Annotated in this window: 52 protein-coding genes (2 of these 52 only partly in view); 39 read left to right on the top strand and 13 right to left on the bottom strand. The window is 63.5% G+C overall.

Annotated features, from left to right (window positions below):
* The 10 genes from ACT6VE_RS07530 to ACT6VE_RS07575 all read left to right on the top strand — a co-directional run.
* Positions 1–101 carry the final stretch of a transporter substrate-binding domain-containing protein gene (locus tag ACT6VE_RS07530; protein ID WP_444797989.1) on the top strand. Its footprint begins 733 nt before the window's first position, so only the last 101 of its 834 coding nucleotides appear in the window; its start codon lies beyond the left edge, outside the window; its stop codon occupies positions 99–101.
* 57 nt (positions 102–158) lie between these two features.
* Positions 159–1133, top strand: a complete 975-nt coding sequence (locus ACT6VE_RS07535) for an amino acid ABC transporter permease (RefSeq protein ID WP_444797990.1) — start codon at positions 159–161, stop codon at positions 1131–1133.
* Positions 1130–1870: an amino acid ABC transporter ATP-binding protein gene (locus ACT6VE_RS07540; protein ID WP_444797991.1), complete on the top strand. Its 741-nt coding sequence runs from the start codon at positions 1130–1132 to the stop codon at positions 1868–1870. The genes ACT6VE_RS07535 and ACT6VE_RS07540 overlap by 4 nt, the downstream gene beginning before the upstream one ends.
* Before the next feature lie 120 nt (positions 1871–1990).
* Positions 1991–3040, top strand: coding sequence for a peptidase M29 (locus tag ACT6VE_RS07545; protein WP_444797992.1), 1050 nt, complete (start codon positions 1991–1993; stop codon positions 3038–3040).
* 22 nt (positions 3041–3062) lie between these two features.
* A complete protein-coding gene (locus ACT6VE_RS07550) occupies positions 3063–4373 on the top strand; it encodes an acyl-CoA dehydrogenase family protein (protein ID WP_444797993.1) in 1311 nt (436 codons plus the stop codon).
* Positions 4374–4376: 3 nt separating this feature from the next.
* Positions 4377–5669 carry an alpha/beta fold hydrolase gene (locus ACT6VE_RS07555; protein ID WP_444797994.1) on the top strand — a complete coding sequence of 431 codons (1293 nt, stop codon included), beginning with the start codon at positions 4377–4379 and terminating at the stop codon, positions 5667–5669.
* Complete coding sequence (locus ACT6VE_RS07560) at positions 5666–6343, top strand: TetR/AcrR family transcriptional regulator (protein ID WP_444797995.1); 678 nt, start codon at positions 5666–5668, stop codon at positions 6341–6343. The genes ACT6VE_RS07555 and ACT6VE_RS07560 overlap by 4 nt, the downstream gene beginning before the upstream one ends.
* A 2-nt stretch (positions 6344–6345) precedes the next feature.
* Complete coding sequence (locus ACT6VE_RS07565; RefSeq protein ID WP_444797996.1) at positions 6346–7689, top strand: glutamine synthetase family protein; 1344 nt, start codon at positions 6346–6348, stop codon at positions 7687–7689.
* A gap of 4 nt (positions 7690–7693) precedes the next feature.
* Positions 7694–8200, top strand: coding sequence for a flavin reductase family protein (locus ACT6VE_RS07570; RefSeq protein WP_444797997.1), 507 nt, complete (start codon positions 7694–7696; stop codon positions 8198–8200).
* A gap of 78 nt (positions 8201–8278) precedes the next feature.
* Positions 8279–9724, top strand: coding sequence for an APC family permease (locus tag ACT6VE_RS07575; protein ID WP_444797998.1), 1446 nt, complete (start codon positions 8279–8281; stop codon positions 9722–9724).
* 49 nt (positions 9725–9773) lie between these two features.
* Here the strand turns inward: ACT6VE_RS07575 and ACT6VE_RS07580 are convergent, their stop codons facing one another.
* Positions 9774–10703 carry a sugar phosphate isomerase/epimerase family protein gene (locus ACT6VE_RS07580; protein ID WP_444797999.1) on the bottom strand — a complete coding sequence of 310 codons (930 nt, stop codon included), beginning with the start codon at positions 10701–10703 and terminating at the stop codon, positions 9774–9776.
* 240 nt (positions 10704–10943) lie between these two features.
* On the opposite strand from ACT6VE_RS07580, the gene ACT6VE_RS07585 reads away from it, so the two are divergent.
* The 4 genes from ACT6VE_RS07585 to ACT6VE_RS07600 all read left to right on the top strand — a co-directional run bounded on the left by ACT6VE_RS07585 (position 10944) and on the right by ACT6VE_RS07600 (position 14936).
* A complete protein-coding gene (locus ACT6VE_RS07585; RefSeq protein WP_444798000.1) occupies positions 10944–12071 on the top strand; it encodes an extracellular solute-binding protein in 1128 nt (375 codons plus the stop codon).
* Positions 12072–12137: 66 nt separating this feature from the next.
* Entirely contained in the window at positions 12138–13208 is a 1071-nt protein-coding gene (locus tag ACT6VE_RS07590) for an ABC transporter ATP-binding protein (protein ID WP_444798001.1), read from the top strand.
* Complete coding sequence (locus tag ACT6VE_RS07595) at positions 13201–14082, top strand: ABC transporter permease (protein WP_444798002.1); 882 nt, start codon at positions 13201–13203, stop codon at positions 14080–14082. Before ACT6VE_RS07590 ends, ACT6VE_RS07595 begins: the two co-directional genes overlap by 8 nt.
* Positions 14079–14936 carry an ABC transporter permease gene (locus ACT6VE_RS07600; protein ID WP_444798003.1) on the top strand — a complete coding sequence of 286 codons (858 nt, stop codon included), beginning with the start codon at positions 14079–14081 and terminating at the stop codon, positions 14934–14936. The genes ACT6VE_RS07595 and ACT6VE_RS07600 overlap by 4 nt, the downstream gene beginning before the upstream one ends.
* Before the next feature lie 39 nt (positions 14937–14975).
* Here the strand turns inward: ACT6VE_RS07600 and ACT6VE_RS07605 are convergent, their stop codons facing one another.
* A complete protein-coding gene (locus ACT6VE_RS07605) occupies positions 14976–15857 on the bottom strand; it encodes a LysR family transcriptional regulator (RefSeq protein WP_444798260.1) in 882 nt (293 codons plus the stop codon).
* Positions 15858–15954: 97 nt separating this feature from the next.
* Between ACT6VE_RS07605 and ACT6VE_RS07610 the strand changes: the two genes are divergently transcribed.
* Positions 15955–16704 (top strand): sulfite exporter TauE/SafE family protein, encoded by a 750-nt coding sequence (locus ACT6VE_RS07610; protein WP_444798004.1) that lies wholly within the window; start codon positions 15955–15957, stop codon positions 16702–16704.
* A 26-nt stretch (positions 16705–16730) separates the two neighbouring features.
* Here ACT6VE_RS07610 and ACT6VE_RS07615 read toward each other — a convergent pair whose 3' ends face one another.
* Positions 16731–17360 carry a TetR/AcrR family transcriptional regulator gene (locus ACT6VE_RS07615; protein WP_444798005.1) on the bottom strand — a complete coding sequence of 210 codons (630 nt, stop codon included), beginning with the start codon at positions 17358–17360 and terminating at the stop codon, positions 16731–16733.
* A 145-nt stretch (positions 17361–17505) separates the two neighbouring features.
* On the opposite strand from ACT6VE_RS07615, the gene ACT6VE_RS07620 reads away from it, so the two are divergent.
* Positions 17506–19542 (top strand): oxidoreductase, encoded by a 2037-nt coding sequence (locus ACT6VE_RS07620; protein ID WP_444798006.1) that lies wholly within the window; start codon positions 17506–17508, stop codon positions 19540–19542.
* A gap of 410 nt (positions 19543–19952) precedes the next feature.
* Here the strand turns inward: ACT6VE_RS07620 and otsA are convergent, their stop codons facing one another.
* Positions 19953–21425 (bottom strand): alpha,alpha-trehalose-phosphate synthase (UDP-forming), encoded by a 1473-nt coding sequence (otsA, locus tag ACT6VE_RS07625; RefSeq protein ID WP_444798007.1) that lies wholly within the window; start codon positions 21423–21425, stop codon positions 19953–19955.
* 550 nt (positions 21426–21975) lie between these two features.
* Here otsA and ACT6VE_RS07630 point away from each other — a divergent pair.
* From ACT6VE_RS07630 to ACT6VE_RS07660, 7 genes are all read left to right on the top strand, one after another.
* A complete protein-coding gene (locus tag ACT6VE_RS07630; protein ID WP_444798008.1) occupies positions 21976–23802 on the top strand; it encodes an ABC transporter permease in 1827 nt (608 codons plus the stop codon).
* A complete protein-coding gene (locus tag ACT6VE_RS07635; RefSeq protein WP_444798009.1) occupies positions 23802–24923 on the top strand; it encodes an ABC transporter ATP-binding protein in 1122 nt (373 codons plus the stop codon). Before ACT6VE_RS07630 ends, ACT6VE_RS07635 begins: the two co-directional genes overlap by 1 nt.
* Before the next feature lie 79 nt (positions 24924–25002).
* On the top strand, positions 25003–26109 hold the full coding sequence (locus tag ACT6VE_RS07640) for an ABC transporter substrate-binding protein (RefSeq protein WP_444798010.1): 1107 nt from the start codon (positions 25003–25005) through the stop codon (positions 26107–26109).
* 54 nt (positions 26110–26163) lie between these two features.
* Positions 26164–27021 (top strand): inositol monophosphatase family protein, encoded by an 858-nt coding sequence (locus ACT6VE_RS07645; protein ID WP_444798011.1) that lies wholly within the window; start codon positions 26164–26166, stop codon positions 27019–27021.
* Entirely contained in the window at positions 27018–27863 is an 846-nt protein-coding gene (locus tag ACT6VE_RS07650; RefSeq protein WP_444798012.1) for an inositol monophosphatase family protein, read from the top strand. Before ACT6VE_RS07645 ends, ACT6VE_RS07650 begins: the two co-directional genes overlap by 4 nt.
* Positions 27860–28501 carry a dual specificity protein phosphatase family protein gene (locus ACT6VE_RS07655; protein WP_444798013.1) on the top strand — a complete coding sequence of 214 codons (642 nt, stop codon included), beginning with the start codon at positions 27860–27862 and terminating at the stop codon, positions 28499–28501. The genes ACT6VE_RS07650 and ACT6VE_RS07655 overlap by 4 nt, the downstream gene beginning before the upstream one ends.
* A complete protein-coding gene (locus ACT6VE_RS07660) occupies positions 28498–30087 on the top strand; it encodes a metallophosphoesterase family protein (RefSeq protein WP_444798014.1) in 1590 nt (529 codons plus the stop codon). The genes ACT6VE_RS07655 and ACT6VE_RS07660 overlap by 4 nt, the downstream gene beginning before the upstream one ends.
* Here ACT6VE_RS07660 and ACT6VE_RS07665 read toward each other — a convergent pair.
* Entirely contained in the window at positions 30084–31094 is a 1011-nt protein-coding gene (locus ACT6VE_RS07665; protein WP_444798261.1) for a LacI family DNA-binding transcriptional regulator, read from the bottom strand. The genes ACT6VE_RS07660 and ACT6VE_RS07665 overlap by 4 nt on opposite strands.
* A 494-nt stretch (positions 31095–31588) precedes the next feature.
* On the opposite strand from ACT6VE_RS07665, the gene ACT6VE_RS07670 reads away from it, so the two are divergent.
* The 12 genes from ACT6VE_RS07670 (at position 31589) to ACT6VE_RS07725 (ending at position 44044) form a co-directional block, all read left to right on the top strand.
* Positions 31589–32176, top strand: coding sequence for a thioredoxin family protein (locus ACT6VE_RS07670; RefSeq protein WP_444798015.1), 588 nt, complete (start codon positions 31589–31591; stop codon positions 32174–32176).
* A gap of 65 nt (positions 32177–32241) precedes the next feature.
* Positions 32242–33870 (top strand): FAD-dependent oxidoreductase, encoded by a 1629-nt coding sequence (locus ACT6VE_RS07675; RefSeq protein ID WP_444798016.1) that lies wholly within the window; start codon positions 32242–32244, stop codon positions 33868–33870.
* A gap of 3 nt (positions 33871–33873) precedes the next feature.
* Entirely contained in the window at positions 33874–34203 is a 330-nt protein-coding gene (locus ACT6VE_RS07680; protein WP_069062697.1) for a 4Fe-4S dicluster domain-containing protein, read from the top strand.
* Positions 34204–34216: 13 nt separating this feature from the next.
* Positions 34217–35053 (top strand): ABC transporter ATP-binding protein, encoded by an 837-nt coding sequence (locus ACT6VE_RS07685; RefSeq protein WP_444798017.1) that lies wholly within the window; start codon positions 34217–34219, stop codon positions 35051–35053.
* A gap of 11 nt (positions 35054–35064) precedes the next feature.
* Positions 35065–35928 carry an ABC transporter permease gene (locus ACT6VE_RS07690; protein WP_069062699.1) on the top strand — a complete coding sequence of 288 codons (864 nt, stop codon included), beginning with the start codon at positions 35065–35067 and terminating at the stop codon, positions 35926–35928.
* A 49-nt stretch (positions 35929–35977) separates the two neighbouring features.
* Positions 35978–37003, top strand: coding sequence for an aliphatic sulfonate ABC transporter substrate-binding protein (locus ACT6VE_RS07695; protein WP_444798018.1), 1026 nt, complete (start codon positions 35978–35980; stop codon positions 37001–37003).
* Positions 37004–37057: 54 nt separating this feature from the next.
* Positions 37058–38482 (top strand): MFS transporter, encoded by a 1425-nt coding sequence (locus tag ACT6VE_RS07700; protein WP_444798019.1) that lies wholly within the window; start codon positions 37058–37060, stop codon positions 38480–38482.
* Positions 38483–38663: 181 nt separating this feature from the next.
* The gene (ytfQ, locus tag ACT6VE_RS07705; RefSeq protein ID WP_444798020.1) at positions 38664–39626 is read left to right on the top strand and encodes a galactofuranose ABC transporter, galactofuranose-binding protein YtfQ; all 963 of its coding nucleotides are present in this window, start codon (positions 38664–38666) and stop codon (positions 39624–39626) included.
* Positions 39627–39736: 110 nt separating this feature from the next.
* Complete coding sequence (gene ytfR, locus ACT6VE_RS07710; RefSeq protein ID WP_444798021.1) at positions 39737–41257, top strand: galactofuranose ABC transporter, ATP-binding protein YtfR; 1521 nt, start codon at positions 39737–39739, stop codon at positions 41255–41257.
* Positions 41254–42279: an ABC transporter permease gene (locus tag ACT6VE_RS07715; protein ID WP_444798022.1), complete on the top strand. Its 1026-nt coding sequence runs from the start codon at positions 41254–41256 to the stop codon at positions 42277–42279. Before ytfR ends, ACT6VE_RS07715 begins: the two co-directional genes overlap by 4 nt.
* The gene (gene yjfF / locus ACT6VE_RS07720; RefSeq protein ID WP_444798023.1) at positions 42276–43244 is read left to right on the top strand and encodes a galactofuranose ABC transporter, permease protein YjfF; all 969 of its coding nucleotides are present in this window, start codon (positions 42276–42278) and stop codon (positions 43242–43244) included. Before ACT6VE_RS07715 ends, yjfF begins: the two co-directional genes overlap by 4 nt.
* Before the next feature lie 50 nt (positions 43245–43294).
* Positions 43295–44044 carry a FadR/GntR family transcriptional regulator gene (locus ACT6VE_RS07725; protein WP_444798024.1) on the top strand — a complete coding sequence of 250 codons (750 nt, stop codon included), beginning with the start codon at positions 43295–43297 and terminating at the stop codon, positions 44042–44044.
* Positions 44045–44083: 39 nt separating this feature from the next.
* On the opposite strand, the gene ACT6VE_RS07730 is transcribed toward ACT6VE_RS07725, so the two are convergent.
* From ACT6VE_RS07730 to ACT6VE_RS07765, 8 genes are all read right to left on the bottom strand, one after another.
* Positions 44084–44878 (bottom strand): ABC transporter permease, encoded by a 795-nt coding sequence (locus ACT6VE_RS07730; protein ID WP_444798025.1) that lies wholly within the window; start codon positions 44876–44878, stop codon positions 44084–44086.
* A 12-nt stretch (positions 44879–44890) separates the two neighbouring features.
* On the bottom strand, positions 44891–45763 hold the full coding sequence (locus tag ACT6VE_RS07735) for an ABC transporter permease (protein ID WP_444798026.1): 873 nt from the start codon (positions 45761–45763) through the stop codon (positions 44891–44893).
* On the bottom strand, positions 45760–46827 hold the full coding sequence (locus ACT6VE_RS07740) for an ABC transporter ATP-binding protein (RefSeq protein ID WP_444798262.1): 1068 nt from the start codon (positions 46825–46827) through the stop codon (positions 45760–45762). Before ACT6VE_RS07740 ends, ACT6VE_RS07735 begins: the two co-directional genes overlap by 4 nt.
* Before the next feature lie 128 nt (positions 46828–46955).
* Positions 46956–48011 (bottom strand): ABC transporter substrate-binding protein, encoded by a 1056-nt coding sequence (locus ACT6VE_RS07745; protein WP_444798027.1) that lies wholly within the window; start codon positions 48009–48011, stop codon positions 46956–46958.
* Positions 48012–48069: 58 nt separating this feature from the next.
* Positions 48070–48732, bottom strand: a complete 663-nt coding sequence (locus ACT6VE_RS07750; protein WP_444798028.1) for an RraA family protein — start codon at positions 48730–48732, stop codon at positions 48070–48072.
* Positions 48733–48743: 11 nt separating this feature from the next.
* A complete protein-coding gene (locus ACT6VE_RS07755; protein WP_444798029.1) occupies positions 48744–49547 on the bottom strand; it encodes a carbon-nitrogen hydrolase family protein in 804 nt (267 codons plus the stop codon).
* 104 nt (positions 49548–49651) lie between these two features.
* On the bottom strand, positions 49652–50548 hold the full coding sequence (locus ACT6VE_RS07760) for a LysR family transcriptional regulator (protein WP_444798030.1): 897 nt from the start codon (positions 50546–50548) through the stop codon (positions 49652–49654).
* Positions 50549–50745: 197 nt separating this feature from the next.
* Positions 50746–51750, bottom strand: coding sequence for a substrate-binding domain-containing protein (locus tag ACT6VE_RS07765; RefSeq protein ID WP_444798031.1), 1005 nt, complete (start codon positions 51748–51750; stop codon positions 50746–50748).
* A 135-nt stretch (positions 51751–51885) separates the two neighbouring features.
* On the opposite strand from ACT6VE_RS07765, the gene ACT6VE_RS07770 reads away from it, so the two are divergent.
* The 4 genes from ACT6VE_RS07770 to ACT6VE_RS07785 all read left to right on the top strand — a co-directional run.
* On the top strand, positions 51886–53253 hold the full coding sequence (locus ACT6VE_RS07770; protein ID WP_444798032.1) for a uracil-xanthine permease family protein: 1368 nt from the start codon (positions 51886–51888) through the stop codon (positions 53251–53253).
* Positions 53250–54650 (top strand): amidohydrolase, encoded by a 1401-nt coding sequence (locus ACT6VE_RS07775; protein WP_444798033.1) that lies wholly within the window; start codon positions 53250–53252, stop codon positions 54648–54650. The genes ACT6VE_RS07770 and ACT6VE_RS07775 overlap by 4 nt, the downstream gene beginning before the upstream one ends.
* Positions 54647–55354, top strand: coding sequence for a sulfite exporter TauE/SafE family protein (locus ACT6VE_RS07780; protein WP_444798034.1), 708 nt, complete (start codon positions 54647–54649; stop codon positions 55352–55354). The genes ACT6VE_RS07775 and ACT6VE_RS07780 overlap by 4 nt, the downstream gene beginning before the upstream one ends.
* Positions 55355–55550: 196 nt before the next feature.
* Positions 55551–56680 carry the 5' portion of an amidohydrolase family protein gene (locus ACT6VE_RS07785; protein ID WP_444798035.1) on the top strand. It continues 58 nt past the right edge of the window, so the window shows 1130 of its 1188 coding nt (coding positions 1–1130); it begins with the start codon at positions 55551–55553; the stop codon falls past the right edge of the window.

Here is a 56680-nt window from a genome sequence, read left to right on the forward strand (position 1 = left end):
GCACAAAGATCGCCGAGGCCGTCAAGGCCATGCAGGCGGATGGCACGCTGAGCAAGCTGTCCGTCAAGTGGTACGGCGTCGACTACACGGTCACCCAGTAACATCCACCGGTGCGCGGTCCGGCTTGCCGGGTCGCGCCCAATCCTGAAGGAGCGGAGATGCTGTATCCGGATACCGTCGAATCCGACGTTCTTGTCCACAAGCCCTGGTTCGTCGCCGGTCTGTTCGCGGTGGTTTTCGCCATCTTTCTTGCGTTCGACCTGACGGGAACATCGCTTGGCGACCTGATGCGACCGGTGATCGGCGATCCCGCCGAAAGCGGTGCATACGGCCGTTTTGCCATCGCCTTCGTCATTGCTGTGACCTTGTGCTTCAACATCGTGCTGATCGGCTTTGCGCCGCTGAAGGTGCAGGTCGCGGTCGTCTGGTCCGAGCTGCTGCTGCTCTTCCTCGCCTTTTTCGCGACCTTCAATCTCAGCCTGCCGTTCATGGCCGAGAAGCTGCCTTTCCTCGTCACGCAGGGCCTTTTCACGACGATCTATGTCTCCGCGATCTCGATCGTCATCGCGTCGGCCATCGCCGTCCTTGGTGCGGTCGCAAAATTGTCGACCAATGGCTTTGCCTATGCGATTGCGAGCTTCTACACGTCGTTCTTCCGCGGCCTGCCGCTCCTGATGCAGGTCTATCTCATCTATCTCGGCCTGCCGCAGATCGGCTTCGTCATCGATGCGGTGCCCGCCGGTATCCTGGCGCTCTCACTCTGCTATGGCGCCTATATGACGGAAATCTTCCGTTCCGGCATCCAGAGCATCGACCGCGGCCAGTGGGAGGCCTCGCGCTCCATCGGCTTCGGATTCGGCGTCACCATGCGCAAGATCATCCTGCCGCAGGCGCTGCCCGTCATCATTCCGCCGACCGGCAACCAATTCATCTCCATGCTGAAGGATAGCTCGCTCGTCTCGGTCATCGGGGTCTGGGAACTGATGTTCCTGGCACGCACGCTCGGCCAGAAGAGCTTCCAGCACATGGAAATGCTGATTTCCGCAGCCATGCTCTACTGGATCGTGTCGATTGGACTCGAACTCATCCAGTCGCGCATCGAGCGCCACTACGCGAGGAGCAAAGTGCGATGAGCGACACGATTATCGACGTGCGCAACGTTTCCAAATGGTACGGCGCCTTCCGCGTGCTGACCGATGTGAATCTCACCGTGCAAAAGGGCGAGCGCATCGTCATTTGCGGCCCATCGGGTTCGGGAAAATCGACGCTCATTCGCTGCTTCAACCGGCTGGAGGCGCACCAGCAGGGCGACATCGTCGTCAACGGCATCACCCTGCACGACAAGATGCGTGAGGTCGGCGCGGTGCGAAAGAACGTCGGCATGGTGTTCCAGCACTTCAACCTCTTCCCGCACATGACGGTGCTGATGAACTGCATGGTCGGGCCGATGTGGATCAAGGGCGTTTCCCAGGCGGAGGCCCGCAAGACGGCGCTGCAATTCCTGGAGCGCGTGCGCATTCCTGAGCAGGCGAACAAATATCCGGTGCAGCTTTCCGGCGGCCAGCAGCAGCGCGTGGCGATCGCCCGTTCGCTTTGCATGCAGCCGGCCGTCATGCTGTTCGACGAGCCGACATCGGCGCTCGATCCCGAAATGGTCTCCGAGGTGCTGGAGACGATGACGAACCTTGCCCGGGAGGGCATGACGATGGTCTGCGTCACCCACGAAATGGCCTTCGCCCGCGCGGTCGCCGACCGGGTGATTTTCATGAATGCCGGACAGATCGTCGAGCAGGGCAAGCCGGAAGACTTCTTCAACAATCCGCAGCACGAGCGCACCAAGCTCTTCCTCAGCCAGATCCTCAAACACTGAGGCGGAGTGCCCGTTTCCCGGGCCTAGAATTATCTCTTGACAAAATTTTAGACTTCAAACAGTTTCTTTACTCATAAGTAAAGAAATCGCTGAGGGGCGATTCAAATCTGGGAGAAGTCAATGCTGCAGGAGCGCATTGAGGGGAAGTGGCTTGCCTGCTTCCGGCGCGTATTCGTGCTCAATGGAATTGGCCGCGCAACGCGCGTGGCGATCGTCGCGGAGACACAGTCGCGGCCTGTGCTGGTCCAGTTGGCGGATCTCGCCTGCCACGATCTCGGCGCGGACTATTGCATGATCACCATGCCGACGCCGCGGCAGACGGCGCCTGTACCGGTCAAGTCCACCGGTACGTCGCTCGCCATCCAGGGCAACCGTGCGGCGATCGAAGCCATGAAGCAGTGCGATGTGATCGTCGACTGCACGGTGGAAGGCATGATCCATGCCGCCGAATGGCCGGAGATTGAAGCGGCCGGCGCGCGCATCCTCGTGATCTGCAACGAGCATCCGGAAATCCTCGAGCGTTGCGAACCCAAGGCGGAACTCGGCCCCAAGGTGGCGCTCGGCATCCAGATGCTGCGCGAGGCGAAGGAAATGCGCGTCACCTCTGCGGCCGGAACGGACCTCGTCATCGACCTGACGGACGCGCCCTGCGGCGGAACGCCGGGTTTCGGCACGGCGCCGGGAGCTGTCGCGCATTGGCCGGGCGGCCTTTGCCTCGCATTCCCGGGTCCGGGCACCGTCAATGGCCGTATCGTCATGGACGTCGGCGACATGAACCTGACCTTCAAAAGCTATTTGACCAGCCGTATCGATTTCACCGTCGAGAACGATTTCGTCAAGGAAATCAAAGGTGACGGATTGGATGCCGAACTCTTTCGCGATTACATGGAAGCTTGGGAGGACCCGCTCGCCTACGGGTTCTCGCATGTCGGCTGGGGCATGAACCCGGCCGCCCGCTGGGTCTCCGGCGCGCTCTACGACAAGCGCGACATGCAGGCCGTCGAATTCCGTGCCTGGGCCGGCAATTTCCTCTGGTCGACCGGCGCCAACCAATATGCCGGCCGCTTCACCGAAGGGCATTTCGACCTGCCGATGCGCAAGTGCACGATCGCGCTGGATGGCGTTGCCGTTGTGAGGGACGGCCGTCTCCAGGGCGACCTCGTTCTCTGACCGGATTTGACAAGGACTGATCATGAGCGAACCTGCAGACTACTACGACCTTTCCCGCATCCGGCCCGACGTGCTGGCGGTTCTCACCCGGATCAACGAACTCGGCCGCGAACGCTTTGCGCCGCGCGCCAAGGGAATAGACGACGAAGCGTCCTTTCCGGTCGAGAACTACAAGGACCTGGCCGCCGAGGGGGTTCTCACCCTGACGGTTCCCAAGGAGTTCGGCGGCCACGGTTTCAGCCTCGGCGAATATGCGATGGTCGGGGCGGAAATCGGCAAGTATTGCGGCGCCACCGCACTCACCTTCAACATGCACAACTCCTCGATGATGTGGTCACGGTTCATGTATGAGCTGCCCAATCTGACGGACGAGGATCGGGCCGCCTTCGCCCCGCTGCGCGAACGCCAGTTCCGTCGTGCCGTCAAGGAACAGGGCATCTATTCGCAGCCGATTTCCGAGGCCGGGCAGAACTGGACCTCCAAGCCGGCGCAGACTGCCTGCCGCAAGGTCGATGGTGGCTGGCGCATCAATGGCTTCAAGAAGTTTGCCTCGCTTGCCGGCTATTGCGACTACTATTCCATCGTCTGCACCGAGCATTTCGAGGGCATCGAGCCACGCCACGAGGACACGATGATCTTCGTCGTGCACAAGGATGTGCCGGGCCTCTCGGTCACCGGTAGCTGGGATCCGCTCGGCATGCGCGGCACCAACAGCCGTGACCTCGTGCTCAAGGATGTCTTCGTCACCGAGGACGACCTGATGATGCCGCGCGGCATCTTCATCAAGACCCTGCCGCACTGGCCGCACATGATGGCAACGCTATCGCCCACCTATATGGGCGTGGCGCAGGGCGCCTTCGATTTCACGGTCGCCTATCTGCGCGGCGAGGTGCCCGGCCAGCCGGCCGCTGACCGGCGCATGTTCGGCACGAAGCGCATCACCGTCGGCAAGATGTACACCCAGCTCGCCGCCATGCGGGCGCTGTGGTGGCAGGCTTTCATGGAGGCCCAGGGGTTTCCGACCAAGGCGCAGGTGCTGCGCATGTACGCCGCCCAGTACACTGTCATGGAAGGCGTGCAGGAGATCGCAGCGCTCGCCATCCGGACCTGCGGCGGCCAATCCATGCTGAAAACCCTGCCGCTGGAACGCATGTATCGCGATAGTCGCTGCGGGGCGCTGATGTTGCCCTACACGTCCGAAATCATGGAGGACTACCTTTCCGTCCTCACGCTCTATGACACGGACGAACTCGACAAGGCGCCCGGCGACGAGGGCGGTGCGCGCTCTTCGCTGTGGCGAGGTTCGGGCGGCACGCTCAAGGGGCTTCGCTGAGACATGGCGACGGAGCAGGTTCAGGTCATCGGGCATGTTGCGGCAGAACCTGCCGAGGTCTGGGCCATTGTCGGCAATTTCTGCGGCGCGTGGCATCCGGCGATCGCGGAAATGCGCACGGAGCGTGATGCGCGCGGCGCGCTTATCCGCGCCTTCACCGCGAAGGGCGAGGACACGCTGTATCGCGAGCAGCTCACTTACCGCTCGGACAGCGACCGGGTGCTCGCTTACACGCATCTTGAAGGCATTGCGGGCGCGGAGCGCTACGATGCCCGACTACAGGTCTTTGCCGACGAAACGGGGGGCAGCCGCATCGAGTGGTCGGCACGGCTCTCCGCTTCCGCTGACCGCGCTCCGGCCATCGCCGCCGGCACGAAGGCGATCTTCGAGATGGGCATAGCGGCTCTCGACGACCTTGCCGGGACATCGGCCTCGGATGATGTTCCCTTTGTCGAGCAGCGAGACGCAGCACTCGAAACCGTCTTCATTGCTGGTGCGCCGAAATTGGCGCTGACGGTCACGCCGCAAAGGCCGGGTCCGCTGGTGCTTTTCCTGCACGGCATAGGCGGTGCGCGGACGAACTGGCTGGCCCAGCTCCATGCGGTCGCGCCGACCCTGCGGGCTGCGTCACTTGACCTGCGCGGCTACGGCGAGAGTCGGCTCGGCCCGTCGCAAAGTACGGTGGAGGAGTATTGCGACGATATCCTGCGTGTCGTCGAGACGCTTGGCGCGGCGCGCCTTGTGCTCTGCGGTCTCTCCTATGGATCCTGGATTGCGACGTCCTTCGCCATGCGTCATCCGGACATGCTGGCGGGCCTCGTCCTGTCCGGCGGCTGCACCGGCATGTCTGAGGCCGAGGCGGCGGAACGCGAGGCGTTCCGAACGGCGCGGGAAGTGCCGCTCGATGCAGGCAAGAGGCCGACCGATTTTGCGCCTGCGGTCGTGGATGTCCTGGCAGGTCCGAATGCGGATAAGGCAGTGCGACATGCGCTGTTCACTTCCATGGCGGCCATTCCCGCTGCGACCTATCGCGATGCGCTCCATTGTTTCACCCACCCGCCGGAGCGTTTTGATTTCTCCCGGCTCACCATGCCGGTGCTGATGATGACGGGTCGGTTCGACCGGCTTGCTGCCCCCGAGGAGATCCGGGGCGTTGCCAACCGGATCGCGCAAGCGGTGCCGCGCGCCTGTGTGCGTTTCGAGGTCATCGAGGACGCCGGGCATGTCTGCAATGTCGAGCGTCCCGGCGCCTACAACAGGGTGCTCGGCGAATTCCTGTCGGAGGCCGCGCGATGACAGCTCTTCCGAAACGCCAGCAGAACCGCATCCTTCGCGAACGCCGTATCCTCGACGCAGCGCTCAAGATCTTCTCGGAGAAGGGCTTCGTCAGCGCCTCGATGGACGACATCGCGGCCGAGGCGGGGCTGACCAAGCCGACGCTCTACCAGTATTTTCCGTCGAAAGACGAGCTCTTCACGGCCATGATGACCCAGGAACGGGACCACATGCTCGAATCCTTCGAGTATCCCTCCGCCTCGGGCATGGTGGCCGAGCTCTATGCTTTCTCGTGGCACTACGCCGATGTGGTGCTGCGACCGGACATGCTGAACCTCGCCCGGTTGATCATCGGCGAAGCGCAGCGCCTGCCGGATGTCGGCCGCGCCTATCAGGCGTCGGGCCCTGACCGGGTGCTCGCCGGCATGATCACTTATCTCGAACGGCAGCGCGGGGCCGGCCGGCTCGTCTTTGACGATGCCGAGCTCGCGGCAGAAGACCTCTGGGGCCTTATCCTCTCGGCACCACGCAACAAGGCGCTGCACATTCCCGATGCCGTGCCCGATCGGGCGACCATTGAACGCTACATCCGCAACGGGCTCGGCGTGTTCCTGCGCGCCTATTCCACCGCTTCAGAAAAAGACCTCGCCGTCCTCTCATCCCTCAAGCCGCCGCCGGCCACCGAAACGGAGTGACCATGACCCTCGACGCCTACATCACCGACCCGCAAAGCCGCTTCGCTACCGTCGCGATGACCGATACGAACGGCCTGCTTCGCGGCCAGATGGTGTCGGTCCGCTCGCTGGCCGGTATAGCGCGCAGCGGCATGGGCATGTCTCCCGTCACCTTTGCACTCGATCCGACCGATGTCGTTCTCAATGTTCCCGGCGTCTCGGATGACACATCGGATTTCCACGACGATCCGTTGGTGCTGGACCCCTCCACCGTGCGGCGTCTGCCCTGGTCGAAGCCCGGGCATGACCTGTTGGTGCTGTCCAACTATGGCGGTGCCACTGCAGAACTTTGCCCGCGCTCGCTGCTGAAGCGCGTGCTGGCCCGCGCCGGGAAGGCCGGCTATGCCCCGCGTTACGGCATGGAGCTGGAATACACGCTGTTCGATGAGACGCCGGAAAGCGCGCGTGAAAAGGGCTATCGCAATCTCAAGACGGCGACGCTGCACAAGAGCCATGACCTCGTGCTCTACCAGGTGCAGCAGACGGAATGGTACGAGGCGCTGGCCGAAATCTGCGAGCCGCTGAAGATCGACCTCGCCAAGATGCATGAGGAAATCGGCGGTGGCTTCCTCGAAGCCTGCATTGCCGCGGGCACGGGATTGGAGCCTGCTGACCAACTCGTCCTCCTGAAAAATTTCGTGCGCGCACTCGCGCAGCGCCAGGGCAAATGCGTCACCTTCATGCCGCGCTGGACGGAGACTGCCGACAGCCAGTCGATCCACCTTCATGTCAGCCTCACCGACGGGGAGGGCAGAAAGGTCTTCCATGATCCCGCCGGCAAGAACGGCATGTCGCAAACCTTCCGGCACTTCATCGGCGGTCTGCAACGCTACATCGGCGACATGACGCTGATCTTCCAGCCGACGGTGAATTCCTACCGCCGCTTTGCGCCCGGTACCTTCGCCCCGCCCGGCCTGACCTGGGGTTTCGAGAACCGCACGACCTGCTTCCGCGTCGTCGGGCACGATGCGGGGTCGCTTCGCGTCGAAAACCGGTTGCCCGGCGCAGACACCAATCCCTATCTGACGGTCGCCGCGACCGTCGCGGCCGGTGTTGCCGGCATCATGGAGGGAATCGAGCCCGAGCCGGAAGTGATCGGCAACGGCTATGTGCAGGCAGGCGAGGGCCCTGATTTCGCCCGCTCCATGCCCGAGGCGATCGGCCGGCTTCGGACCTCTGCTTTTGCCAAAGACTGGCTTGGCGAGCGCTTTGTCGAAGCCTTTGCCGCCAGCCGACAGAGCCAGCATGACGAATTCTGCAAGAAAGTACCCGATGTAGAACTGCAACGCTTCTTTGACCTGGGGTAGTGCCATGAAACCAGAGCTTCGCGTACAATTCCTCGAAGGCATGAGCCGCGCGGCGACGTTCGTCGCTGTCGTGACCACCGACGGCGAGGCGGGGCGCTTCGGCGTGACGATCAGCTCGCTCACCTCGGTTTCTGCCGATGGCGACCATCCCTCGCTGCTCGCGTGCCTGCACCATATGAGCCCGGTCGCCACGGCGATCCTGAAAAACCGCGCCTTCTGCGCCAATCTCCTGCATGAGGACCAGCATCCGGTGTCCGATCTCTTCGCCGGTCGGCTTTCGGCGGGCGAACATGCGGAGCGCTTCGAGCGCACGCCCTGGTCATCAGGAAAGCTTGGGCAGCCCGCACTGGAAGGCGCGACGGCAAGCTTCCAGTGCCAAGTCGCAACCTCTGTGCTCTGGGAAACGCATCACATCATTATCGGGCGTGTCATGGACGTCCGCTTGTCGGAAAACCCGGCCTCTCTGCTCTACGGCCATCGCGCCTATCACCGGGCCGTTCAACTGTCGTAGCGCACAACAAAAACGAAAAGGGCTGCGGATGCCGGCGGGGTGAGCCGGCGAATTGGGGAACGAAAACTGGAGAGACCAATGACTGACGTGACAATAGCGGGGGCAAACCAACTCCGCAGAAATTCGCTGGGCCTGATCGCCGTGACCTTCATGGTGATCTCGGCCGCAGCACCGCTTACGGGCGTCGCCGGCGCCGTGCCGATTTCCTTCCTGCTCGGAAACGGCACGGGCATTCCGGCAACATTTTTGTTGATGACGCTGATCATGCTGGCTTTTTCGGCCGGCTACGTGGCGATGTCGCGCCACGTCACGAATGCCGGCGCCTTCTACGCCTATGCGGCACGCGGCCTCGGCGGGCGCATGGCCGGCGCCGTCGCCATCATTGCGCTGGTGGCCTATAACGCCATGCAGTTCGGCCTGATCGGCCTGCTGGGCGGCATTGCAAGCGGCGTCTTCGCCGGCTTCGGCATCGACCTGCCGTGGTACCTGTGGAGCCTCATCGCCATAGCCCTCGTCGGTATCCTGGGCTACCGTCAGGTTGATCTCTCCGCCAAGGTCATGATCGTGCTGGTCGTGCTCGAATATCTGATCGTGCTGCTGGTCGATTTCGCCATTCTGGCAAAGGGTGGGGCAGGTGGCCTCTCCTTCAATTTCTTCGACACGACGGCCATGTTCTCCGGTTCACTCACCGCCGCCGTGCTGTTCTGCCTCGGCTCGTTCATCGGCTTCGAGGCGACGACAATCTATGCCGAGGAGGCGCGCGACCCGGAAAGGACCATTCCGCGGGCAACCTATCTGTCCGTGCTGATGATCGGTCTGTTCTTCGTCTTCACGACATGGCTGATGATCGTCGGCGTCGGCGCCGACAAGCTTGTGCCGACGATCGGCGCGCTGCCCGACCCGACCTCGTTCTTCTTCGATCTTGCCGGCACCTATGTTGGCGGGCCGGTTCCGGCCATTGCTGGCCTGCTGCTCGTCTCGAGCCTGTTTGCCGCGATCAGCGCCTTCCACAACTACATCGCCCGCTACAGCTACGTGGCCGGCCGCGAAGGCCTGCTGCCGTCCGCCTTCGGTCGCACCCACGATGCGCATCAGAGCCCGCATGTCGGGTCCGTCGTGCAGACGGTGATGGCGCTTGTCGTGCTTGCGGTCTTCGCCGGCCTCGGCCTCGATCCGGTGCTCAACATGTTCACCTGGATCAGCCAGGTCGGCACGCTCGGCGTGCTCGGCATGATGACCATCACGTCGCTCTCCGTCATCGTCTTCTTCCGCAAGACGCCCGGCACGCATCCACCCCTGACGACGCTCGTCCTGCCGGCCGTGTCGGGCCTCATCATGGCGGCGCTGTTCGTCTATATCTTCATCAACTTCGGCGACCTCACCCAGACGGCTGGCGGCACGCTCGGCATCATCCTGCCAGCGCTGATCCCGGTTGCCGGCCTTATCGGTTTCGCGATGGCAAGCAGGCTCAAGGCCACGAACCCGGCTGCCTATGCCCGCATGGGGCAGAACCGCGCCGGCTAGAAACAGGCGTTACCCTTGCGTGGTTGGTCTGTTCCAGAGACCGGCCACGTCAGGCCGCGATGGAGGCTTGCGCGGTTTGCGCCGTATGCGCCAGACCGCGCGTCGCTTCGACACATTCCGTCGCCGCATACCAGTAGCGCTCATTGAGCTCGATGTTGAACAGGGTGCCTTCGGGGAACCTGCATTCGGCCATCAGGGCTTGCCAGGGAATGTCGCCCCACCCGACCGGCAGGTGGAGATCGCCGTGGCCGTAGGCCAGGCGTTCGCCTTCGGTATACATCCATATGTCGTCCTGACGGCCGAAACTGTCATGGACATGCAGGTGCTTGGCATAGGGCGCCAGGGCGGCGATCTCATCCACGAAACGATCCCGGTCACCGTCGAAGTCGAGCTTGAGATAGGAGTGGCTGAAATCGATGGTTGCCATGACGTGCCGATGCGCAATGGTGGCAAGTTCTTTCGCCAGGCGCCGCGGCGACGAGGCGTAGCCATCTCCCTTGTAGTCGGCAAACAGCGTTTCCACGCACAGGATCAGGCCGTGTTGCCGCGCCATATCCCCGGCCCGTGAAAGCGCTTCGCGCTGCCGGTCGTAGGCAGCTTCCGTGCCCGCGGCCTGCTGGCGCGGTGCGAGCCCGGAATGCATGACGTAGTGCTCCGCGCCGATTTCCGCGGCGACTTCCAGCGATGCTTCCAGCACCTCGAAATGGCGTGGCAAGCGCCAGGCCTCGTCCATGAAGTTGATGGCGAGCGGGCCATGCACCGAATAGAGCACGCCGCGGCCGCGGCATGCGTCGAGCAGCCTTGCGAGCTGGGGGCGACGGACCCGCCCGCCGACGACGACATCGAGGTCGAAGGTGGGAATCTCGATCGAGTCCACGCCAAGCGCTTCGATCATGTCGAGTTCCGCCCCGAAGTCCGAAAGATCATGCGCCCTCTTGTGCGCGGAAATACCGATGCCTTTGACGCCATTGGAAAACATGACAGCGAACCTCATTGATGACTTGGGCATGAACCTGCCCGGATGCCCCTCCCGCTAGTCAGCGAATGTGTCAGTCAGCCGACAGACGGATGACCGTTCGATGAAGTTTGCCTTCGCGCCGTGCCAGGTGGGGCGGAAGCTGCTTCTGGCGCGGAATCCTTCGCATACCTGTCACAGACCAGCCCTATGAGCGGTGCCCTGACGGCGGCCGATAGTGGCGCCGAAAAGGAGAACCTTTCGATGACCCACGTTAGTCGACGCATCCTGATGAAGGGCACCATGGCGGCGGCCGGCCTTGCCCTGGCAGCACCGTTTGTCTCCCGCACGGGATTTGCCGCCGGTTCGCCCGGCTCGGTCAATATCTTCGCCTGGGCCGGCTACATTTCCGACGAGATGCTGGCTGCGTTCGAGAAGGACACGGGCATCAAGCCGGTCTACACGCCCTATGGCACAAACGACGAATTGCTCAACCAGATGCGCGCCAGCAACGGCTCGGGCTACGACGTCATCTGGCCGGCCGTCGACCGCGTGCCGAACTATGTCGAATTCGGCCTCATCCAGCCGATCGACGAAAAGAAGGTCCTGTGGGATCGCGTGCTGGCAAGCGCCCTCAAAGGTTCGGAAACGCTGGGCGCCGTGATCGACGGAAAACGCTACCAGGTGCCGACTGACTGGGGCACGGAAGCAATCACCTTCGACAAGAACACCACGCCACTGGAATACGGCACCGCCTCGTATGGCGATATCTGGAAGCCGGAAATGGCCGGCAAGGCAACCGTTCGCGGCCATTCCGGTCTCGTCGGTCTCGGCCTCTGGCTGGAGACGCAGGGCAAGCTGCCGAAGCCGATGCGCGACAGCTTCAAGGATGAAGCGACGATGCGGGCGAACTACGACGCCATCCTCGCCGAAGCCATCAAGAACAAGGGCAACATCGCGCAGTTCTGGTCGAATGAAAACGAAGCGCAGGGCGCTTTCCGCGCAAACGGCGTGACGATCGGCCAGACCTGGGATTCGTCCGCTGCCGGTCTCGCCAAGGAAGGTCTGCCGGTTGGCTTCGTGGCCCCGAAGGAAGGCGCACTGACCTGGATGGAGGGTGTTTCCATTCCCGTTGGCGCCGCCAATGTCGAACAGGCCTATGCCTTCCTGAACTGGGTGCTGACGCCGGAAGCCGGCGCGCTTTATGCCAACCACACCTCGATCAACACGACGGCGGTCGGCGCGGAAAAGTTCCTTTCCGAAGCGTCGCAGAAGTTCTTCGCCGCCGCCTATCCGGGCGACGCGCTCGAAAAGCTGTGGTGGTGGCCGGTTCAGGAAAACTGGTTCGTCGCCCTGCGCAACGAGTACCAGGACAAGTTCCTCTCGGCTTAAGCCCGTCTGTGGACATTGGGCGGCGGGACAGGATCCCGCCGCCGCTCTTTTTCAAGGAAGTCCTGCATGTCCCGTTCTGTCGAACTGATCGATGTCGAAATGACCTTCGGCAAGGCCCGCGCGGTCGAGAAACTCTCCGTTGCCATAGAGGGCGGCGAGTTCTTTTCGATCCTTGGCCCTTCCGGCTGCGGCAAGACGACCATCCTGCGACTGATTGCCGGCTTCATGCAGCCCACGGGCGGCCGGATCCTGATCGGTGGGCGTGACATGGTCGGCATCGGCGCCGACCAGCGGCCGACCTCGATGATCTTCCAGTCGCTGGCGCTCTTTCCCCTCATGCCGGTGTGGGAGAACATCGCTTTTGGCCTGGAAGTGCGCGGTGTGCGCAAGGCCGAACGGCGAAAGCGTGCAGAGGAGCTGCTCGAACTCATTGCCCTGCCGGGCTATGGCGAGCGCATGGTGCATGAACTCTCGGGTGGGCAGAAGCAGCGCGTTGCAATCGCCCGCGCGCTGGCTGTCGAACCCCAGGTGCTGCTGCTCGACGAGCCGCTTTCGGCACTCGACCTGAAATTGCGCCAGCACATGCGCGCAGAATTGCGCAGCCTGCAGAAGCGCACCGGCGTCACCTTCATCTATATCACCCACGACCAGTCCGAGGCGCTTGCCATGTCGGATCGTGTCGCGGTGATGAGTGCCGGCGTCTTGCAGCAGGTTGCGCCGCCGCTCGAACTCTACACCAATCCGGCGACGTCCTTCGTCGCGCGGTTCGTTGGGGAAACCAATGAGTTCCCCGGCCGCGTTGAGCGCCTCGCCGATGGCATGGCCGCAATCGAGACCGCCCATGGCCTATTCACGGGGCGCAGCAGCGTCGGACTCAAGGTCGGCGACCAGGCAGTCGTCTATGTACGGCCCGAAGCGATCTCGCTTTCGGCGGGGGCCGATGCCAATGGCCTGCACGCCGTTGCCGAGCAGCTCGAATTCGAAGGTGCGACCGCCATGCTGCACGCCAAGACCGACGGCGGATACCGGCTGGCGGCGGCATTGCCGCACCATCGGCTTGCCGAGGCACCGACGGCCGGAACCAATGTGCGGCTGTCCTTTGCCGCTTCGCAGGCGCTGGTCCTGGCCCATGCATAGCCTGTTTCAGCGATTTGGCGTCGGCCTCGGCAGCGTGATCCTGATCTGTGTCGCAACCTGGTTGCTAGGCATGGTTCTGGCGCCTAACCTTATGATGCTGGATTTCTCGTTGCGGCCCAACCTGATGCCAGCGCAGATCGGCGGCCCGGACGATCGCTACACGCTGGTCAATTTTACCGCGCTTTTTTCCGATCCCGTTCACAGGGGCATCTTCCTGAAGACCATCTGGGCGAGCGCGCTCGTCATGGCGGCGACCTTCGTCGTCACCTATCCCATGGCCTACTGGCTGGCCAAGGTTGCCCAGCGCAAGGCCGTCGCCTTCGTGACGGTCGCGCTGATCATCCCGTTCTGGATCAACGAGGTGCTGCGGACACTGGCCTGGTACATCCTTCTCGCCTTCAACGGGCCGCTCAATGTCGTGCTCACGTCGCTCGGCGTAATCGACGCGCCGGTGCGCTGGTTCGGCGATGTCGGGGTGCTGGCGGGCATGGTCTATGCCTACATCCTGTTCATGCTGTTTCCGGTCTACAATTCCATCAGCACGCTGGATTCGGCGCAGGTCGAGGCGGCCCGCAATCTTGGCGCCTCGACACTCCAGATCCATCGCAGAATCGTCATCCCGCATGCCAAGGCGGGCATCGCGACGGGCTGCGTCTTCACCTTCATGCTGGCGGCCGGAAGCTACGTGGCGCCGGCGCTTCTCGGCGCGCCGGGTAGCCGGTGGTTCACGGAGATCATCTACAACTGGTTCTTTGAAGGCGGCAATTGGAACCGTGGTGCTGCCTATGCGCTGGTTCTTCTCGCGCTTTGCATGGCTGTCGTGATGGCCGCGCTCAGGATTTTCCGGGTCAACCTCGCGGATGTGGCAAAATGACTGTTTCCTATAAGGCCACCGCGGGTGCAGCACCCTCGACGAGCGGGTTGGCGGCCCTCGCAAGCGTCCTGCCAAAGGTGATCTTCGCCATCTACATGGTGCTGTTCTTCGCCTATCTGTTCCTGCCGCTGCTGGTGATGGCGGCGGCGACGTTCAACACCAGCAAGTTCCCGACGGTCGCACCCTGGCTTGGGACGACGCTCGATTGGTTTTCGGCGCTGTGGGCGGATAGCGCCATGTGGCAGGCTCTCCGGTTGTCCATTCTCATCAGCCTGGGCGTGATTGCCATTTCCCTGCCCGTCGGAACTGCGGCGGCCCTTTTCCTCAACAGCCTTCAGGACCGCTCGCGAAGCCTCTTCTATGCCGTGATGGTCTCGCCGCTCCTCACACCTGGCGTTGCCATCGGCATCGCGACGCTGGTGCTCTGGCGCCAGGTCGGGGTCGGCGGCGGCACGGCGCTGATCATCCTGGCGCAATCGAGTTTTATTTCCGCTTATGTGATGCTCATGGTCGCCGCCCGCATGCAGCGCTTCGACCGAACGTTGGAGGACGCTGCCGTGGATCTCGGCGCATCCCGCATCGTGGTCTTTCGCCGCATATTGTTGCCCTATCTCAAGCCGTCGCTTCTGGCCGCGACCTGCATCGCCTTCCTGCAATCCTTCGAGAACTACAACACCACGCTTTTCGTGCGCGGCACCGAGACGCCTTTGACGGTCTACATCGCGACGAAGGTGCGCACCGGGCTGACACCCGCGGTCAACGCTCTCGGGCTCGTGCTCATCGCTGCGACGGTCCTCGCGGCGGTTGCCTATGAGCTTGCACGAAGACGGCAGTCGAGCGCATCCCGGGCTTGAGACCCGCTCGACGGATTTAACACGACCCGCTGTGGAAGGTCAGCCGCTCGCCGCCAGATGCGTGAGGAGTTGCTGGGCGGCTGGATCTAGCGGTCGCGTTTCCTGGAAACACAAGAGAAGCCGCCGCGCCGCCCAGCGATCGCTCAGCCGCACGCAAGCGATCGGCAGGCTGCGGCGGCAACGCCGGGCGGCGACCTCCGGAACGATGCCGAAGCCGACGCCCGCAGCCACCTGCCGGCAGATCCCTTCGAAGGTGCGCAGGCGCACGCGTGGGTGAAGCTTTTGCCCAATACGCAGAGCTTGCTGGTCGATATGATCCTGCAGAGCACCCGCGAAGCCGACATAGTCTTCGCCGAGCATGTCAGGGAAGGCGATCTGCTTTTGCAGCGCCAGCGGATGGTCCCGCGGCAGCACGACGACGAGGCGATCCACGGCAAAGGGCAGGGTGGCAAGTGGGGCCGTATCAACGGCGTCGGAGACGATGCCAAATGCCGCGGCCCCGCGAGCGACCGTGGCAATCGTCTCGCGGCTCGGCCGCTCGGCAAGATCGACATCGACCTGTCGGTGGGCCGCTAACCATGGCGCGAGGCGTTCCGGCAGGAACTCGGTGATGGCGGCCGTATTGGCCAGGATGCGGATCGACGATCGCAGGCCCCGAGCGTGTTCGGACATTTCGACATGCATGGTGCCGACCTGGTGCAGGACGAGGCGGGCGTGATGCGCAAGCGTGTCACCGGCACGGGTGGGCGTCACGCCGCGGCGTCCGCGTTCGAGAAGCTGCACGCCACCGGACGCTTCCATGTCGCGCAGCCGTTCACTGGCCGCGGCCACGGACAGGTTTGCTGTCTGGGCGCCATGCGTGATGCTGCCGGCCTCCACGATAGCCAGAAAGAGACGCAGGTCGGCAAGGTCGAAGCGCATTTTCAGGGCGTAACACAAATCAGCTTTCGGATAAACCGAAGGCTGGTGCTGGATCTTCCTGCTTGTGACGGGCCCCGGCAGGCCGTTAGCTCCCGGCATGGATCAGAATGACATCGTCATCATCATCGCAACCTTCTTTCTTGCCGGCATCGTCAAAGGCATCACCGGCATGGGCCTGCCGACCGTCGCCATGGGCGTGCTGGGGGCGGTTCTGTCGCCGCTGACGGCCGCGACATTGCTGCTCGTGCCTTCCTTCGTCACCAATGTCTGGCAATTGCTGACCGGCCCTCGCTTCAAACCACTCCTGCGACGGCTGTGGCCGATGATGGCCGCGGTGATTGTCGGCACCTTCGCCGATTCGACGCTGCTTGCGAGCGGTGCTTCCGGTCGCACCACGGTCGTGCTTGGCCTCACCCTCGTCGCCTATGCCGCCTATTATACGCTTTGCGCAGCTCCAAGGCGTATACCGGCGTCCTGGCAGCCCGTCGCATCGCTTTTAGTTGGCCTCGTAACGGGTCTGGTGACGGGCGCCACCGGCGTCTTCGTCATTCCAGCCGTGCCCTATCTTCAGGCACTCGACCTGGAAAAGGAAGAGCTGGTCCAGGCGCTCGGGCTGTCCTTTACCGTCTCCACCATCGCCCTTGCCCTGGCGCTCGGATTTCACGGTGCGCTGCCCGCCGAAAACCTGGTTCCTTCACTTCTCGCCGTCGTCCCGGCTCTGATCGGCATGGCGGTCGGGCAGGCGATCCGCCAGCGGATCAGTCCATCGGCCTTCCGGCGTGGTTTCCTCGTCTGCCTGCTGCTGCTTGGATGTGAAATGGCGCTTCGGCCGCTCTTTGCCGGCTGAGGCCTTCGCGACCTCGCGAGCGATCCTCACTCCGGTTTATAACCGTGTCGCGCAAAGAAACGGTCGAGTTCCCGCTGCTGGGGAGCCTGGCCGGTATAGATCGCGATATATTCCGGAATGCGCTTCATGCGGAGCGCGAGATCCTCCGTAGACTGCATGGAGATATATCCGATCTGCACCAGGTAGGTCGTTCGCGCGCGAACGTCCGCTGCCCCGTCATCGTAACCGAACCGCATGAACATGCGGCCGATCGCGTCCATTCTCGTCTGGTCGGCCGCATGGACTTCCGCCTGGATTTCCGGCGATTGCAGCGCCCAGCTGCGGACTGCGAATTCGAGCTGAGAGTCGAACAACTCCTTGTTCAGCCAGCAGTCGAAGACGTTCAGCATCGCTTCGGCGAGCGATTCCGCATAGGCTCCGGCCTGCTTCACAAGGTTTCCGGTGTTCTTCTCCCGCCAGCGCGCAATCAGCGCGCTGAGCAGTTCCTCCCGGTCTTTGAAGAACCAGTAGAAACTGGTCCTGGAGAGATTGAGCCGCTTTGCAAGCGGCAGGATCTTGACCGAATCCACGCCGGAATCGAGCAGGGCGTCGTAGGCCGCGTCCAGCCATGCCTCCTGGGAGCCCCGCCATCCGCTGTCAATCGTCGCTTGTTCCATGGTTGCTTCCTAACAAAACCCTGGCGTCGCCACAAGGGAATGTACAGTAGTGTCGATATTATAAACTACGCCGTTTTCAAATATTGACACTACTGTACATTCCCGCCTACCGTCACGCCAAAATCCCTCGATCCGGAGCCGTCGCATGTCGAACGATCCCCTGCTTCAACCCTACCAGCTGAAGCATCTGACCCTCCGCAACCGCATCATCGTCACGTCGCACGAGCCGGCCTATCCGGAAGATGGCATGCCGAAAGGCCGCTACCGTGCCTATACCGTGGAGCGGGCGAGGGGCGGGGTGGCGCTGACGATGACAGCGGGTTCGGCCGCCGTATCGAAAGACAGCCCGCCGGTCTTCAACAACCTGCTCGCCTACAAGGACGAGATCGTTCCGTGGATCCGGGAGATGACCGACGCCGTGCATGAAGAGGGTGCGGCGATCATGATCCAGCTCACCCATCTCGGCCGCCGTACGCGCTGGGACAAGGGTGACTGGCTGCCCGTCGTCGCGCCGTCGCATCATCGCGAGGCGGCGCACCGGGCGTTTCCCAAGAAGCTGGAAGATTGGGACATCGAGCGCATCATCAAGGATTTTGCCGATGCGGCCGAGCGCATGAAGGCCGGCGGCATGGATGGCGTCGAACTGGAGGCCTATGGCCATCTCATCGACCAGTTCACCTCGCCGCTTACCAACGAGCTCGACGGCCCCTATGGTGGCTCGCTCGACAATCGCATGCGTTTCTGTTTGGACGTGTTCAAGGCGATGCGCAAACGGGTCGGCGACGACTTCATCCTCGGTGTGCGCTACACGGCCGATGAGTGTCTTCCCGGTGGGACCGGAAAGGCCGAAGGCCTGGAAATCTCCCGTCGTCTCAAGGAAAGCGGCCTGATCGACTATCTGAACGTCATCCGCGGCCATATCGATACGGATCCCGGCCTGACCGACGTCATCCCGATCCAGGGCATGGCAAGCGCGCCGCATCTGGACTTTGCCGGCGACATCCGCGCCGCAACCAAGTTCCCGACTTTCCATGCAGCGAAGATCCAGGACGTGGCGACCGCGCGGCACGCCATCGCCGCCGGCAAGGTTGACATGATCGGCATGACGCGGGCCCACATGACCGACCCGCATATCCTGCGCAAGATCATCGAAAAGCGCGAGGACGATATCCGTCCCTGCGTCGGCGCGAACTACTGTCTTGATCGCATCTACCAGGGCGGTCTTGCCTTCTGTATCCACAATGCGGCGACCGGCCGCGAGGAGACGATGCCGCACACGATTGCGAAGGCGGATACGCGCAAGAAGGTGGTGGTCGTCGGGGCCGGTCCGGCGGGCCTCGAGGCGGCGCGCGTCTCCGCCGAGCGCGGGCACGAGGTCGTGGTTTTCGAAGCGGCGAACGATCCCGGCGGCCAGATCCGCCTAACGGTGCAGAGCGAGCGCCGTCGTGAAATGATCGGCATTATCGACTGGCGCATGCGCCAGTGCGAAAAACACGGCGTCACCTTCCGCTTCAACACCTGGGCGGAAGCCAATGCAATCACGGCGGAAAAACCCGATGTTGTCATCATTGCGACGGGTGGTCTGCCGCATACGGATGTGCTCACCAAGGGCAACGAGCTGGTCGTCTCTTCCTGGGATATCATCTCCGGCGACGTGAAGCCGGGCACCAACGTGCTCATCTATGACGATGCTGGCGACCATGCCGGCCTGCAGGCGGCCGAGTTCATCGCCAAGGCGGGCGGCAAGGTCGAGATCATGACGCCGGACCGCGCTTTCGCCCCGGAAGTCATGGCGATGAACCTCGTGCCCTACATGCGTTCGCTGCAGAAGCTCGATACGACCTTCACCGTCACCTACAAGCTGGACGCTGCGGAAAAGAGCGGCAACCAGCTCATCGCCCATGTCGGCAGCGATTATGGCGGCGTCGCCAAACAGCGCGTGGTCGACCAGATCGTCGTCAACCATGGCACCATCCCGCTGGACGACCTCTATTTCGAGCTCAAGCCGGGATCGAGAAACCTCGGCGAGGTTTCCTATGACGAACTGTTGTCCGGCGCGCCGCAGACCGTCGAGCGCAATCCGAACGGCACGTACCAGCTCTACAGGATCGGCGATGCCGTCGCGGCTCGCAACACGCACGCGGCCATCTACGATGCACTGCGCCTTGCCAAGGATCTTTGACGCTGGCGCAATGGGACGCATTGTGATGGCGTCTGCATGTGGCTTTGATTTTCTTGGAGAGGCTGGCCTGTTTCCTATGTGGAGTGGCCCGGCTGGAAAGGTGTTTTCAGTACAAGTCGCCATCGGGCGGCGTAATGATACGCCCACCCTATCAGTGCGGTCATCGACCGCTGGCCACGATGAAATCCGCGACGCGGATTGCCCATCGATGGTTCGCGTCATCGTGTTTGCAAGCGCTATTGCGGCGACTTTATTGGGCCGCGCCGGGATTGGTTGTCAGGCGACGGGCGGTGTCCTCGGCCTTCACCGCCGCAAGCCTCTATACAGGCGAGGCACGACCCAAAGTGACGAAAGAACTCCACACCTGCGATCTGGAGTGAGCCCCTCTTGCGAGAGCCGGAAGGCTGGCATCAAAGGGCGTGGGTGGTCGCGTAGTTCGCGAGGGGATATCCACTACCAGGCGATGTTCCCGCAACCTCTGCCGGGTCAGCGCCGCTCTGTCCCGCGTCGCCTTCAGCAAGGTCGTCGAGGAACGTGTCGCACCAGGTGAACACGTCGTTGGCGCGCAGGACAGTCATCATGCTTTCCCAGCGTTCGCGGCGTTCCTGTAATGGCATGACGAGACTGCGCGCAATGGCCTCGGCCGTACCCTCGACGTCGTAGGGGTTGACGATCACGGCATCCTTCAGCTCCCGTGCAGCGCCGGCAAAACGTGACAGCAGCAGGACGCCGGGGTCGTCCTCGTTCTGCGCTGCGACATATTCCTTGGCGACAAGGTTCATGCCGTCGCGCAGAGGCGTCACCAGCGCGAGCTTGGCCATGCGGTAGAGCCCCGCCAAAGCGGGCCGACGCAGGGATCGGTTGATGTAGCGGATCGGCACCCAGTCCACGGTTCCAAGTGCGCCGTTCACCCGGCCGGCCTGTTCCGCCAGGGCGCGCTGCATGGCTTCGTATTCCGGCACCTCGGAACGCGATTTCGGCGTGATCTGCAGCAGCGTCACCTTGCGCTGGCTGTCCTCGTTGCGGGTGAGGAAGGTCTCGAAGGCATCGATGCGCTGGGTGATGCCCTTGGAATAGTCGAGCCGGTCGACGCCGATGATCAGATCCTTGCCGTCGAGGCTCTGCAACATGCGCTTGTGCAGCGTGGTTTCCGCCGCCCGCTTTGCCAGCCCGGAAAATTCGGCCGTATCGATGCCGATCGGATAGGATTTTGTGATGAAGGTCCGTTCGCCGACGACGAAGCGGGTCGCGTCCAGTCGGTCGCCGATGCCCTGGCGTGCGAGGCAGTCGGCGAAATTTTCCCGGTCATGATCAGTCTGGAAGCCGATCACATCATAGGCGGTGAGGCCGTTCAACAACTCGTCGTGCACAGGCATGGTGAGGAACACGTCCGCGGCGGGCCAGGGGATGTGCAGGAAGAAGCCGATCCGGTTTTTCACGCCCAGCCGGCGCAGTTCCGCTGCGAGTGGGATGAGATGATAGTCGTGAATCCAGATGAGGTCGTCTTCTTCGATCAACGGCAGAAGACGGCTTGCGAAAAAGCGGTTCACGCGGAAGTAGCCGGCCATTTCCCGTCTACCATATTCGGCAAGATCCAGCCGATAGTGGCAGATCGGCCAAAGCACGCGGTTGGCAAAGCCCTGATAGTATTCCTCTACATCGAGCTCGGTCAGATCCGTCAGCGCGTATTCGATATTGCCATCCTTCATCGTTTTCAGTGGCCCTACTGCGTCCTCCGCGCAGGATTGACCGGACCAGCCGAGCCACAAGCCCCCGCGCGCCTTGAGCGCGGATTGAAGGGCGACCGCCAGGCCGCCGGCAGAGGCAGTGCCGCGTTTGTCAGGAACGGGAACGCGATTGGAAACGATGATGAGACGACTCATGAACTTAGGACACCAGATCGATGGGCACTTCGACCCCGCAACGGAAACCTTCACGAGAGGAGCAGGCGGCATGCCGGCAGGAAGGAAGGATCGGCGGAAGCGAACATTACCGTGGAATTTATTTTGCGACGCAGCATAAACACGCCCGGGCCAGGAATGTTCCGAGATCTGTTGATATCGGCATCCACGGTTCGACTCTTGCAATGGTCCGCTTCGGAATGTGCGAGGGAAACAAGCGGTCTGTCCGGTGCGTGCGCCGGAGGGCAGTAAAAGATTCGCCAGCAGGTGAGCCACCTGAACCCATGTTCCGTGTCTTCACCTGGCGTAAACGAGGGCACGGGTCAAATGTTGTGAAAAATGAATGCACGGCTGTGCAAAGATTGATTGACAGTACCCGCAGTGAATGATTGAGTGCACGCATAGCCAGTTGCGAATAGGAGGAAATTTCGCAATTTCGGCATGGAATGTGCAGTTGCCGATGAGGATCGGCAGGGGGAGGGATACTTGCACGGCATTGCGAAAAATAGTGAAAGCGCACGAGGCGGCCGCCATGGTTTCGTCTGATGCGCTTTTGACGCCGGCGCCCGTTGGCGGCGCGCACCGGCGTTACAGGTTGCGGCTGGCCTTGCGCGAGCCGACGACCATGATCGCGATCCTGATGGCGGCGCTTTTCGCCTATCTCATCGTCGTGCCGATCCTGTCCATTCTGGCGGATGCGGCGACCGTGCAGTTCGGCGACGAGCGGCGCACGGGCGGCGGAGTGGGTGGCTTCACGTCCTACTATCTCTACCGCGCCTTCGCCTCGCCGATCGCCCACGATCTCTTCTGGGAACCGCTTCTAAACACGCTGAAAGTGGCCTTCGGCGCGATTGCCATCTCGCTTCCGGTCGGCGGTGTGCTTGCCTGGCTGATCGCCCGCACCGACATGTTCGGCCGCCGTTGGTTCGCGACCGCGCTGATCGTGCCCTATATGTTGCCGGCCTGGACCTTCGCGCTTGCCTGGAGCACGCTCTTCAAGAACCGCACCGTCGGCGGCCAGCCGGGCTGGTTCGAGGCGATCGGGCTGACGCCGCCGGACTGGCTCGCCTATGGCCAGGTGCCGATCACCATCATTCTCGCGCTGCACTACACGCCCTTCGTCATCCTGCTTTTCGGCTCGGCGTTGCGGCGCTTCGACAGCCAGTTGGAGGATTCCGCGCGTATTCTCGGTGCGCCTGGCTGGGTCGTCGCCGTGCAGATCATCCTGCCGCTGATGCGCCCGGCGCTGCTCTCGGCCGTGCTGCTCATCTTCGCGAAATGCCTCGGCGAGTTCGGTGTGCCCTATGTGCTCGGCCTGCCGGTGAAATTCGACGTGCTGGCGACCTCGCTCTACCGCTCCATCGGTTCGCGCCAGACGGGCGTGGCCGGCGTGCTGGCCGGCGCGATCATGCTGATCGGCGTGCTCGCCATCATGGTCGATGCCTATCTAGCCCGCGAAGCACGCCGCTTCGTCACCGTCGGCTCGAAGGGTTCGATGAGCCGGCTGTCGCGGCTGAAGGGTCTGCGCTGGCCCGCCACCGGCTTTGCCGGCGTCGTCTTCATGCTCTCGGTCGGCCTGCCGCTGCTGACGCTTGCGCTCTCGACCGTGATGCACCAGCCGGGCAGTTTTGCCCTCTCCAACTTCACGCTCGACTACTGGATCGGCCAGGACCTGCCGACGGTCGCCATGCGCACCGGTATCCTGTTCAGCCCCGATCTCTGGCAGGCGGCGTACAACACGATCACGATCGTCGGCATCGCCTCCATCTGCTCGGGCATCCTCGGCGTGCTCACCGGCTATGTCGTGGTGCGCACCACCATCCGTCCGCTGGCGATCTTCCTGCGGCAGGTGACGTTCATGCCCTACCTCGTGCCGGGCATCGCCTTTGCCGCCGCCTATCTCTCGCTCTTCGCCGTGCAGCGCGGACCGATCCCCGGCCTCTATGGCACGACGCTGATCCTCATTCTCGCGCTAATGGCGGACCAGATGCCCTATGCATCGCGCGCCGGCATCTCTGCGATGATGCAGCTCGGCAAGGAACCGGAAGAGGCAGCGCAGATCATCGGTGCAGGCTGGTTCCGGCGCATGACGTCCATCGTCATCCCGATCCAGAAGGGCTCGCTCGTCACCGGCATTCTCCTGCCCTTCATTTCGGGCATCAAGGGGCTCAGCCTCTTCGTCATCCTCGCCGTGCCCGCCACGGATGTGCTGACGACCTTCTCGCTGCGCCTTGTCGACTACAACTACACCCAGGCCGCAAACGCCGTGGTGCTGATCATCGCCGGCCTTGCCTATGGCGGCACAGTGCTCGCCCAGCGGCTGACCCGCACCAACCTTGCCGAGGGACTTGGAACCTGATGCCCGATATCGTTCTCAGCAACGTCCAGAAATCCTATGGCGGCGGTTCGCCCAATGCCGTCAGCGATCTCGATCTTCACATCCACGACGGCGAGTTCATGTGCCTGCTCGGCCCCTCCGGCTGCGGCAAGACGACGACATTGCGCATGATCGCCGGTCTCGAAAACCTGACGGACGGCGAAATCCGCGTCGGCGAGACGGTGATCGACAGCCCCGCGCGCGGCGCCTTCGTCGGCCCGGAAAAACGCGGTATGGGCCTGGTTTTCCAGTCCTATGCACTCTGGCCGCACCTCACCATCGAGCGCAACACCGACTTCGGCCTGCGTCTGCGCAAGGTGCCGAAGGCCGAGCGTGAGGCGCGGGTGGAAAAGGTGATGAAGGCGCTCGATATCGAGAAATACCGCCATCGTTTTCCCTCACAGCTATCCGGCGGCCAGCAGCAGCGCGTGGCGCTTGCCCGCATGCTGGCGGTCAATCCGGGCGTGCTTCTGCTCGACGAGCCGCTCTCCAACCTCGATGCGCGCCTGCGCCTCGAAATGCGGGCCGAGCTGAAGCGCATCCACGCGGAGTTCCGCACCACCATCGTCTTCGTTACCCATGACCAGTGGGAGGCGATGACGCTCGCAACCTCGATTGCGGTGATGAACGAGGGCCGCCTCCAGCAACTGGGTACGCCGAACGACATCTACGACCGGCCGGCCAACCGCTTCGTCGCCGAATTCGTCGGCAGCCCGCCGATCAACATTCTCGAAACGGCGACCGCCCACGCGCTGGACCGCGCCGCATCGCATTGGCTCGCCGGTCGTCTCGGCGAGAGCGCCGGGGTCGGCTCGGTGGGTTTCCGTCCGGAAGCTCTCCAGATCGCGCGCTCGGAGGCTGCTGTTCCCGGCGGCAGCTTCCGCCATGCGGCCGAAGTCACAGGCATCCTGCCGACCGGCGGAAGCTGGATCATCGAACTCAAGGTCGATGGCCGCGCACTGTTTGCCACCACCACGGAAAGCCCGGTGCTGCGCGGCGGGGAACGGGTGTGGATGCATGTGCGCCCGACGGCCGTGCATGTCTTCGATGCGGCAGGTCTTCGGATTGCCGGGGCCGACGATGTGCTGGCGCGTGCCGCCTGAACATAAGGCAAGTGAAACTGAACCCTTGTCGCATCCGATGGGAAGAGACGGATGGGGCGCAATCTCGAAGGAGGAGAACATGAGGAAATACGGTTTATTGGCAGGAGTCGTGTTGGCGGCTGCGATGGGCGGCGGGGCACTCGCCGAGGATTTCAACCTCGACGCGCTCATCGAGGCGGCGAAGAAGGAACCGCCGCTGTCGGTCTATGACAGCACCGGCAAGATCGTCGACATGGTCGAGGCCTTCAATGCCAAATACGGCCTGAAGGCGGAGGGGGCGAAGTCCAAGGCGACGGCGCAGCTCGAAACGATCATCCGCGAGTCGCAGTCGGGCAATATCCAGACGGATGTCTCGTTCATCTCGGATCCGTCCGCCGTGATCGGCCAGCTGATGCCGGCCGGCTTCGTGGAGAACTGGGTGCCGCCGGATCTTGCCAAGGACATCTCGTCCGAGGCGCAGAACCCGCTGCTCATCGTCTCGAGCCCGAACATCCTCGCCTACAACACAAAGCTTTACGACAAGTGCCCGATCACCAATATCTGGCAGCTCACCGAGGCGGAGTGGAAGGGCAAGGTCTCGATGCAGGACCCGCTCGGCAAGCCGTCCTATACCGACTGGTTCAACCAGATGCGCAGCCGCATCGACGACAAGATCGCTGCCGCCTATGAGAAGCAGTACGGCAAGAAGCTGGAAACCGATCTCGGCAGCGCGACGGAAGCCTTTGTCGCGGCCCTTGCCGCCAACGGCCCGCTCCTGACGGATTCCGACTCCGCCGCCGCCGAGGCCATCGCCGCGCCCGGCCAGAGCGAGCCCTTCGTCGGCCTCGTCTCCTCCGCCAAGTTCCGCGACAATGCCGGCAAGGGCTTTACGCTCGGCCTTTGCGCCGGGGTGGATCCGATCATCGGCTTCTCCAATGCGACGGTCGGCGTCATCGTGAAAGGCAGCGACAGCCCGAACACGGCAAAGCTCTTCGTGCGCTATGCCATGACCGCCGAGGGCATCGCCCCGCAGGCCGACGACGGCAAGCTTTCCTCCAACAGCACCGTGGGCCTGCCGGCCGACGAGCCGTCCGGCATCGGCAAGCACCTTGACGCGATGCTCACCTACAACCCCGCAACGGGCCTGGAAGACTGGGACAGCCGTCAGGACTGGCAGGATTTCTGGCGGATTCACTACAAGCGCTAAACGAAGACGGACGGGCCGGCTCTCGGCCCGTCCACCCATGATGCGAGTTTTCTGATGACCGATCCGCTGCTTCGTACCGCCATCGCCGCCGCCCTCCTGCCCGCGCCCGCCCTTCTGGCGGCGTTCCGGCAAGGCATGGCGGTAGACTACAAGCGCGACCGCCACGATCCCGTGACGGAGCACGACCGGCGAGCGGAAGCCGTGATCCGCGACCTGATCTTTCGGGAGGTGCCCGATTCCACCTTCATGGGGGAAGAAGGCGGCACGACCGGCATTGGACGCGTCAAATGGTTCGTCGATCCGATCGACGGCACGTCGAATTTTGCCGCGGGCATCGCCTTCTGGTGCACCTCGGTCGGAGCGGTCGTCGATGACGTGGTCGTCGCGGCGGCCATTCATGATCCGGTTTCGGGGGCGATCTTCTCCGCCTCCGGCGCCGGCGCCTGGCTGAACGACCAGCCATTGGCGCCGGCGCACGCTGCCACCGAGCCGCACGCGACGCTGATCACCGGCTATCCCGTGGCGCGGGATTTCGCGCTGGACGGCCGGGATGTCGCGCTCGGCCGCTTCGGTCGGCTGGTCGAAACCGTGGCGACGGTGCGCCGGCCCGGTAGTGCTGCGCTCTCCATCGCCCATGTCGCGGCAGGCTGGGCGGATGCGGCGCTCGGCTTTAGCGTCAATCCCTGGGATGTGACGGCGGCGAGCCTCATCCTGGAGCAGTCGGGCGGGCGTTACCTGCCGCTGCCGCTCGGTAAATGTGCCGCGGATGCGCCGGCCCATATGCATCCCGGATATGTCGCCCTGCGGCGCGGCGCGGACTACCCGACGGTGGTTGCCATTGCCGAAGAAATTTCCGCTGAACGGAGCCAGAGAATGAACAGGATTTTTGAAACGGAAGGACTGCGTGCATGAACATTGGCAATGAGGCGATCGATCGCCGGGAGGCGTTCCTTGCGGAGCTGGTGCGCGAGGCGGCAGAACTGGCGCATGCCGGCTTTGCGCGCCAGGCGGGCCAGGCGGTCAGCATGAAGGGCCCGCAGGATTACCTGACGGAAACCGACGGGCAGGTGGAAAACCATGTTCGCGCCCGCATTGCGGACGTGTTCCCCGAAGACGGGTTCCTCGGCGAAGAGGGCGGTGGTGAGCCGGGTGTTCAGGCCTGGGTGGTTGATCCCATCGACGGCACCGCCAATTTCGCCCGCGCGATCCCGCATTTCTGTGTTGCCATCGCCTTCGTCGCCAATGGTGAGGTGCAGCTTGGCGCCATCGTCAATCCTGTGCTGGGCGAGGTCTATCTCGCGCGGCGCGGCCGGGGGGCGAGTCTCAACGGCAAGCCGATCCGCGTTTCCGCCACCACGGACATTGCCGCCACTTCCTTCGAGATGGGCTGGTCGAACCGCCGTCCACTCGCCCGCTACATCACTGCCGTCAACGCCCTGTTCGAAGCCGGCAGCAATGTGCGGCGCGGCGCCTGCGGGGCGCTCGGCCTTGCCTATGTTGCCGATGGGCGCAGCGACGGGTATGCGGAGCTGCACATGAATTCCTGGGATTGCCTTGCTGGCCTTCTGCTCGTGCACGAGGCCGGTGGTGTCACGGGGCCGTTCCTATCACTCGGCGGCCTCGTCGCGGGTGCGCCAGTGCTTGCCGCGGCGCCTGGCGTCGCCAAAACCCTGTCGGACGCGACGGGCATTCCGCTTCTTGCCGGGCCGGACCTGCTCGCCCCGGCGGACGAAGACCATCGGAGAACCGCATGACCGAAAAACCCAGCCGCCACTATGACCGTCCACCGATCAGCCGCGTCTATGAAAACCTGCCGGGTTTCGGCGTCGATCTCTTCGTCGGCGGTCGCGAGGGCGCGTCGGACGTGCCGCTCCTGCGCGAAAACGGCATTTCCACGGTGCTGAACTGCGCGGTGAACCTCGATTTCAACTATGTCGCAGCACCCGACGAAGTCTCGCATGACAGCCGCGTCGGCTATGGCCCGGCGCCCATCCGCTACTACAAGCTCGGCATCGTCGATGGTCCCGGCAATCCCGACACCATGTTCCTCGCCGGCTACTATCAGCTGCTCGGCGCATTGCAGCAGGTGCTGCCGGAAAAGCCGAGCTATCCGATGCGCGAGCGTGGCAACGTGCTGGTGAACTGCCGTGCCGGGCGCTCCCGTTCAGTTATCCTCGCCGCCTTGCTGCTGCACCTGCAGGTTCCGAAGGAATTCCCGACGCTCGCATCCGCCGTCGACCATATTCGTGAAAAGCGCGAACTGCGCCCCGACGAATGGCACGAGACGCCGAAGCCGATGCTGATTGCGGCGGCCGAGAGTGCTGCGGGCTGGGTGCGCATTGTCGAGGCCGATCGCGCGCGCTCCGGCGCTCCGGTGAAGGTTTCCGCATGATCCGCATCGCCGTCATTGCCGACCCCCATGTGCACGACTGCACCTGGGTGCCGGATGGTTTTGGCCTCGAAGGTGCCGTGCGCAGCTTTGCCGAGACCGCCGCCTCGACCCGTATCTTCAACGAGAGCGTGCCTGCCTTCCGCGCCGCGCTCGACTGCGCGGTGGAGGCTGGTGCGGCGGTCGTGCTGCTTGTCGGCGACCTCACCGACGATGGCCAGCGGCCGAACATTCTGGCGGCGCTGTCGATCATCGAGGAATACCGCGAGCGCCACGGCATCCGCGTGCTGATGACACCCGGCAACCACGATTTCTACGCCCTTGCCGGCCGGCCGCAGGACAAGAGTTTCCTTGCGCCGGACGGCTCGCCGGTCATGGTGAAAAGCGCCGACTGCCCCGAGGCCGCGACGCTTGGAACGGGTGAGGCGCTTGCCATGCTTTCCAGCCTCGGCTTCGAACCGGAGGAGGGCGATCTCCACTGGGAAAGTCCCTTCGGTACCGATCCCGACTGGTCGGCGCGCAGCTACACGGTGGTGAGCCCGGACGGCGGCACCCATTGCCGGATGATCGACGCTTCCTATCTCGTCGAGCCTATCGATGGGCTCTGGGTACTCGCCATCGATGCCAATGTCTGCGTGCCGCGCGACGGCACCAGCGATTTCGCCGATCCCGCGCAGTTCCACGATCCGACCGATGGCGGCTGGCGGGCCGTGCTGCACCATCGCGCCCATCTGTTCCCCTGGATGGCGGACGTGGCGGCGCGGGCGAAGGCAGCGGGCAAACATCTCGTTGCCTTCTCGCATTATCCGGCGCTCGATCCACTCGGCGGCGCCTCGACCGAGGAGGTCGCACTGTTCGGCGCGACCGGCCTTGCGCGTCGCGCGCCCACCATCGCAGTGGCCGATGCGTTCGCCGCAACGGGTGTACCGCTTCATTTGTCCGGCCACCTGCACGTCAACGATACCGCCCGCCACGAAACGGCGCACGGACGCTTCGCCAATATCGCCGTCCCGTCGCCGGTCGGCTATGGACCGGGCCTCAAGATCATCGACCTTCATGCCGATCGCATCGAGATCCGTACGCTGCCCTTGCGGCAGGTACCAGATCACGACGCGGTGTTTGCCGCCTATCAGGCGGAGGCGCGAAAAGCGGGTACGCCCGATCCCTCGGCAAGTTTTGCGCCCGATCACGGCCAGTTCCTCAGCCGCCATCTTGTCAATCTCGTGCATGGCCGTTATCTGGCGCGCGAATGGCCGCAGGACATGGTGGATTTCGTGGCCGGAGCCTCGGTGGCGGATCTGATGCGGCATCTCGACCTCGATGCCCGTGACGCCCCGGACTTGCCGCTGGCGGCGCTGGTCGAGGATTGGTACAGGCTGCGCAAGGCCGGCGAACTCAGCCACGAGGATATCGCACCCGACCGGCTAGCCTTCTACCGACGCCTATCGGCACAAGCGCCGACGCTTGAGGGCGACAGCCTAGCGGCACGCTTCGCCACGCTCCTGCGTATGATGTGCGCCTACCTCCATCGTCACCCAAACCGCGATTTCTCGCTCAGCCGGCCGGGTCTGGCGGTCACGCCGCTCTAGGGGCGCACGCTCTTGCGCCAGGCAACCTGTGTCGGCAGGCGTTTCAGGGGAGCGGGTTCGGGTTCGTCCTTCTCGATGATGCTGGCGATATGATCGGCAATGGCGCCGATCGGCTGGCGGAAGGTCGTAAGGTTGTAGGCAAGCCAGCTCGCCTCCGGAATGTCGTCGAAGCCGACGACGCAGAGTTCATCCGGGATAGCCAGGCGGAACTCCTGCCGTGCCACATCCATGAAGCCGAGCGCCAGGAGGTCGGTGACGCAGAAGACGCCGTCCGGCCGGTTGGAGGCGCCAAGGAGCTGGCGCGCGCCTTCCGCGCCCGTCGCATAACCGGTCGGTCCGGCGCGGCTGACCTGCGCCGTCAGGCCCAGTTCCGCAGCGGCGGCGACGAAGGATTGCTCGCGCGCCATGATGCTGGACGTGCCGGCGGTGGAGCTGACCACGGCCAGGTTCCGGCAGCCGGCCCGGTGCAGCAACAGGCAGGCCTCGCGCGCCGCATTCTCATTCTCGACCAGCACGAATTCCGGGCCGATGATGGCATCGTCGCGGTTGATGAGGATGACGCGCTGGCCGTTCTCGATGCAGGTTTCGATCAGCGAGGCGGGCGGCGCGCCGGAAACGACGACGGTTGCCTCGGCGCGGTAGTTCAACGTCTGGCGCAGTGCCGCCTCGACATTCTCCGGCTGGCCGGCCGTGTTCAGCACCATCACGACCTTGCCGATCGCCTGGAGCTTCCGCGTCGTGGTTTCCACCACATTGGCCTGGAACGGTGCCTGCATCTCGGCGACGATTAGGCAGACGATGCCCGAGCGATGGTGGATCAGCCCGCGTGCCAGATGGTTGACGTGGTAGCCGAGCTTTTCCGCTGCCGCGAGCACCTTGGTTCGTGTCGTCGGCGAGACGCTCGCCCCATCGGTGAAGGTGCGCGACACCGCCGAACGCGAAACGCCGGCAAGTTCCGCCACCCGGATGGCGCTGACCGAGGATTTTTTTGGTTTGGCCTTCGTTATTACCAAGTCTTGCTTCCCCGCGCTGTTCTGGTTTGCACAGGTTTGAACCATTTTTGCCAGAATGTGCAAGGCCATGAGCAGTTTCTGCGAAAAATGACGCCTTGTGTAAGGCGGAAGGTACAACAAAATAACGTATAGGAAGGTGCTACACAGCATTTGCAATCCTGTGCAAACGGTGGAGCGACCATGCCATTGCGCTGCCTTTGTCTCCGCGGGCTAATCTTTCCGGAAATTTTTCCTAACGCGATTGCTGTGCCATCAGGCAACAACTGCGCCTGCCCAGGAAGCGATGGCGGTACTGCGGTGCGGGGTCTAGCTTCGGCGCTTCAAAGCCTCGGCGTGCGAGTCCCAGTGCAGCTACGCGAAAAAAACCCTCGAAACCGACTCATCGCGCGACACAATATCTAACGTCGTGCGATTTACGGGATTCTTTTATCTATAAAATCTATGTATTTTATATCTTAATATTCTCGTTGGCTTGCCAGGAGGATACCATGCCCAAAACCGAATCCAATCCCATCACGCTCGGAACCCGCGCGGCAGACTTCATCCTGCCCGACGCGGACGGCCATCTCCATACGTTGGCGGACTTCAAGGAGAGCCCGGCTTTGCTGGTCGCGTTCATCTCGAACCGCTGCCCCTTTGTCGTGCTGATCCGCGAAGCACTGGCGCAGTTCGCCCGTGACTATGCCGGGCGGGGGCTCGCCGTCGTCGCCATCAATAGCAACGACGCGCAGGCCCATCCGGAAGAGACGCTGGAGCGGGTCGGCGCCGAGGTGAAGACCTACGGTTACGGCTTTCCCTATCTCAAGGACGCGTCACAGGGCGTCGCCACGGCTTACGGTGCAGCCTGTACGCCGGATTTCTTCCTGTATGACCGCGATCGCAAGCTGACCTATCACGGCCAGTTCGATGATGCCCGCCCGGGCAACGGCAGGGATGTGACGGGCGCGGACCTGCGCGCCGCCGTCGATGCTGTGCTTCGCGGCGAGGCTGCCGGTGCAAAGCAGGTTCCTTCCATCGGCTGCAACATCAAATGGACGGCCGGCAACGAACCGTCCTGGTTTTCCACCGCCGCCTGATCGCAGTCGAAGACGGCCAGCTCTCGTGGGCTGGCCGCGTTTTCTCCTTCACAGACCGGAACACCATGGCATCGCGTCGCAAGCAACAGCCTGAAGAAGACGGGCGCCTCATCGAAACGGATGTCCTCGTCGTTGGCGGCGGGCCGTCCGCTGCCTGGGCCGCGCTGTCGGCGGCAGAGGCCGGCGCGCGAGTCGTTCTGGTCGACAAGGGATACCACGGCACCAGCGGCGCGACGGCGCCGTCCAACACGGGGACCTGGTGCATTCCGCCGGGCGAGGGGCGTGCAGCCTCCGTCGAGCAGCGGTTCAAGCGCACGGCCGGCCTTGCCGATCGCCGCTGGATGCTGCGCGCGGCGGACCGGGCCTATGAAAACCTGCAGAAACTGGTCGAATGGGGTTATCCCTTTCCGAGCGAGGAGGACGGCAGCCTCTACATCGCCAATCTGCGAGGCCCGGACTACATGCGCTTCATGCGCCAGCGCGTGCAGAAGGCCGGTGTCACCATTCTCGATCACCATCCGATCCTCGAACTGCTTGGCGACGACAACCATGTCGGCGGTGCGGCGGGGCTGGTGCGCCGCAACGGCGCGAGCTTTCGCGTGTCGGCCGGCGCAGTGGTCCTGGCGACAGGCGGTTGCGCCTTCTTCGAGCGCATTCTCGGCGGCACGGGCCTGACGGGCGATGGCAGCCTTTTCGCGGCGGAGGCCGGCGCTTCGCTCTCCGGCATGGAATTTACCGGCAAATATACGCTCTCTCCGCATGGCTCTTCGCTGAACAAGGGCCTGCCGTTCCGATGGGCGACCTTCTACCACGAGAACGGTGAGGTGCTGCGCAATGCCCAAGGGGACCCCGTGACGAACGGCATCGGCGGTGGGGAGCGGCAGGTGGCCGAGGCCTTGCTGACCGGCCCCGTCTACGCCCGGCTCGATCTTGCCGAGTCCGCCATGCAGGATTGGTTGCAGCGCGGCCAGCCAAACTGTTTCCAGCCCTATGACCGCATGGGTATCAATCCCTTCGAAGAGCGTTTTCGCGTGGAACTCAAATACGAGGGCACGGTGCGCGGCACGGGCGGCATTCGCATTGTTTCCTCCGATTGCAGCACTGGCGTTGCCGGTCTCTATGTTGCCGGAGACGCGGCAAGCCGCGAGAATGTCACTGGCGGCATTTCCGGCGGAGGGGCGATCAATGCCTCCTGGGCCATTGCCAGCGGCTGGTGGTCGGGCCATGGCGCGGCCCAACACGCCCGCCGCCGGCAGGCCAGGGACACTGCGCGTTTGCAGCCGCTTGGTACAACGGGCCTGCGTGGCAGCGCCGAGCGCGAGGATATCGATCTCGCCGCCACTGCGCGCGCTGTGCACGATGAAATCGTGCCGCTCGACAAGAGTTACTGGCGAACGGCCGAGACGTTGGATTCCAGCCAACGGGCACTGGACGATATCTGGCTTCAGCTAAACCAGGCCGGCCCCTCCGCCGGCATTGATCGTCTTCGGTCCCGTGAAGTGGCGTCGGTGACTGCAAATGCGCGCTGGACGGTTGCCGCAGCCCTGTTGCGCACCGAAAGCCGCGGCGTGCACCGTCGACGCGATTTTTCAGGTGAGGACGACGCCCAGGCAAGCCGCATCACCGTTTCCGGCCTCGACCGGGTGACGGCCGCGCGCGAAATCCTCGCCCTCGAAACGGTACGGGAGGGCTGAGCGATGATCGAAGTCATCTCGACCGACCGCTGCATCCGCTGCGACATCTGCGAGCGCATCTGTCCGGCCTTCGTTTTCGACCGGGACGAGACGGGGCTGCCCGTCATTGCCCGGCAGGACGACTGCCAGACGTGTTTTCTCTGCGAAATCTACTGCCCGACGGATGCGCTCTACGTCGCCGAAAACGCGCACGGGCCGATCGGCATCAGCGAGGCCGATGTCTTGGAACGCGACCTTTTCGGCACATACGCCCGTTCGCTCGGCTGGAACCGCGGGCGCGCCGGCGGCGCACAGAATGACCCGACCCGCCACATCCGCGTGGCGCAGGTCTGAAGGGAGATTGAACATGGAACGTATAGCCGTCAGCGCATTGCGCAAAACCTTTACGCTGAAGCCCGGGCAGACGGTGGCGGTCGACGGCGTGCTGTCCAACCGGATCGCGGTGCTGGATGGCGTCGACCTCACCATCAATCGTGGCGAATTCGTCACCGTCGTCGGCCCCTCGGGCAGCGGCAAGTCGGTGCTGCTCGATGTCATTGCGGGGCTGACCGAGGCGACCTCGGGAGGAGCGCGTATCGACGGCATCGAGGTGTCGAAACCGCATGCCCGCACGGCCTATGTCTTCCAGCAATACGCGCTCTTTCCCTGGCGTACCGCGTTGCAGAACGTCGAATATGCGCTGGAAGTGCGCGGCACGCCTGCCACTGAACGCCGCGAGAAGGCACTCTATTTCCTGCACCTCTTCGGCCTCCACGGTTTTGAGGACCGCTATCCGTCGCAACTTTCCGGCGGCATGCAGCAGCGTGTGGCGATCGCCCGCGCGCTTTCCACAGATCCGCAGGTGCTGCTGATGGACGAGCCGTTCGCAGCCCTCGACGCCCAGACCCGCGACATCCTGCAAAGCGAACTTCTGCGCATCTGGGAGCAGATCAAGACCACCGTCGTCTTCGTGACCCATTCGATCGACGAGGCGATTTATCTGGCCGACCGCGTCGTCGTGATGACCGCCCGCCCGGCGAGCGTCAAGGAGATCGTCGCGATAGACCTGCCGCGTCCGCGCGATCTCGATATCCGCAACAGCGAGGCCTTCAATGCCTACCGTTCTCGCGTCTGGGAAAGCCTGCGCGACGAGGTGGTGAAGGCCCAGCGCGACTGGGCGCTCGCTTCCAGCTACGCCAATTGAGGGAGGGCCCGATGAGCCTGATCGCCGACCGCAGCCTGCCGCTACGCACCACCTTTTCCCTGCGCCGTAAACGCGCCCGGGAGAAGGCGCCGACCGCGCTCTCGGAGTTCTTCTCCACCATCACGATCGGCCTGCCGGCACTTGCCGCCTTCGCACTCCTCTGGGAGGTCGCACCGCGTGCCGGGTGGATCAATTCGCTGTTCTTTCCGCCGCTCAGCCAGGTGCTGGCGGTTCTGTGGGAGATGATCGTCTCCGGCCAGCTTGCCGACCATATCGGCATCAGCTTGCAACGCGCCGCGATCGGCTTTGCCCTTGCCGTCGTCACCGCCGTGCCGCTCGGCTTCCTGATGGGACGCTATCCGCTCTTTGAGCGGGCCTCCGATTTCCTCGTCCAGACCCTGCGCAACACATCGCAATTCGCGCTGCTGCCGGTCTTCATCCTGCTGCTTGGCATCGGCGAGGCCTCGAAGATCGCCATCACCTTCTACGCCGCCGTCTTCTTCCTGCTGATCAATACGATCGTCGGCGTGAAGTCGGTCGACCCGCTGCTCCTCAAGGCGGCGCGCTCGATGGGCACGTCGGACTGGGACCTTTTCAAGAAGGTGATCTTCCCCTCGGCCATTCCCTCGATCGTCGCGGGTGCCCGGCTCGGCGTGAAGACATCGCTCTTCTCGGTGATCGCGGCCGAGATGCTCGCCGCCCAGTCAGGCATCGGCTACCTCATCCAGAATTCATCACTGATGTTGGAAACCGACCGCATGTATGCCGGGATCCTGACGCTGACCATCGTGGGCCTCGTGCTCAACTACCTGCTCGTCGCCGGTGAAAAGCGCGCCACCCATTGGCGGGGCAGCGGCGAGAGCGGCCCTAACTGAACCTCCCTTCATTCTCTTGATGACCCATCGATCTCGAAAGGATCCATCCATGATATCCCTTCCGCTCCGCCGGACGCTTTTGAAACTGGCGCTTGCACTTTCCCTCCTGCCTGTCGCAGCTGCTGCCCCGGCCTTTGCAGATGAGGCCAAGCCTGATGTAATCCGCATCGGCTCGACGGCGCCCGGTCACCTGAAGTTCATCCTCTATCGCAACAAGAAGCTGCTGGAGGACGAATTCGCCAAGGACGGCATCAAGATCGAGCTGACGACCTTCGATGGCGGCTCGGCTGCCACCGTCGCGCTCGGTTCCGGCGCGATAGACTTCACCTATATCGGCAACAATCCGTCGCTGCGCCTGGCCGCGGCCGGCGCGGATGTGAAGCTCGTTGGCCTATCGAGCTGGAACCGCTCCAACGAAACGCAGATCGTCGTGAAGCCGGATTCACCGATCCAGAAGATCGAGGACCTGAAAGGCAAGAAGGTCGCCTATCTTTCCGGTACCGTGCGCCACTCGACCTTCGCCAAGGCGTTGAATGCTGCCGGTCTTTCGCTCAAAGACGTGGAAAGCCTCAACCTCGGGATCGAAAGTTCCGGTCCGGCCCTTTCCCGCGGTGATGTCGATGCCATCGTTGAGAGCACCGGCCCGGTCCAGGCGCTGGTCGAAAAAGGCGGCGCGCGGGTGATCTTCGATGCCGGCGTTTCCGGCAGCCCGGAATGGGCCGTTCCCCACCTCATCAGCGTCAATGGCGATTTCGCCCGCAAATATCCCGAGATCGTGACGCGCCTGCTCGCGGTCGATATCGCGACGGCGCGCTGGGCGGATGCGAACCCGGAAGAGACGATTGCGATCTTCGTCAAGGAAACCGGCAACAGCGACAAGGCGGTGCGGGCGACTTATCCGGACGGCAAGTTCTTCCAGGATCCCGAGATCACCGAAGAGGCAGTGCGCGCGCTTCAAGGCGAGGAAACCTTCATGGCGGATGCCGAGCTTCTGAAGGGCAAGGTCAACTACGACACCTGGATCGACCGCTCCTTCTACGACGCCGCCCTGAAAAGGGTTGCCGCCAGCAACTGACCATATAGGCTTGGGTGCCGGCGCAGGCGCGCCGGCCCATTTTTTGATGTCGTGATGTCCTCCATTCCCGCTCCGCCGCTCCCTCTTCACCGCACCCGCATTGTCCCGGCCGTCGTCGCCGTGGCCTTCTTCATGCAGATGCTCGACAGCACGATCATCGCGACGTCGCTGCCGGCCATGGCGAAGGCCTTTTCGACGGATGTGGTGACGCTCAATGTCGGGTTCACCGCCTATCTGCTCGCCATGGCGGTGTTCATCCCGCCGGCCGGCTGGCTCGCCGACCGGTTTGGCGCGCGGGAGGTTTTCCTGTCCGCCATCGTGTTGTTCACGCTGGCGTCCATCGCGTGTGGTTACTCCGGTTCGCTTTGGGAGTTCACGGCTGCGCGGCTTTTTCAGGGGGCATCGGCAGCTCTGATGACGCCTGTGGGGCGCCAGCTCGTGCTGCGTGGTGCGCCGAAGGCCGAACTGGTCCGGGCGATTGCCACCATCACCTGGCCAGCGTTGATCGCGCCGGTGATCGGTCCGCTGATCGGCGCGTGGATCACCACCCATGCCGGATGGCAGTGGAATTTCTTCATCAACCTGCCGCTCGGCCTTCTTGGCGTGGTGCTGGTTGCCTTCTTCGTGCCGCACGCGCCGGCAGAGGGGCGGCGGTCCTTAGACCTCGTCGGCTTTCTTCTGACTGGCAGCGCCCTAGCCTTGACGCTGGCAGGGCTTGAATTGTCCAGCGCATCGACTGGTGGAGCCGGTGCTCTCGCCATTCTGGCCGTGGGCGTGCTGATGGGCTTCGTCGCGATCCTTCACCTTAAACGCACGACGCATCCACTTCTCGATCTGGCAGTGCTGAAGGTCCCGACGTTCGCCTTTGCCACGCTTTCGGCGGGTACCGCAGGGCGGCTGGCCGTCAATGCCACACCGTTTCTGCTGCCGCTGCTCTTCCAGGTCGGCCTTGGCCTTGACGCGGTGGAGACAGGCACGCTCATTCTCGTCTATTTCCTGGGCAACCTGCTGATGAAGAGCGTGACGACGCCTGCGTTGCGCCTCTTTGGTTTCCGTACCGTGCTGGTCGTCAACGGCCTCGTCGCGGCCCTGACGATCGGTGCCTTCGCCTTCATCGACGGTGAAACGCCGCGTCTTCTCCTCTTCGCGCTGCTCATTGCCTGCGGCCTCTCACGCTCCATGCAGTTCACAGCGCTGACGACGATTGCCTTCGCCGATGTCACGCCGGCGCAGCGGAGTGCGGCAGCGACGATCTCGGCGATGTTGCAGCAGCTTGCGCAACTGCTCGGCGTGGCCGTGGCGGCGGTCGTGATGCGCCTGTCGTCCTACCTTGCTCCGCCGGCCGCGGACGGCGGCATGCTGATGGACATTCGTGCGGCCTTCCTCTGTGTCGCGGTCATCGGCTTTGTCTCCGCGCTGCGTTTTCTGGCACTCCCCGCCGGTGCCGGCGCGGAAGTTTCCGGACATCGGCGTCGCTAGACGCCACGATGGGCGCATCGCGCGGTAGCGCGAAAAAGCCTCCGCTTCATTGCAGACACTCTACGTGACCCACGGTCATTGAGCCTTTCAAGGCGCAGGTCAATTTTGATGGTTTACAATAGTAATACAATATGATGTTTTAAGCGTGCTGCCGAGCGGCAGCTTTCTTTGGGAGGAAATCATGAAATTCAAAATCGCACTCGCGAGTGCCACGATCCTTGCTGTCTCGATGTTCGGCGCTGCGTCCGCCGCCGACCTGACGGTAGGTTTTTCGCAGATCGGATCCGAGTCGGGCTGGCGCGCCGCTGAAACGACCCTGACCAAGCAGCAGGCCGAACAGCGCGGCATCGACCTCAAATTCGCCGATGCCCAGCAGAAACAGGAAAACCAGATCAAGGCGTTGCGCTCCTTCATCGCGCAGGACGTCGATGCCATCCTCGTCGCACCGGTCGTCGCCACCGGCTGGGACGAAGTGCTGCAAGAAGCCAAGGACGCGGAAATCCCGGTCATCCTGCTCGACCGCACGGTCGACGCCTCGCAGGATCTCTACATGACCGCCGTCACCTCGGACCTGGTGCATGAAGGCAAGGTCGCCGGCCAGTGGCTGGTCGACACGGTCGCCGGAAAGCCCTGCAATGTCGTCGAGCTTCAGGGCACGACCGGCTCCTCGCCGGCGATCGACCGCAAGAAGGGCTTTGAAGAAGCGCTTGCCGGCAAGGAAAACCTGAAGATCGTCCGCAGCCAGACCGGTGACTTCACCCGCACCAAGGGCAAGGAAGTCATGGAAAGCTTCCTGAAGGCGGAGGACGGCGGCAAGAACATCTGCGCACTCTACGCCCACAATGACGACATGGCCGTCGGCGCCATCCAGGCGATCAAGGAAGCCGGCCTGAAGCCGGGCACCGACATCCTCATCGTCTCGATCGATGCTGTTCCGGATATCTTCCAGGCGATGGCGGCCGGCGAGGCGAATGCCACCGTCGAACTGACCCCGAACATGGCCGGCCCCGCCTTCGACGCCCTCGATGCCTTCCTCAAGGATGGCAAAGCGCCGCCGAAGTGGATCCAGACGGAATCCAAACTCTACACCCAGGCCGACGATCCGGCGAAGGTCTATGAGGAGAAGAAGGGCCTCGGCTACTGATTTCTCCCAAGCGCCCCGCGTCCAGCTCCTAACGCGGCGCGGGGCATTTGCCTTGCCCGTCGCTTCCCTTTCGGGAGGCGACGGTCGGCGACGTTCATACGGGTGGCATTATGCAGCCGGTCAATTCCTATGTTCTCTCGGCGACGGCGATCGACAAGATCTTCCCCGGTGCCAAGGCGCTGAATCACGTCGACTTCTCGCTGAGGCGCGGCGAGGTGCACGCCCTGCTCGGTGAAAACGGGGCGGGCAAATCGACGCTCGTCAAATGCCTGACGGGCGCCTATCGCCGCGACGGCGGTCATATCCTCGTCGATGGCGCAGAGGTCGATCCACGCAACACGCTGGAGGCGCAGAACCTCGGCATCGGCACGGTCTACCAGGAGGTGAACCTTCTGGCCAACCTGACGGTCGCCGAAAACCTCTTTCTCGGCCGTCAGCCGAAGCGCTTCGGCCTGGTGAATGCCCGCGAGATGAACCGGCGCGCCAGGGCTCTGCTTGCCGAGTACGAACTCGACATCGATGTTACCGCCGAGCTTGCGGCCTATTCCGTGGCCGTGCAGCAGGTCGTCGCGATCGCCCGTGCCGTCGATCTTTCCGGCAAGGTGCTGATCCTCGACGAGCCGACGGCGAGCCTCGACGCGCATGAAGTCGCGATGCTCTTCCGCATCGTGCGGCGCCTCAAGGAGCGCGGCCTCGGCATCGTCTTCATCACCCACTTCCTCGAGCAGGTCTATGAAATCTCCGACCGCATCACCGTGCTGCGCAACGGGCAGCTCGTGGGCACACGGGAGACCGTCGACCTGCCGCGCCGCGATCTCATCGCCATGATGCTCGGCCGTGAACTGGTGCAAGAGGTCACGGCCCAGCACGGGCCGAAGGGCGAGGGCGGCGATGTGCGCTTTCGCTTCCGCAATTTCGGCCGCAAGGGCCACATCCAGCCCTTTGACCTCGATGTGCGCACCGGCGAGGTGGTCGGCATCGCCGGCCTGCTCGGCTCGGGCCGTACGGAGACGGCCGAAATCCTGTTTGGCGCCGAGCGTGCCGATAGCGGCACGGCGGAGGTGGATGGCCGTGTGCTCGACCTGTCCTCGCCGCGCGCGGCAATCCGCGAGAAATTCGGCTTCTGCCCGGAAGACCGTAAGATCGATGGTATTGTCGGCGATCTTTCCGTGCGCGAGAACATCGCGCTCGCCCTGCAGGCCCGGCGCGGCTGGACGCGGCCGATCAGCCGCAGCGAGCAGGACCGCTTGGCGGATCAGTACATCAAGGCGCTCGACATCCGCACGACGGACCGGGAAAAACCGATCAAGCTGCTCTCCGGCGGCAACCAGCAGAAGGCGATCCTCGCCCGCTGGCTGGCGACCAATCCGGATTTCCTGATCCTCGACGAACCGACGCGCGGCATCGATGTCGGCGCGCATGCGGAAATCATCCGCCTTATCGAATCTCTCTGTGAAAAGGGCATGTCGCTGATCGTGATCTCTTCCGAACTCGAAGAACTCGTCGCCTATTCGAGCCGCGTCATCGTGCTGCGCGACCGGGTGCATGTCGCCGAACTGGTGGGCGATCAGGTGACGACGGCCGGAATCGTCGAGGCCATCGCGTCGTCAACCGGGAGGGCGGGCGCATGACCTCGACCCTCAAGGCCTATGCCATCCGCCTTCTTCCGCAGATCGTGGCACTCGCCCTCATCCTGCTCATGGTGTCGATTGCCTTTCCCGGTTTCTTCAAGCTCGAAATACAGAATGGTCGGCTCTACGGCAGCGTGATCGACATTCTCAATCGCGGTGCGCCGGTGGCGCTGCTCGCCATAGGCATGACGGTCGTCATCGCCACCAAGGGCATAGATCTGTCCGTCGGGGCGGTCATGGCGATCTGCGGCGCCGTTTCCGCCGCCTGCATAACGTCCGGCCACGGGCTGGCGATGACGCTGATCATCACCCTTGGCACCGGCATCCTCTGCGGCCTTTGGAACGGATTTCTCGTCGCCGTGCTCGATATCCAGCCGATCATCGCGACGCTGGTGCTCATGGTCGCGGGTCGCGGTATCGCGCAGCTCATCACCGAAGGCGCCATCCTCACCTTCAATGATGCGGGCCTGATCTTCATCGGCAGCGGGTCGCTTTTCGGCCTGCCCATGCCGGTGGTCATCTGGCTTGGCTTCGGCCTCATCGTCGCGCTCCTCGTGCGCCGCACGGCACTTGGCATGCTGATCGAAGCCCTCGGCGTCAATCGTCGCGCCTCCACGCTGTCGGGCGTCTCGACCCGCGTGCTGCTGATGGCTGCCTACGTGCTTTGCGGCCTCTGCGCCGCCATCGCGGGCATCATCGTCGCGGCCGATATCCGCGGTGCGGACGCCAACAATGCAGGTCTCTGGCTGGAACTCGATGCGATCCTCGCGGTGGTCGTCGGGGGGACGTCGTTGCTCGGCGGGCGGTTCTCGATCGCAGCCTCCCTGCTAGGTGCCCTCATCATCCAGTCGATCAATACGGGTATCCTGCTCTCCGGCTTCCCGCCCGAATTCAACCTCATCATCAAAGCCGCGATCATCGTGCTGATCCTGGTCATCCAGTCGCCACGTGCGCAATCGGCCTTCGTCTTCCTCTCTCACCCACGGGCACAGGACAAGAAGACGGAGCAGGAGGCGAAATGAACCCGCGTTATCTTCCCCTTGCCGCCACGGTGGCAATCTTCCTGATCGCCTATGCCATCTGTTTTGCGCAATACCCGAACATGCTGTCGACGCGGGTGATCGGCAACCTGCTCACCGATAATGCCTTTCTCGGCATCGCCGCCGTCGGCATGACCTTCGTCATCCTCTCGGGCGGCATCGACCTGTCGATCGGCGCGGTCATCGCGTTCACGGGCGTGTTCCTCGCGGTCCTGCTCGAATCGACGTCGATCCACCCGCTGGCGGCCTTCGCACTGGCGCTCGTCGTCACCACGGCATTCGGGGCGCTGATGGGGGTGATCATCCACCACCTCGAAATGCCGCCTTTCATCGTCACGCTGGCGGGCATGTTTTTGGCGCGCGGCATGGCCTTCGTGCTGTCGATCGACTCTATCCCGATCAAACACCCGTTCTACGCCACGCTGAAGAGCCTCTACTACAAGCTGCCCGGCGGAGGGCGCATCACGCTGATCGGCGGCCTGATGCTTCTGGTCTTCCTGGCAGGCATGCTGATTGCGCACCGCACCCGTTTCGGCGCGAACGTCTATGCGCTCGGCGGCGGTGCAGCGACGGCGCGGCTGATGGGCGTGCCGATCGGCCGCACGACGATCCTGATCTACGCGCTTTCCGGTTTCCTCGCCGGCCTCGCCGGGATCGTCTTTTCGCTCTACACCTCGGCGGGCTATTCGCTGGCAACGGTCGGCGTGGAACTGGATGCCATTGCTGCGGTGGTTATCGGCGGCACGCTTCTGACGGGTGGCTCCGGCTTCATCGCCGGCACGCTGGTTGGTATTCTCATCCAGGGGCTCATCCAGACCTACATCACCTTCGATGGCTCGCTGTCGAGCTGGTGGACGAAGATCCTCATCGGCCTGCTGCTCTTCGCTTTCATCCTTCTCCAGAAGGGGCTCATCCATGTCACGGGTCGAAGGAGGCGGTATGCCTGACGTCCACCCGGCCCCGCTTGCTGCTCGACGGCGCCGAGGTTAGCGGGCCGATGCGCAAAAAGGGCCTGCTCGAAACGATGGTGAGTGGAGCGGTGGCGCATACCAGCCACTCGCAGGTCGTCACCGAACTCGGCAAGGCCATCGTTTCCGGCGAGTTTCCCGTCGGAGCCACGCTGCCCGGCGACGTCGAGCTGGCAGCCCGCTTCGGGGTGTCGCGCACCGTTCTGCGCGAGGCGATGAAGACGCTCGCCGCCAAGGGGCTCATCGTGCCGCGCGCCCGCATCGGCACGCGGGTGACGCCCAAGGACCAGTGGAACCTCTTCGACGGCGACATCCTCACCTGGCATTTTGCTGTCGGCGTGGACAAGGATTTCCTGCTGCATCTCAGCGATATCCGCGGCGGTTTCGAGCCGCATGCCGCGGCACTAGCGGCCCGCCATGCGAGCGAGGCGGAAATCAACCAGATGATGCGCCTCGCCGTCGCCATGGGCGACCCGGATCATACGCCGGAAACACTGGCGCTGGCCGATCTTCGCTTTCACCTCGCGGTGATGGAGGCCTCGCACAATCCGTTCATGCGCACCGTCGGCAGCCTCATCGAAGCGGCGCTTGCCGGGGTCTTCAAGCTGAGTTCTCCGGCCGCCGATCGGGGCAAGATCGGCGACGTGGCGGCCAATCACATGCGGATCGTCGAGGAAATCCGCCGCCGTGACGAGGAAGGCGCGCGCCAGGCGATGTGGAACGTCATCCGTGTCGGCCGGCGGCGCATTCTTTCGGGGGTGGATGATAGAGGGGGCTGAAGGCTATCAAGCGCCAGCCCCCTCGATTGGTGCAACCTGCTATTTGACGAAGGCCTTGCCGAGACCCATGGCCCGCTCCACGATCATGATCACGCCCAGCGTCAGCAGGATCAGCAGCGCGGAGGCTGCGGCGACCAGCGGATCGGCCTGGTTGTAGACGTAATTATAGAGTTCGACGGGCAAGGTGCTGATGCGCGGGCCGGTGAGGAACAGCGTGATCACCACTTCGTCGAAAGAGACCAGGAAGCAAAGTGCCGAGGCGGCAACGATGCCGGGTGTCAGCATGGGCACGGTGACGCGGAAGAACACGGTCAGCGGCTTGGCGCCGAGCGTGCGTGCCGCCTCTTCGCAGGCGCGGTCCTGCGTGCTCAGTGATACGGCCAGCACACGCAGCGCATAAGGCAGGGTCACCACCAGATGAGCGAAGACCAGGCCCTGCATCGTCGCAAGCAGCCCGAAGGAGGCGAAGACGATAAGGATGGCGAGGCCGAGCACGATGGTCGGCAGCAACAGCGGCGCGGTGAAGAGGTTGAACAGCAGGTCGCGGCCGGCGAAACGCAGCCGGGTCATCACCCAGGCGGCGGGCACCCCGATAAGGATCGACAGCGCGGTTACGACCGCCGCCAGCGACAGGCTCGTCCAGAACGCCTTCAGCATCTGGCTGTTGGCAAACAGCGCGGAGTACCAGCGCGTCGACCAGGAAGATGGCGGGAAGCGCAGCACCTGGTCGCCGGAAAACGACAGCGGGAAGACGAGGATCACCGGCGCCAGCAGGTAGACGAACAGCATGAAGACGATGATGCGCATCGGCCAGGAGGTCTTGTGGATTTCCATTGGGTTTTCCTCCTAGTCCAGACGCCGCAGCACGACGGAATAAGCCCACAGCGCCGCACCGAAGACGATGAGCACGAGGATCGACAGCGTCGAGGCGAGCGGCCAGTTGAGCGTGACGATCGCCTGGTCGTAGATCTCGGTCGCGAGCAGGAAGACGCGCCCGCCGCCCATCAGCTTCGGCGTGATGAAGGACGAGACGGCCAGCACGAAGCAGAGCAGGCAGCCGAGCGCGATACCGGGCAGCGTCAAGGGCAGGATGACCTTGGTGAAGGTGCGGGTAGGCGTGGCGCCGAGCGTGCGCGCGGCTTCCTCCACCCGCGGATCGAGCCGGCCGAACCCTGCCATCAGCGCGAGGATCATATAGGGCATCAGGATTTCGGTGAGGCCGATGAAAACGCCCTTGATGTTGAACATCAGGCTCGGCGCCGGCAGGCCGACCGCCTTGATCGCGCTGACCACCGGCCCATCGTCGGTAAGGATGGCGATCCAGCCATAGGTGCGCACCACCGCGGAGGTGAGCAGCGGCGAGATGACGAGCACCGTGAGGAAGGTCCGCCAGGAGCCTGACGCCCGGTGCAGGTAGAGCGCGATCGGATAGGAGACGACGAGTGTCGTCAGCGTGATCGCCAGGCTGATCCAGACGGAGTTGAACACCAGTTCGAGATAGAACGGATCGCTGAGCAGGCCCGCCCAGTTCTTCCAGGTGAAGACCGCCTCCATGCCACCGCCGATACGCGACTTGTTGAAGGAATAGCGTGCGAGGTTCAGGACCGGCAGGATGAAGCCGACCGCGTTGATGAGTGCGATCGGCAAGAGCAGGAGGACGGCGAGCTCGCCGTCGCGCCATTGGCGAGCGGGGCGGGGAAGGGCGGGGACGGCGCTCATTTCTCGTCCGCCGGATAAACGAGGGTGTCTTCCGCCGACCAGCCGAGCGTGACGCCGTCATCGACGGCAAGCGGGCTGCGATCGCGCCGCGTCGCTTCTTCCACGACGATCTCGTCGCCGCCAACGCGCACCGCATATTGCACGAGGTCGCCAATGAAGGTGATACCCGACACGCTGCCTTGCACCTTGTTCGCGGCCTCGCCCGTCTCCTGCAGGCGGATGCGGTGCGGGCGCACGAGGATGTCGACGGCACCCGGCGCCAGCGTCGTGGCGGAACGCAGCTGCTGGCCCGCGGCCATCAGCGTGCCTTCCGATGTGACAGCACCCTTGAGACGGTTCGTGCGGCCGACGAAATTTGCGACGAAGGCCGTTGCCGGCCGCTCGTAGACTTCGGTCGGCGTACCGAATTGCTCGACCTGGCCGCCCCGCATCACCACGACACGGTCGCACATCGAAAGCGCCTCGACCTGGTCATGCGTGACGAAGACGGCGGTGATGCCGCTCTGCTGCTGGAGGGCGCGGATCTGTACGCGCATCTCGTCGCGCAGCTTCGCGTCGAGGTTCGACAGCGGCTCGTCGAGAAGCAGGATCGACGGTTCGATGACAAGCGCGCGGGCGAGCGCCACGCGCTGCTGCTGGCCGCCGGACAGTTCTTTCGGTTTGCGGTGGGCGAGATGGCCGAGCTGGACCATCTCCAGCGCCTGCGTCGCGCGAGCCTCTGCATCCCGCGCCGAAACGTTGCGCATCTGCAGGCCGAATGCGACGTTGCGCGCGACGTTCATATGCGGAAACAATGCATAGCTCTGGAACACCATGCCCATGTCACGATCATGGATGGGCAGGCGCGTGATATCGCGCCCGCCCACCATGATCTGGCCCCGGGAGGGTTTGTTGAGGCCCGCGATGATACGCAGCGTCGTGGTCTTTCCACATCCCGACGGGCCGAGAAAGGCGACCATCTCGCCCTTGCGGACGGAAAGATCGAGCGAGGGGATCACGTTGACAGCGCCGAAGCTGACGCCGATCCCTTCCAGTCTGAGATGCTCCTCCGGAGCGGAAGTCATGGGCATGGGGCAACTCCTGGGGCAATTCCAGCAAAAGGCGCAGCAGTTCTACGGGTGGAATTGCGGAAAAACAAAGAGATAGAGCGTTTTCGCGATTCGGGGAAAAGCGAAAACGCTCTGGACCGGGATCAGCGGCTAAGCGGAATGACGCGGCGGCGCCACTGCTCGGTGATGGCTTCGCGGATCTTGGCGACCTCGAGCCAGTTGATGTCGATCATCTTGTCCATCGCACCGGCGGCGGTGCGCTCGATCGCCTTTTCCGAGATCAGCGCTGCCGCCTTGGCGTTGGTGGGTGCGTAGAACATCTGCTCGGTGAAGGCGGCTTGTGCCTCCGGGCTCAGCGCATAGTCGATGAACTTCTTGGCGCTTTCGCTGGCAGGTCCCCCTTTGATGAGGCCGATCACGTTGATCTGGAAGCCGCTGCCTTCTTCCGGCAGCACGACGCCGAGCTTGCCGTCCGAGAGATCGGCATAGACCTGCGCACGGGCATTCCAGCCGATGCCGATCGCTGCCGTGCCGCTGGAGATCGGCTGGTAGACGTCCGGCCGCGGCTCCCAGGTCTGGACGAGGGGCGCGAGCGCCTCAAGCCGCGTGATGCCAGCCTCGACGCTTTCGATGTAGTTTGTGCCACCCGCCATCTTGTCGGTGATGATGGTGAACGTCGTGCCCTGGATATCCGGCACGGCTGGGATCGAGACCTGTTTGGCATATTGCTCGTCCCAGAGCGCATTCCACGAGGTCGGCGCCTGTTTCACCTTGTCGGTGTTGTAGAGCAGGATGAGATTGTCGAAGGTAACGCCGACTGCATTGACGCCCTCCACTTTCGCCTGCGGATAGAGGTCGGCGATATGTTTCGTGACCGTATCGTCCATCGGGGCGAAAATGCCCTCGTCGGTTGCCGCCTTCGCCACCGAGACGTCCATGATGGCGATGTCGATCTGCGGGGCGCTGGCCTGCGCCCTGAGCGTGCCCAGCATCTGGGCGGAGTTGGGCATGCCGTAGAACTCGACGGTGATGTCCGGATTGGCCTTCATGAAGGGCTCGACGACGGCCTTCACGTAGTTTTCCTGGAAGATGCCGGAATAGGCCGTCAGCACGACGGTATCGGCCATCGCCACAGAGGTGGCGAGGGACATTGCGAGCGCGGCAAGGCCAACGCGGGTTGCGTGTCTGATGGTGGTCATGAGTTTTCCTCCACTCTTGAACCGATTGTTCCCATTATGTTTATCGTATTGGGCCGCCTCAGGCGGCCGAGGCTTCCACGATTCTCGTGGCGCCGGAAATGTCGGGCAGCTTTTCGCCGTTGCGCAGCCGCTCGAGCAGGACGAGTTCGCTTTCCTGCATGCCGAGCGCCTTGTCGACGGCCCATTCCGCCTTCGACGGATCAAGCACCAGCACGCCGCTCTCGTCGGCAATGATGGCGTCGCCGGGGTTGACCGTCTGCCCGCCGACCGAGACCGGCACGTTGATCGCGCCTTCGAGGCCGAGGATCTTGGTGGTGATCGGCGAGGGGCCGCGGCACCACATCGGCAGGTCGACGCGGCGAATTTCGGAAAAGTCGGTCGCCGGGCCGTCGATGACCGCGCCGACGATGCCGCCGAGCTTCATCGAATGGGTGACCACGCCGCCCCAGCAGGCATGTTTATCGTCGCCGCAGCGGTCGACGACGATGAAGTCGCCCGGCCGCACCAGCTTGGTGAGATAGTGCAGGATGGTCGAGTCGGCGTGCGGCAGGCGCACGGTGACGGCCGTGCCGGCGATACGCTTTTCCGGAAGGACCGCACGTAGTTCCCGGTTCAGGAAGCCGGAATGCAGGAAATGGCCGACCGTCGCGGTCTCGACCTGTTCCATCTTCTTGATGAGTGCCGGAGCGATCTGCTGCGGCATGGCATTGACGATGAACATATGAGATTTCCTTACAGAACGTGATGCTGGGCGACGGGCACGTCGCGGCGCACCGTGCCGATGCGATCAAGGTCGAGGCGGGCCGAGGCGGTGCTGACGCCGTCCGAGCACTGGGCGACCATGTGACCCCAGGGGTCGATGACCATGGAATGGCCCCAGCACCACTTCTTGCCGTCCGCATGGGTGCCGGCCTGGCCGACCGCGGCGAAATAGGTCTGGGTCTCGATGGCGCGGGCTCGGGCAAGCACTTCCCAATGGTCCTTGCCGGTCATCAGCGTGAAGGCGGCGGGCAGCACGATGACGTCCGCACCCTTGTCGCGCAGCGCCCGGAAGAGTTCGGGGAAGCGGATGTCGTAGCAGATGGCGCAGCCCACAGTGGTGTCGCCGACCTTGTAGGTTACCACATCCTCGCCACGGCCGATCGTGTCGGACTCGCGGTAGGAGACACCGCCGGGCGTGTCGACGTCGAACAGGTGGATCTTGCGGTACTTTGCGATTTCCTTGCCCTCGGGGCCGAAGACCACGGTGGCATTGTAGTGGTTGTTGCCGGATTTTTCGACCATCGAGCCGCAATGCAGCGTCACGCCGAGTTCCTTGGCAAGCGCTGCGAAGCGCTGATAGGTCGGACCGTCCGGAAAGCTTTCGCCGCTGCCGTGGACCGCATCGCGACCCTCGCCGAGAAAGGCGAAATATTCTGGCAACACCACCAGATCCGGCGTCTCGGCGGCCACAACCTCACGCACCATACGCTCGGCGTCGTCGAGGTTTTTCGCTTTGTCGGAACCGGAATTCATTTGCACAACACTGATCTTCATCGAAGTCCTCCAAGTCTCAGTCGGGGTATCGTCATGCCTTGCGATTGGAATGACAAACGATAAAGAATTGTCGGGAGCGATAGAAAAAACTTGTGTGGATTGTTTTACGCCGTAATGCCTTTCGTATCGAGAGAGGCTTCGCGCGCAATCACCGAAAGCATTGAAGGGATTAGGTTTTCCGGGTCGTCGACGTAGACGGCGTGCAGTTTCAGGGCGGGGAAATGCGGCGTGATCGACAATAGCTCGACGACGCCCTCCGCTATCATCGGCACCACCATGGGCACCGGTAGCAGCGCGACGCCGATGCCGTCGCGGGCAAGTCGCAACATGGCGGAAAGCGAGTTGGAGTTTGAAATGACCGGCGGCTGCACGCCGAGTTCCTCGAACTGCCGGAGCAGCCAGACATGCGGCACGCTGTTGCGCGAGAAGGTGAGCACCGGATAGTTGGAAAGGTCCTGCAGGCGGAGTTCGCGGCCACCGAGCCCGAAAGATGGGGTAGCGACCCAGGCGCATTCCATGGTGCCGAGATCGATGTTCTTGAGGCCCGGGGTGAGAACCGGGCCCATCAGCAGCGCGAGATCGAGCCGTCGCTCGCTGACCTCGCGGCCGATCGCCAGTGACGTATCGACATTGAGGTCGAGCCCGAGCGAAGGAAAGCGTTCCTTCACGCGCTCGATGAAATTGGGCAGCCAGGCATGCACGATGGAATCGATGGTGCCGATAGACACGGTGGCGCGCAAATGCTGCGGGCTGCCGATCGCGACCTTGAAACTTGTGGCGGCTTTCAGCAGTTCTTCGGCGGGTTGCATGGCGCGCTGGCCGATGGTCGAGAGCCGCACGCCGCCTGGCATCCGCTCGAAAAGTTCGCAGCCCATCTCAGCCTCAAGGCTGGCGATGCGGTTGGAAACAGCCGCCTGTGTGGCGTTCAGCCGCTCGGCCGCGGCGCGAAAACTTCCGAGCCGCGCGACCCATACGAATGTTTCGACGAAGCGCAGATTCATTGCTGGTCCATTCCAAAAGCCGATAGCTGCCTCGATATATCGGCCGACCGAGAATTTCTACGCCTTACAACGGCTATGGGATAGTCCACCGGAATGACGCCGACCAAAGGAGGCGGCTGCATGAAACCTGTGACTCGGCTCACTCTACGTCCAGGGCGGGCGAGCCTATGTGAACCCGCGCGGCATGGTTGGATCGGTCATGTCGATCTCGATATGGACGAGGTTCGCAGTACCAGGCATGGCGGCGAGACGGCGCACGGTGCGGGGTCCAGTTGTCCCAGGCGGGCCAGAAGCAGATCGACCGCCGCTGCCGCGACCTGGTCCAGGTGAAGATCGACCGCTGTGAGGGGAGGGGTGGCCAGCTTGGCGCGCATGCCGTCATAACGCGTCGCGAGCCGAAGGTCGTGCGGGACCTTGCGACCGATAATGCTTGCAGCATCCAGAACCCCGGTTGCAAAGGCATCGACCGGGACGCAGAGGGCCGTGATGGTCGGATCGGCTCGAAGGAGGGTTTCGGTCGCCGCGGCCGCAGCCTGCTCGCCGCCGCGTTCGTCGACACGAATGGCAATGGGCGAGAAACCGGCTCGCGCGGCGCGCTCCGCATAGACGGCCTCGGTCTCGATATAGGAGTTGCGCCTTTGCAGGCCGGTTATCAGGCCGACGCGTCCACCGCCTTCGAGCAGGTGATCCAGCAGCAGATGCGCCGTCGCACCGCTTTGAAGATCCACGAAGGGCAGGCCATCCCGCCCGGGCGCGCGTCCGATGGAGACGACCTCCACGCCCCGGTCGAAAAAGAAATCCAGCACCGGATCATCGAGCTCCGGCTCGACGACGATGACGCCGTCCACTTCGAGGGCGTCCAGATTGTCGCGCGGCCCAAGCGGCGGGACGAGGCAAAGCGAGATGCCGCGCGAAAAGGCCGCCACAGCCGCGGCGGCCGCGATTTCCATGAGGAAGCCCAGTCTCGACGGGCCAGCGGCAACGGCGAATGGCATGGATGAGACAAGCGCAATCGCCCCGGCGCCGCCTGTCCGCAGGCGTCGTGCCCGATGATTCGGCCGGTAGCCCATTGCCTCTGCGAGCGCCTCGATGCGTTTGCGCGTTTCGGGATCTACGTAGCGGCGGCCGCTGAATGCATGCGACACCGTCGTGGCGGATACGCCCGCCGCCTTTGCAAGATCGGCAATAGTCGGTTTGCCCATGGTCCCTCCTGTTGAGACGTCTTAACATGACGGCTGCCCCATGCAAAACGATTTGCAGTGTGTAAAATTTATGCTAGAGACGTCGCCGTGCAAAACGATTTGCATGGCGGCTTGAGGAGGCCGGGAGGAGGAGAAATGGGATATGAACTGAATTCTGTGGTCGATCCGGCCGACGAGAGGCTGCCGCTGCGCAGTCTTTTCCTGTTCGGCCTGCAGCACGTGCTGGTGATGGCGGCCTCGCCGATCACTGCTGTCTTTCTGGTGAGCAAGGCGCTCGGTTTTTCCGATGCGGTGACGGTCTCGCTGATCAGCGCCACTTTCTTTGTCTGCGGCCTCGGGTCGATGCTTCAAAGTTTTGGGCCAAAAGGGTTCGGCGCCCGCTTGCCCTTCGTCATGGTGCCGGGTGGCGCGCCCATCGCCATCTTCCTGGCGATTGCGCAGCAGACGGATGTGCAGACGGCGGTCGGTGCCGTCATCATGACGGCCCTGTTCTATTTTCTGGCGTTGCCGGTCTTCCGCAGGCTCCTGCGTTACTTTCCGCCGATCGTCGTCGGAACCATGCTGCTGCTGGTCTCTGTCAATCTTGTGCGCATCTATGGCGTGACGATTACCGGCAAGCCTGGGACGGAGGGATTTGCGGCTCCCATCGAGGTCGGGCTGGCGCTGATCACCATCGTTCTCACGATCGTCGCCGCACGCGTCTTTAGCGGCACGCTTCAGCGGCTTGCCGTCATGTTGGGCCTCGTAGGCGGATCGCTCGTCGCGCTCGCCCTCGGCCATATGGATTTCTCCGGCGTACTGTCCGGGCCGGTCATCGCCGTGCCGCAGCTTTTCCCCTTCGGCATGCCGAAGTTCGATCTCATCGCCGCCATACCGCTCATCGTGTTTTCGATCATTTCGATGGCAGAGGCGACCGGCCAAACCATCGCGACCGCCGAAATCGTCGGGCGGCGCGGCGACGCCCATGTCATCGTTCCCGCGACCATTCGGGGCGATGCCTTGATGTCCCTGGTCGGTGGCCTGTTCGGCACGTCGCTGATCATCACCAGTGGCGAAAATGTCGGTATCGTGCGGGCGACCAACGTCAAGTCGCGCTATGTGACGGCCATGGCCGGCGCCATTCTCGTCGTGATTGCGCTGTTTGCGCCGATCGGGCGACTGGCGACGGCGCTGCCGGGCGCTGTCGTCGGCGGCACGGCGGTCATCGTCTTCTCCATCATCGGCGTCATCGGGATCGACCTGCTGCGTCGTGTCGACCTGCGCGAACACGGGGCGATGTTCACCCTGGCCTCGGCACTGTCGATCGGACTGCTGCCGATCCTGGTGCCCGGCGTCTACAGCCAGTTTCCGCAATGGACCCAGATGATCCTCGGCAACGGGCTTGCCGCCGGCACCGTCACCGCCGTGCTGGTCAATGCCCTCTTTGCCCATCACGGTGCTGAAAAACACCCGGCAGACCCGGCGCCCTCCCTGCAATCGACGACTCAAGGAGCCAACGAGTGAGCGCGATCCGCGAAAAACTGTCCAGAACCGGCGATCTGCTTCTGCGTCCGGGTCATGTGCTTTTGCCGGAAGGCCCGCGTGCTGGCATGGCGGTCGTCGTGCGCGCCGGGGTGTTTTGCCGGGTCGATACGGCGGAAGCCGTGGAGAGGGACTATCCGGACTTCGTGCCGCTCGACCTGCCGGATCATCTCCTGATGCCCGGCTTCGTCGATACCCACACGCACCTGACCCAGTCGCTCGGCAAGGCGCTGGTCTTCGGCGAGCCGTCGGAAATTTTCCGGCGGATCTGGGTGCCGTTGGAAGGCAGCCTGGACGAGCGCATGGTCTATCTTTCCGCCAAGCTCGCCGCATTGGAATGCCTGCGTGGCGGCTTCACGACCGCCGTCGATGCCGGCACCCGATCGGAGGGCCATATCGGCGCGCTGGTGCGGGCCGCGCGAGATGTCGGGCTGCGCAGTGTCGTCGGCTTTATCTGCAACGATCTCGGCGGCACGGCGCACATCCCGGATGCGGATGTCATCCTGCGCCAGGCCGAGGCGCACCTCTCCACCTACAAGCGTGACCCGCTGATCCATCCCTCGCTGGCGATATCCATTCCGGAAGTGGCGAGCGATGGGATGCTGAAGGCGGTCAGTGACATGGCCGGCGCGGACGGAGTGGTGTTCCAGACCCATGTCAACGAACATCTCGTTGCCGTCGAACGCTCCCTCGTGGCAAGGGGGCGCCGCCCAATCGAACATCTTGCACATCTGGGGGCGCTCGGCCCCCAGGTCCTGCTTGCGCATTCCACGCTCATCACGCCGCATGAACTCAATCTGCTGCGCGAGACCGGCAGCGCCGTTGCCTACAATCCCGTGGCCAGCCTCTGGAAGGGAAATGCGGTGGCGCCAGCGCTGCAGATGGCCGCACTCGGCATCCGGTTCGGGCTGGGTACGGACGGAACCCGTGCGGACGGGTTCCGGCTGATGGACGCGGCCGAAGGTTTGCAGCGCGCCGGCTTCGGCCTTGCGACGGGCGATTCATCCTGCGGTGGCGGGTGGCTCTGGCTCGACCGGGCGACATCTGGCGCTGCCAATGTCGCAGGCCTGGCCGGGGTTACTGGTTCGATCGCCGAGGGCCTGGCGGCCGACTTCCTGCTCGTCGATCTCGACCGGCCCGAATTTACCCCTTCGTACGATCTGATGTGGGAACTTGTCCGCTATGGCAATCGCGACCAGATCGACGCCGTCTTCACCAACGGGCAGCTTCGGCTTTGGCAAGGCTGGCCCGTCGACTGGGATGCACGGGCGCTACTGGCGGAGGTGCGCGGCGATGCTGCCGCAGCCATCGCGAAGGCGCCGATCCAGCGTATTCATCCGCTTTCCGAAGCGCACCGTCATCTCGGACACTACAAATGAGCCTTGAACTTTTCTTCATTCTGGCAGCGGTGACCTTCGTCGCTGCATTCATTCAGGGTGCCCTCGGTATCGGCTTTGCCCTGATCGTTGCCCCGATCGTCGGGATGCTGAAGCCCGATCTGCTGCCGGTCACCCTGCTCCTGCTGATGCTGCCGCTCAATCTGCACGTTGCGGTGCGGGAGCGCGAGCATGTCGACTGGTCGGGCGCCCGCTGGATCACGATGGGGCGGTTCGCGGGAACGTTTGCCGGTCTCTGGTTGCTGGCAGCCCTTTCGCTGGACCAACTGGATCTGGCAGTCGGCATTTTCACGGTGGTTGCCGCCGGCGCCGCCCTTATCGCCCCGCCTTTCACGCCGAACCGGCCGAGCGCACTCGGTGTCGGCCTGTTCACGGGTATTACCGAAACCGCGACCGGCATAGGCGGCCCCCCGCTCGCCTTGCTCTACCAGCACGCCAAAGCGCCGGTCCTGCGGGCAACGGTCGCACTCTGCTTCTTGGTTGGCGAGGTCATGTCGCTTGTCGTGCTGGCGATTTCGGGACGCGTGGGCTCCGAGCAGCTTCTGGCTGCCCTCTATCTGACGCCCGCGGTTCTGCTGGGAAGTGCTGTCTCAAGGCTCGCGCACCATCGCATCGGCGGTCGCGGCCTGCGGATCGGCGTCCTGAGCTTTGCCATCGTCAGCGGATTGTTTCTTATCGTTCGCTGAGGGAGGTCAGGGAGTGATCCCGAGCCCGGTCCTCCCTTGAGCAATCTTCTAGCGGCCCGCCAGTCTTCCGTTGAAGGTGCTCATGTGGTATGCGAAATCCTTTTCGATTTGACACGATATAAGAGCTAAAGTGTATTCTGTTTGGATCGGCCTCGACCTGCTGATCTCAACCTGCACTGATTTCAGGATTTTCAAGATGACCGATCTGCTCGTAACCAATGTCCGGCCAGATGGCGGGGAGACCGCCGACATCCTGATCAAGGGCGGCCGTATCGCTGCCGTCGGTGCGAACCTGCCGCGCGAGGCCGGCGTGCCGGTGCATGACGGGCGCAATGCCGTTGCCATCGCCCCCTTCGTCGAGCCGCATGTGCATCTCGACAAGATCCTTTGGGGTCTGCCCTGGCACAGCATCAACGTGCCGTCGTCGCTGCGCGCGATGATCGACAACGAGGTGGAAATCCGCAAGAGCCTACCCTGGGACACGGAGGAGCGCGCCGGCAACCTGATGCGCCAGTGTGTTGCCATGGGCTCCACCCATATCCGCAGCCATGTCGACATCTCGACCGGCTACAAGCTCGACAATCTGCATGCGGTGCTGCGCGCATGGGAGAAGACGCAGCATGCCCTAGGCCTCGAACTGGTCGCCTTCCCGCAGCTCGGCATGATGATCGACCCCGGTACGGCGGACCTGATGGAGGCCGCGCTGGACGAGGGTGCCTCGGTGATCGGCGGTATCGACCCGACCAATATCGACGGTGACCCGAAGGGCCATCTCGACACGATCTTCGACATTGCCAGCCGCAAGGGCGCCAAGATCGACATTCATCTGCACGAGGCTGGTGACCTCGGCCTGGCCGCGTTGAAGATGATCACCGAGCGCACCAAGGCGAACGGTATGCAGGGGCGGGTGGTGGTGAGCCACGCCTTCTGTCTCGGCGATGGGCCGGCTGATGCGGTGGATGCGATGATTGACATATTGGCAGAGGGCGGCATCGGCATCATTTCGGCCGTGCCGGGCGAGATCAATTTCCCGCCGATGTTCGAATTGGCACGACGCGGCGTCAAATGCGCCGTCGCCTCGGATTCCCTGCGCGACACCTGGAACCCGCACGGCAACGGCGACATGCTGGAGCGCTGCTGGCTGCTGTCCTATCGCTCCTATTGCCGCACCGACGAAGAACTCGTCGCTTCGCTCGACATGGGCACGAAGCGAGGTGCAGCCCTGCTCGATCTCGAAGGCTATGGCCTCGATGTCGGCTGCGAGGGGAGCCTCGTGCTGATCGAGGGGGAAAACCGCGCGCAGATCCTGGTGGACCGGCCGAAGCG

This window comes from Shinella sp. (assembly GCF_052438155.1).
Taxonomy (GTDB): domain Bacteria; phylum Pseudomonadota; class Alphaproteobacteria; order Rhizobiales; family Rhizobiaceae; genus Shinella.

Coding starts and splice junctions, on each gene's coding strand:
- ACT6VE_RS07745 (WP_444798027.1), bottom strand. CDS start 48,011: ATGACCACCATCAGACACGCAACCCGCGTTGGCCTTGCCGCGCTCGCA.
- ACT6VE_RS07540 (WP_444797991.1), top strand. CDS start 1,130: ATGAGCGACACGATTATCGACGTGCGCAACGTTTCCAAATGGTACGGC.
- ACT6VE_RS07560 (WP_444797995.1), top strand. CDS start 5,666: ATGACAGCTCTTCCGAAACGCCAGCAGAACCGCATCCTTCGCGAACGC.
- ACT6VE_RS07675 (WP_444798016.1), top strand. CDS start 32,242: ATGGCATCGCGTCGCAAGCAACAGCCTGAAGAAGACGGGCGCCTCATC.
- ACT6VE_RS07730 (WP_444798025.1), bottom strand. CDS start 44,878: ATGGAAATCCACAAGACCTCCTGGCCGATGCGCATCATCGTCTTCATG.
- ACT6VE_RS07620 (WP_444798006.1), top strand. CDS start 17,506: ATGTCGAACGATCCCCTGCTTCAACCCTACCAGCTGAAGCATCTGACC.
- ACT6VE_RS07535 (WP_444797990.1), top strand. CDS start 159: ATGCTGTATCCGGATACCGTCGAATCCGACGTTCTTGTCCACAAGCCC.
- ACT6VE_RS07575 (WP_444797998.1), top strand. CDS start 8,279: ATGACTGACGTGACAATAGCGGGGGCAAACCAACTCCGCAGAAATTCG.
- ACT6VE_RS07755 (WP_444798029.1), bottom strand. CDS start 49,547: ATGAAGATCAGTGTTGTGCAAATGAATTCCGGTTCCGACAAAGCGAAA.
- ytfR (WP_444798021.1), top strand. CDS start 39,737: ATGCAGCCGGTCAATTCCTATGTTCTCTCGGCGACGGCGATCGACAAG.
- otsA (WP_444798007.1), bottom strand. CDS start 21,425: ATGAGTCGTCTCATCATCGTTTCCAATCGCGTTCCCGTTCCTGACAAA.
- ACT6VE_RS07585 (WP_444798000.1), top strand. CDS start 10,944: ATGACCCACGTTAGTCGACGCATCCTGATGAAGGGCACCATGGCGGCG.
- ytfQ (WP_444798020.1), top strand. CDS start 38,664: ATGAAATTCAAAATCGCACTCGCGAGTGCCACGATCCTTGCTGTCTCG.
- ACT6VE_RS07680 (WP_069062697.1), top strand. CDS start 33,874: ATGATCGAAGTCATCTCGACCGACCGCTGCATCCGCTGCGACATCTGC.
- ACT6VE_RS07645 (WP_444798011.1), top strand. CDS start 26,164: ATGACCGATCCGCTGCTTCGTACCGCCATCGCCGCCGCCCTCCTGCCC.
- ACT6VE_RS07580 (WP_444797999.1), bottom strand. CDS start 10,703: ATGTTTTCCAATGGCGTCAAAGGCATCGGTATTTCCGCGCACAAGAGG.
- ACT6VE_RS07760 (WP_444798030.1), bottom strand. CDS start 50,548: ATGAATCTGCGCTTCGTCGAAACATTCGTATGGGTCGCGCGGCTCGGA.
- ACT6VE_RS07770 (WP_444798032.1), top strand. CDS start 51,886: ATGGGATATGAACTGAATTCTGTGGTCGATCCGGCCGACGAGAGGCTG.
- ACT6VE_RS07765 (WP_444798031.1), bottom strand. CDS start 51,750: ATGGGCAAACCGACTATTGCCGATCTTGCAAAGGCGGCGGGCGTATCC.
- ACT6VE_RS07555 (WP_444797994.1), top strand. CDS start 4,377: ATGGCGACGGAGCAGGTTCAGGTCATCGGGCATGTTGCGGCAGAACCT.
- ACT6VE_RS07590 (WP_444798001.1), top strand. CDS start 12,138: ATGTCCCGTTCTGTCGAACTGATCGATGTCGAAATGACCTTCGGCAAG.
- ACT6VE_RS07690 (WP_069062699.1), top strand. CDS start 35,065: ATGAGCCTGATCGCCGACCGCAGCCTGCCGCTACGCACCACCTTTTCC.
- ACT6VE_RS07565 (WP_444797996.1), top strand. CDS start 6,346: ATGACCCTCGACGCCTACATCACCGACCCGCAAAGCCGCTTCGCTACC.
- ACT6VE_RS07750 (WP_444798028.1), bottom strand. CDS start 48,732: ATGTTCATCGTCAATGCCATGCCGCAGCAGATCGCTCCGGCACTCATC.
- ACT6VE_RS07595 (WP_444798002.1), top strand. CDS start 13,201: ATGCATAGCCTGTTTCAGCGATTTGGCGTCGGCCTCGGCAGCGTGATC.
- ACT6VE_RS07700 (WP_444798019.1), top strand. CDS start 37,058: ATGTCCTCCATTCCCGCTCCGCCGCTCCCTCTTCACCGCACCCGCATT.
- ACT6VE_RS07615 (WP_444798005.1), bottom strand. CDS start 17,360: ATGGAACAAGCGACGATTGACAGCGGATGGCGGGGCTCCCAGGAGGCA.
- ACT6VE_RS07735 (WP_444798026.1), bottom strand. CDS start 45,763: ATGAGCGCCGTCCCCGCCCTTCCCCGCCCCGCTCGCCAATGGCGCGAC.
- ACT6VE_RS07550 (WP_444797993.1), top strand. CDS start 3,063: ATGAGCGAACCTGCAGACTACTACGACCTTTCCCGCATCCGGCCCGAC.
- ACT6VE_RS07780 (WP_444798034.1), top strand. CDS start 54,647: ATGAGCCTTGAACTTTTCTTCATTCTGGCAGCGGTGACCTTCGTCGCT.
- ACT6VE_RS07610 (WP_444798004.1), top strand. CDS start 15,955: ATGGATCAGAATGACATCGTCATCATCATCGCAACCTTCTTTCTTGCC.
- yjfF (WP_444798023.1), top strand. CDS start 42,276: ATGAACCCGCGTTATCTTCCCCTTGCCGCCACGGTGGCAATCTTCCTG.
- ACT6VE_RS07650 (WP_444798012.1), top strand. CDS start 27,018: ATGAACATTGGCAATGAGGCGATCGATCGCCGGGAGGCGTTCCTTGCG.
- ACT6VE_RS07635 (WP_444798009.1), top strand. CDS start 23,802: ATGCCCGATATCGTTCTCAGCAACGTCCAGAAATCCTATGGCGGCGGT.
- ACT6VE_RS07630 (WP_444798008.1), top strand. CDS start 21,976: ATGGTTTCGTCTGATGCGCTTTTGACGCCGGCGCCCGTTGGCGGCGCG.
- ACT6VE_RS07545 (WP_444797992.1), top strand. CDS start 1,991: ATGCTGCAGGAGCGCATTGAGGGGAAGTGGCTTGCCTGCTTCCGGCGC.
- ACT6VE_RS07640 (WP_444798010.1), top strand. CDS start 25,003: ATGAGGAAATACGGTTTATTGGCAGGAGTCGTGTTGGCGGCTGCGATG.
- ACT6VE_RS07725 (WP_444798024.1), top strand. CDS start 43,295: ATGCGCAAAAAGGGCCTGCTCGAAACGATGGTGAGTGGAGCGGTGGCG.
- ACT6VE_RS07655 (WP_444798013.1), top strand. CDS start 27,860: ATGACCGAAAAACCCAGCCGCCACTATGACCGTCCACCGATCAGCCGC.
- ACT6VE_RS07695 (WP_444798018.1), top strand. CDS start 35,978: ATGATATCCCTTCCGCTCCGCCGGACGCTTTTGAAACTGGCGCTTGCA.
- ACT6VE_RS07600 (WP_444798003.1), top strand. CDS start 14,079: ATGACTGTTTCCTATAAGGCCACCGCGGGTGCAGCACCCTCGACGAGC.
- ACT6VE_RS07660 (WP_444798014.1), top strand. CDS start 28,498: ATGATCCGCATCGCCGTCATTGCCGACCCCCATGTGCACGACTGCACC.
- ACT6VE_RS07670 (WP_444798015.1), top strand. CDS start 31,589: ATGCCCAAAACCGAATCCAATCCCATCACGCTCGGAACCCGCGCGGCA.
- ACT6VE_RS07685 (WP_444798017.1), top strand. CDS start 34,217: ATGGAACGTATAGCCGTCAGCGCATTGCGCAAAACCTTTACGCTGAAG.
- ACT6VE_RS07715 (WP_444798022.1), top strand. CDS start 41,254: ATGACCTCGACCCTCAAGGCCTATGCCATCCGCCTTCTTCCGCAGATC.
- ACT6VE_RS07570 (WP_444797997.1), top strand. CDS start 7,694: ATGAAACCAGAGCTTCGCGTACAATTCCTCGAAGGCATGAGCCGCGCG.
- ACT6VE_RS07605 (WP_444798260.1), bottom strand. CDS start 15,857: ATGCGCTTCGACCTTGCCGACCTGCGTCTCTTTCTGGCTATCGTGGAG.
- ACT6VE_RS07740 (WP_444798262.1), bottom strand. CDS start 46,827: ATGACTTCCGCTCCGGAGGAGCATCTCAGACTGGAAGGGATCGGCGTC.